This is a genomic window from Bradyrhizobium sp. SZCCT0231 (assembly GCF_018130245.1).
Lineage (GTDB): Bacteria > Pseudomonadota > Alphaproteobacteria > Rhizobiales > Xanthobacteraceae > Bradyrhizobium > Bradyrhizobium japonicum_F.
The window spans coordinates 1-55631 of record NZ_JAFCKP010000005.1 but is presented as its reverse complement, the minus strand read 5'-3'; the positions used below and the strand labels follow the sequence as shown (position 1 = coordinate 55631).

At 64.0% G+C, this 55631-nt stretch carries 54 protein-coding genes, 1 tRNA gene and 1 pseudogene (1 of these 56 running past the window's edge); 28 read left to right on the top strand and 28 right to left on the bottom strand.

The genetic code is table 11. The features are described from left to right. Window positions 1-785, bottom strand: the start of a protein-coding gene (glmS, locus tag JQ566_RS15315; RefSeq protein WP_212373183.1) for a glutamine--fructose-6-phosphate transaminase (isomerizing). It extends 1042 nt beyond the left edge of the window; the window shows 785 of its 1827 coding nt (coding positions 1-785); it begins with the start codon at window positions 783-785; the stop codon falls past the left edge of the window. Between the two features lie 222 nt (window positions 786-1007). On the opposite strand from glmS, the gene JQ566_RS15310 reads away from it, so the two are divergent. Continuing rightward, window positions 1008-1226, top strand: a complete 219-nt coding sequence (locus tag JQ566_RS15310) for a hypothetical protein (RefSeq protein ID WP_212373181.1) — start codon at window positions 1008-1010, stop codon at window positions 1224-1226. A 185-nt stretch (window positions 1227-1411) separates the two neighbouring features. Here the strand turns inward: JQ566_RS15310 and JQ566_RS15305 are convergent. Continuing rightward, window positions 1412-2347, bottom strand: a pseudogene (locus JQ566_RS15305) (NTP transferase domain-containing protein); the annotation flags it as partial. 173 nt (window positions 2348-2520) lie between these two features. Between JQ566_RS15305 and JQ566_RS15300 the strand changes: the two are divergent. Further along, window positions 2521-3906, top strand: a complete 1386-nt coding sequence (locus JQ566_RS15300; RefSeq protein WP_212373180.1) for a hypothetical protein — start codon at window positions 2521-2523, stop codon at window positions 3904-3906. Window positions 3907-3996: 90 nt separating this feature from the next. Further along, window positions 3997-4377, top strand: coding sequence for a hypothetical protein (locus tag JQ566_RS15295; RefSeq protein WP_027573458.1), 381 nt, complete (start codon window positions 3997-3999; stop codon window positions 4375-4377). Here JQ566_RS15295 and JQ566_RS15290 read toward each other — a convergent pair. Continuing rightward, the gene (locus JQ566_RS15290) at window positions 4337-5896 is read right to left on the bottom strand and encodes a glycoside hydrolase family 17 protein (RefSeq protein WP_212373179.1); all 1560 of its coding nucleotides are present in this window, start codon (window positions 5894-5896) and stop codon (window positions 4337-4339) included. The genes JQ566_RS15295 and JQ566_RS15290 overlap by 41 nt on opposite strands. A gap of 353 nt (window positions 5897-6249) precedes the next feature. On the opposite strand from JQ566_RS15290, the gene JQ566_RS15285 reads away from it, so the two are divergent. The 3 genes from JQ566_RS15285 to JQ566_RS15275 all read left to right on the top strand — a co-directional run bounded on the left by JQ566_RS15285 (window position 6250) and on the right by JQ566_RS15275 (window position 10200). After that, entirely contained in the window at window positions 6250-6840 is a 591-nt protein-coding gene (locus JQ566_RS15285) for a beta-1-3, beta-1-6-glucan biosynthesis protein (protein WP_212373178.1), read from the top strand. Between the two features lie 232 nt (window positions 6841-7072). Beyond that, window positions 7073-9736 (top strand): glycosyltransferase, encoded by a 2664-nt coding sequence (locus JQ566_RS15280; RefSeq protein ID WP_212373177.1) that lies wholly within the window; start codon window positions 7073-7075, stop codon window positions 9734-9736. A gap of 388 nt (window positions 9737-10124) precedes the next feature. Then, window positions 10125-10200 (top strand) — tRNA-Lys (locus tag JQ566_RS15275). A 111-nt stretch (window positions 10201-10311) separates the two neighbouring features. On the opposite strand, the gene JQ566_RS15270 is transcribed toward JQ566_RS15275, so the two are convergent. Further along, window positions 10312-11250, bottom strand: a complete 939-nt coding sequence (locus JQ566_RS15270) for a hypothetical protein (RefSeq protein WP_212373176.1) — start codon at window positions 11248-11250, stop codon at window positions 10312-10314. Window positions 11251-11435: 185 nt separating this feature from the next. Between JQ566_RS15270 and JQ566_RS15265 the strand changes: the two genes are divergently transcribed. Next, window positions 11436-12098 (top strand): class I SAM-dependent methyltransferase, encoded by a 663-nt coding sequence (locus tag JQ566_RS15265; RefSeq protein ID WP_212373175.1) that lies wholly within the window; start codon window positions 11436-11438, stop codon window positions 12096-12098. Between the two features lie 954 nt (window positions 12099-13052). On the opposite strand, the gene JQ566_RS15260 is transcribed toward JQ566_RS15265, so the two are convergent. From JQ566_RS15260 to JQ566_RS15250, 3 genes are all read right to left on the bottom strand, one after another. After that, window positions 13053-13214: a hypothetical protein gene (locus JQ566_RS15260; protein WP_212373173.1), complete on the bottom strand. Its 162-nt coding sequence runs from the start codon at window positions 13212-13214 to the stop codon at window positions 13053-13055. Between the two features lie 1105 nt (window positions 13215-14319). After that, a complete protein-coding gene (locus JQ566_RS15255) occupies window positions 14320-14982 on the bottom strand; it encodes a hypothetical protein (RefSeq protein ID WP_212373172.1) in 663 nt (220 codons plus the stop codon). Between the two features lie 1404 nt (window positions 14983-16386). Beyond that, a complete protein-coding gene (locus tag JQ566_RS15250; RefSeq protein WP_212373559.1) occupies window positions 16387-19494 on the bottom strand; it encodes a DEAD/DEAH box helicase in 3108 nt (1035 codons plus the stop codon). Window positions 19495-20235: 741 nt separating this feature from the next. On the opposite strand from JQ566_RS15250, the gene JQ566_RS15245 reads away from it, so the two are divergent. After that, window positions 20236-20475: a hypothetical protein gene (locus JQ566_RS15245; protein ID WP_212373171.1), complete on the top strand. Its 240-nt coding sequence runs from the start codon at window positions 20236-20238 to the stop codon at window positions 20473-20475. 187 nt (window positions 20476-20662) lie between these two features. Here the strand turns inward: JQ566_RS15245 and JQ566_RS15240 are convergent, their stop codons facing one another. Then, the gene (locus tag JQ566_RS15240) at window positions 20663-21055 is read right to left on the bottom strand and encodes an NUDIX hydrolase (RefSeq protein WP_208639162.1); all 393 of its coding nucleotides are present in this window, start codon (window positions 21053-21055) and stop codon (window positions 20663-20665) included. Between the two features lie 145 nt (window positions 21056-21200). After that, window positions 21201-22286, bottom strand: a complete 1086-nt coding sequence (locus tag JQ566_RS15235) for an AI-2E family transporter (protein WP_212373170.1) — start codon at window positions 22284-22286, stop codon at window positions 21201-21203. A 305-nt stretch (window positions 22287-22591) separates the two neighbouring features. Between JQ566_RS15235 and JQ566_RS15230 the strand changes: the two genes are divergently transcribed. After that, window positions 22592-22819, top strand: coding sequence for a hypothetical protein (locus tag JQ566_RS15230; protein WP_212373169.1), 228 nt, complete (start codon window positions 22592-22594; stop codon window positions 22817-22819). Between the two features lie 102 nt (window positions 22820-22921). Beyond that, on the top strand, window positions 22922-23224 hold the full coding sequence (locus tag JQ566_RS15225) for a hypothetical protein (protein WP_028136298.1): 303 nt from the start codon (window positions 22922-22924) through the stop codon (window positions 23222-23224). A gap of 26 nt (window positions 23225-23250) precedes the next feature. Here JQ566_RS15225 and JQ566_RS15220 read toward each other — a convergent pair whose 3' ends face one another. Then, window positions 23251-23667 (bottom strand): hypothetical protein, encoded by a 417-nt coding sequence (locus tag JQ566_RS15220; protein WP_212373168.1) that lies wholly within the window; start codon window positions 23665-23667, stop codon window positions 23251-23253. Between the two features lie 166 nt (window positions 23668-23833). Further along, window positions 23834-24052, bottom strand: a complete 219-nt coding sequence (locus tag JQ566_RS15215) for a hypothetical protein (RefSeq protein ID WP_212373166.1) — start codon at window positions 24050-24052, stop codon at window positions 23834-23836. A gap of 250 nt (window positions 24053-24302) precedes the next feature. Here JQ566_RS15215 and JQ566_RS15210 point away from each other — a divergent pair, with 250 nt between their 5' ends. The 3 genes from JQ566_RS15210 (at window position 24303) to JQ566_RS15200 (ending at window position 25922) form a co-directional block, all read left to right on the top strand. Beyond that, complete coding sequence (locus JQ566_RS15210; RefSeq protein WP_212373165.1) at window positions 24303-24890, top strand: formyltransferase family protein; 588 nt, start codon at window positions 24303-24305, stop codon at window positions 24888-24890. Between the two features lie 197 nt (window positions 24891-25087). Beyond that, window positions 25088-25432 carry a hypothetical protein gene (locus tag JQ566_RS15205; RefSeq protein WP_212373164.1) on the top strand — a complete coding sequence of 115 codons (345 nt, stop codon included), beginning with the start codon at window positions 25088-25090 and terminating at the stop codon, window positions 25430-25432. Continuing rightward, complete coding sequence (locus JQ566_RS15200) at window positions 25377-25922, top strand: hypothetical protein (protein ID WP_212373163.1); 546 nt, start codon at window positions 25377-25379, stop codon at window positions 25920-25922. The genes JQ566_RS15205 and JQ566_RS15200 overlap by 56 nt, the downstream gene beginning before the upstream one ends. 49 nt (window positions 25923-25971) lie before the next feature. Here the strand turns inward: JQ566_RS15200 and JQ566_RS15195 are convergent, their stop codons facing one another. Continuing rightward, entirely contained in the window at window positions 25972-26370 is a 399-nt protein-coding gene (locus JQ566_RS15195; protein ID WP_212373162.1) for a RidA family protein, read from the bottom strand. A gap of 149 nt (window positions 26371-26519) precedes the next feature. Here JQ566_RS15195 and JQ566_RS15190 point away from each other — a divergent pair, with 149 nt between their 5' ends. Continuing rightward, entirely contained in the window at window positions 26520-27395 is an 876-nt protein-coding gene (locus tag JQ566_RS15190; protein WP_212373555.1) for a DMT family transporter, read from the top strand. Window positions 27396-27595: 200 nt separating this feature from the next. After that, window positions 27596-29026, top strand: a complete 1431-nt coding sequence (locus tag JQ566_RS15185; RefSeq protein ID WP_212373158.1) for a caspase family protein — start codon at window positions 27596-27598, stop codon at window positions 29024-29026. Window positions 29027-29041: 15 nt separating this feature from the next. Here the strand turns inward: JQ566_RS15185 and JQ566_RS15180 are convergent, their stop codons facing one another. The 3 genes from JQ566_RS15180 to cysK are packed head-to-tail and all read right to left on the bottom strand — an operon-like array spanning window position 29042 to window position 30449. After that, on the bottom strand, window positions 29042-29200 hold the full coding sequence (locus JQ566_RS15180) for a hypothetical protein (RefSeq protein WP_212373156.1): 159 nt from the start codon (window positions 29198-29200) through the stop codon (window positions 29042-29044). A 28-nt stretch (window positions 29201-29228) separates the two neighbouring features. Further along, window positions 29229-29468, bottom strand: coding sequence for a BrnA antitoxin family protein (locus JQ566_RS15175; RefSeq protein WP_027575366.1), 240 nt, complete (start codon window positions 29466-29468; stop codon window positions 29229-29231). 3 nt (window positions 29469-29471) lie between these two features. Continuing rightward, window positions 29472-30449 (bottom strand): cysteine synthase A, encoded by a 978-nt coding sequence (gene cysK / locus JQ566_RS15170; protein ID WP_212373154.1) that lies wholly within the window; start codon window positions 30447-30449, stop codon window positions 29472-29474. 224 nt (window positions 30450-30673) lie between these two features. Between cysK and JQ566_RS15165 the strand changes: the two genes are divergently transcribed. Continuing rightward, the gene (locus tag JQ566_RS15165) at window positions 30674-30892 is read left to right on the top strand and encodes a hypothetical protein (RefSeq protein ID WP_212373152.1); all 219 of its coding nucleotides are present in this window, start codon (window positions 30674-30676) and stop codon (window positions 30890-30892) included. 1 nt (window position 30893) lies between these two features. Here the strand turns inward: JQ566_RS15165 and tgt are convergent, their stop codons facing one another. Further along, window positions 30894-32039: a tRNA guanosine(34) transglycosylase Tgt gene (tgt, locus tag JQ566_RS15160; protein ID WP_212373148.1), complete on the bottom strand. Its 1146-nt coding sequence runs from the start codon at window positions 32037-32039 to the stop codon at window positions 30894-30896. A 214-nt stretch (window positions 32040-32253) separates the two neighbouring features. Here tgt and JQ566_RS15155 point away from each other — a divergent pair, with 214 nt between their 5' ends. From JQ566_RS15155 to JQ566_RS15140, 4 genes are all read left to right on the top strand, one after another. Next, window positions 32254-33438, top strand: a complete 1185-nt coding sequence (locus JQ566_RS15155; RefSeq protein ID WP_434057820.1) for a patatin-like phospholipase family protein — start codon at window positions 32254-32256, stop codon at window positions 33436-33438. Window positions 33439-33572: 134 nt separating this feature from the next. After that, on the top strand, window positions 33573-34319 hold the full coding sequence (locus tag JQ566_RS15150) for a TetR/AcrR family transcriptional regulator (protein WP_212373145.1): 747 nt from the start codon (window positions 33573-33575) through the stop codon (window positions 34317-34319). Window positions 34320-34569: 250 nt separating this feature from the next. Then, window positions 34570-35172 carry a PepSY domain-containing protein gene (locus JQ566_RS15145; protein WP_212373143.1) on the top strand — a complete coding sequence of 201 codons (603 nt, stop codon included), beginning with the start codon at window positions 34570-34572 and terminating at the stop codon, window positions 35170-35172. Between the two features lie 305 nt (window positions 35173-35477). Further along, window positions 35478-36515: an aspartate-semialdehyde dehydrogenase gene (locus JQ566_RS15140; protein ID WP_212373142.1), complete on the top strand. Its 1038-nt coding sequence runs from the start codon at window positions 35478-35480 to the stop codon at window positions 36513-36515. Window positions 36516-36617: 102 nt separating this feature from the next. On the opposite strand, the gene queA is transcribed toward JQ566_RS15140, so the two are convergent. The 5 genes from queA to coaD all read right to left on the bottom strand — a co-directional run bounded on the left by queA (window position 36618) and on the right by coaD (window position 39825). Continuing rightward, window positions 36618-37691 carry a tRNA preQ1(34) S-adenosylmethionine ribosyltransferase-isomerase QueA gene (queA, locus tag JQ566_RS15135; protein ID WP_212373141.1) on the bottom strand — a complete coding sequence of 358 codons (1074 nt, stop codon included), beginning with the start codon at window positions 37689-37691 and terminating at the stop codon, window positions 36618-36620. Between the two features lie 139 nt (window positions 37692-37830). Continuing rightward, the gene (locus JQ566_RS15130) at window positions 37831-38295 is read right to left on the bottom strand and encodes a peptidylprolyl isomerase (protein WP_028180549.1); all 465 of its coding nucleotides are present in this window, start codon (window positions 38293-38295) and stop codon (window positions 37831-37833) included. Next, the gene (locus JQ566_RS15125; RefSeq protein WP_212373140.1) at window positions 38292-38717 is read right to left on the bottom strand and encodes a hypothetical protein; all 426 of its coding nucleotides are present in this window, start codon (window positions 38715-38717) and stop codon (window positions 38292-38294) included. The genes JQ566_RS15130 and JQ566_RS15125 overlap by 4 nt, the downstream gene beginning before the upstream one ends. Window positions 38718-38726: 9 nt before the next feature. Continuing rightward, a complete protein-coding gene (locus JQ566_RS15120; RefSeq protein WP_212373138.1) occupies window positions 38727-39290 on the bottom strand; it encodes a peptidylprolyl isomerase in 564 nt (187 codons plus the stop codon). A gap of 37 nt (window positions 39291-39327) precedes the next feature. Beyond that, window positions 39328-39825: a pantetheine-phosphate adenylyltransferase gene (coaD, locus tag JQ566_RS15115; protein WP_212373136.1), complete on the bottom strand. Its 498-nt coding sequence runs from the start codon at window positions 39823-39825 to the stop codon at window positions 39328-39330. A 270-nt stretch (window positions 39826-40095) separates the two neighbouring features. On the opposite strand from coaD, the gene JQ566_RS15110 reads away from it, so the two are divergent. Then, complete coding sequence (locus JQ566_RS15110; RefSeq protein ID WP_212373134.1) at window positions 40096-40353, top strand: hypothetical protein; 258 nt, start codon at window positions 40096-40098, stop codon at window positions 40351-40353. A 65-nt stretch (window positions 40354-40418) separates the two neighbouring features. Here JQ566_RS15110 and gyrA read toward each other — a convergent pair whose 3' ends face one another. Both gyrA and JQ566_RS15100 read right to left on the bottom strand, forming a co-directional pair. Next, entirely contained in the window at window positions 40419-43151 is a 2733-nt protein-coding gene (gyrA, locus tag JQ566_RS15105; RefSeq protein ID WP_212373131.1) for a DNA gyrase subunit A, read from the bottom strand. Window positions 43152-43512: 361 nt separating this feature from the next. Further along, entirely contained in the window at window positions 43513-44007 is a 495-nt protein-coding gene (locus JQ566_RS15100; protein WP_212373130.1) for a single-stranded DNA-binding protein, read from the bottom strand. A 438-nt stretch (window positions 44008-44445) separates the two neighbouring features. Between JQ566_RS15100 and JQ566_RS15095 the strand changes: the two genes are divergently transcribed. The 5 genes from JQ566_RS15095 to JQ566_RS15075 all read left to right on the top strand — a co-directional run bounded on the left by JQ566_RS15095 (window position 44446) and on the right by JQ566_RS15075 (window position 50988). Then, window positions 44446-45207: an outer membrane protein gene (locus JQ566_RS15095; RefSeq protein WP_212373129.1), complete on the top strand. Its 762-nt coding sequence runs from the start codon at window positions 44446-44448 to the stop codon at window positions 45205-45207. Between the two features lie 240 nt (window positions 45208-45447). Beyond that, on the top strand, window positions 45448-46116 hold the full coding sequence (locus tag JQ566_RS15090; protein ID WP_212373128.1) for an outer membrane protein: 669 nt from the start codon (window positions 45448-45450) through the stop codon (window positions 46114-46116). Between the two features lie 224 nt (window positions 46117-46340). Further along, the gene (locus tag JQ566_RS15085) at window positions 46341-47087 is read left to right on the top strand and encodes an outer membrane protein (RefSeq protein WP_212373552.1); all 747 of its coding nucleotides are present in this window, start codon (window positions 46341-46343) and stop codon (window positions 47085-47087) included. A 279-nt stretch (window positions 47088-47366) separates the two neighbouring features. Further along, on the top strand, window positions 47367-50342 hold the full coding sequence (uvrA, locus tag JQ566_RS15080) for an excinuclease ABC subunit UvrA (protein ID WP_212373125.1): 2976 nt from the start codon (window positions 47367-47369) through the stop codon (window positions 50340-50342). Between the two features lie 76 nt (window positions 50343-50418). Continuing rightward, window positions 50419-50988, top strand: a complete 570-nt coding sequence (locus tag JQ566_RS15075; protein ID WP_212373124.1) for a DinB family protein — start codon at window positions 50419-50421, stop codon at window positions 50986-50988. A 1-nt stretch (window position 50989) separates the two neighbouring features. On the opposite strand, the gene JQ566_RS15070 is transcribed toward JQ566_RS15075, so the two are convergent. Beyond that, window positions 50990-51526: an RNA 2'-phosphotransferase gene (locus JQ566_RS15070; protein ID WP_212373123.1), complete on the bottom strand. Its 537-nt coding sequence runs from the start codon at window positions 51524-51526 to the stop codon at window positions 50990-50992. 72 nt (window positions 51527-51598) lie between these two features. On the opposite strand from JQ566_RS15070, the gene JQ566_RS15065 reads away from it, so the two are divergent. Beyond that, window positions 51599-51922 carry a hypothetical protein gene (locus JQ566_RS15065; protein ID WP_249139482.1) on the top strand — a complete coding sequence of 108 codons (324 nt, stop codon included), beginning with the start codon at window positions 51599-51601 and terminating at the stop codon, window positions 51920-51922. 19 nt (window positions 51923-51941) lie between these two features. Here JQ566_RS15065 and JQ566_RS15060 read toward each other — a convergent pair whose 3' ends face one another. Both JQ566_RS15060 and JQ566_RS15055 read right to left on the bottom strand, forming a co-directional pair. Beyond that, on the bottom strand, window positions 51942-52292 hold the full coding sequence (locus tag JQ566_RS15060) for a DUF5615 family PIN-like protein (protein ID WP_212373122.1): 351 nt from the start codon (window positions 52290-52292) through the stop codon (window positions 51942-51944). A gap of 3 nt (window positions 52293-52295) precedes the next feature. Next, a complete protein-coding gene (locus JQ566_RS15055) occupies window positions 52296-52517 on the bottom strand; it encodes a DUF433 domain-containing protein (protein ID WP_212373121.1) in 222 nt (73 codons plus the stop codon). A 71-nt stretch (window positions 52518-52588) separates the two neighbouring features. Here JQ566_RS15055 and JQ566_RS15050 point away from each other — a divergent pair, with 71 nt between their 5' ends. Then, window positions 52589-53221: an HAD family hydrolase gene (locus JQ566_RS15050; protein ID WP_212373118.1), complete on the top strand. Its 633-nt coding sequence runs from the start codon at window positions 52589-52591 to the stop codon at window positions 53219-53221. Window positions 53222-53295: 74 nt separating this feature from the next. Here the strand turns inward: JQ566_RS15050 and JQ566_RS15045 are convergent, their stop codons facing one another. Both JQ566_RS15045 and JQ566_RS15040 read right to left on the bottom strand, forming a co-directional pair. Then, window positions 53296-54243 carry a YVTN family beta-propeller repeat protein gene (locus JQ566_RS15045; protein WP_212373117.1) on the bottom strand — a complete coding sequence of 316 codons (948 nt, stop codon included), beginning with the start codon at window positions 54241-54243 and terminating at the stop codon, window positions 53296-53298. Between the two features lie 2 nt (window positions 54244-54245). After that, a complete protein-coding gene (locus JQ566_RS15040) occupies window positions 54246-54809 on the bottom strand; it encodes an SRPBCC family protein (RefSeq protein WP_212373115.1) in 564 nt (187 codons plus the stop codon). Between the last annotated feature and the right edge of the window lie 822 nt (window positions 54810-55631).

The following is a 55631-nucleotide window of genomic DNA, read 5'->3' as shown; positions in this document are numbered from 1 at the left end:
ACCTCCGGCTGCTCGTGGATCTCCTTCGCCATGAAGTGGCGGTAATTGGCCTTGTCGACCAGTGAAGTCGAGGCGGCGTGCCTGATCTTGTCGCGCTGAACGGTGTAGCCATCCTTGTCGAAGATCGTTGCGCTCTTGCGGGTCAGCACGACCCAGTCGCCGTCCTCGAGATAGCTGATCGTATCGGTGAACGGGCCGAGCGCGATGGCATCGGAGCCGAGATACATCTCGCCGTCGCCGTAACCGATCGCCAGCGGCGGTCCGTTGCGGGCACCGATCATGAGGTCGTTGTCGCCGGCGAAGATGAAGCCGAGCGCGAAGGCGCCGCGTAGGCGCGCCAGCGCCAGCTTGACGGCTTCCACCGGCTTGTTGCCGCAGCTGAGCAGATCGTCGACGAGATGCAGCACGATCTCGGTGTCGGTCTCGGTGTGGAACACCGTGCCCTTCGCCTCGAGCTCCTCGCGCAGCTCGCGGAAATTCTCGATGATGCCGTTGTGGACGACGGCGACGCGTTCGGTCGCATGCGGATGGGCGTTGTTGACGGTCGGCTTGCCGTGGGTGGCCCAGCGGGTATGCCCGATGCCGGTCGTGCCCTTGAGCGGCTCGGCCTCGAGCCGCTTCGCCAGATTCTTCAGCTTGCCCTCGGCGCGGCGACGCTCCAGGTGCTTGCCTTCGAGCGTGGCGACGCCCGCGGAATCGTAACCGCGATATTCGAGACGTTTGAGCGAATCCACCAGTTGCTCTGCAACCGCTTCGCGCCCGAGAATGCCGACAATCCCGCACATGCGGATCACTATCCCCCAAATCGTCGAAAAATCACCTAAACGACGCGCTCGGTTTTTAGCGAAGTTCCCAAGGTACCAGAAACTCAATAATTATTGCTGATTGAGACAGCACGGGGCCCGCGCCCCCTGCTTCACCTGCGTCGAATTGGCCGGCCTTAAACCGCGCATATTAACTTGTTGTCAATATGTTTGACCAACGATTCCGGTCAGGAGAACAAGGCCATGAAAGGCTCATCCGACCGCAAGGGTCTGTCGTCGATGTATCTGCGCGCCAGCGAGACCTCGGGCACGCACCTCGCCCATTGGCCGCCGCCCCAGCGCGGCAAGGAAAGCAAGCCGGTCTTCGTCAAGCACGTGCAAGGCGAGCCGGCCAAGCGCGCCAAGCCGCGCGGCTGGCGCCTGACCCGCGCGATCTTCTCCGAATTCGCCGACGACGAATAGCGGCGCCGTGAGAAGACCCTCATGGTGAGGAGCGCGAAGCGCGTCGCGAACCATGAAGGCCAGTATCTCGCCCGCGGCCATCCTTCGAGACGCCCGCTTCCAGCGGGCCCTCAGAATGAGGACGGAGTGTGCTGGCGCGCGCCGTCGCTGAGCGAGGTGCCGGGACGCAGCCGGGCATAGGGTCAGATCGACACGTTCCTGCCGAGCGTGGTCTGCACGATGTGTGAAAAGGAATGGATCACGGTGCCGTCCGCGATCGACACGCCGGGGCCGATCACCACGAACGGCTCGATCGTCACGTCCTTGCCGAACACGGTATCGGCAGAGAGGTAAACGGTTTCCGGGGCGATCAGCGTGACGCCGGCCTCCATCGCCGCTTGGCGCAAGCGCGCCTGCATCGCGCCTTCTGCTTCCGCGAGCTGCGCCTTGGTGTTGATGCCGCGCACCTCGTCCTCGCTGGTCTCGATCACCACGGACTCCCATCCCTTTTCGCGAACGATTTCGACCGCATCCGTCAGATAATATTCGCCCTTGGAATTGGCGTTGCCGATTTGCCCGAGGATGTCGAGCGCGCGGCGGCCGTCGATCGCCATCACGCCGGCGTTGCACAGATCGATCTTGCGCTCTTCCGCACTGGCGTCGGCCTGCTCGCGGATCGCGACCAGGCGGTCGCCCTCGACGAGGAAGCGGCCATAGCCGGTGGGATCGGCGGCGCGAAAGCCGAGCGCAGCAATTGCGGCCCCCTTCGCGAGCGGCGCGCGCAGCCGCGCAAAGGTCCCGGCCGAGATCAGCGGCGTGTCGCCGAACGCGATCAGGAGATCGTCGGCGCCGCGCGCGATCGCCTCCCGCGCCGCCAGCACCGCATGCGCGGTGCCGAGCCGCTCGGCCTGCACGAAGGTGAGCGCGTCGGGGCGGATGCGCTTTGCCTCGTCCGCGACCGCCTGGTGATCGGGGCCGATCACGACGGCGAGCGAGGTGCCGGTTCCCTTGGGTGCGGCGGCGAGCACATGGGCGAGCATCGTCTGGGAAGCCACGGGATGCAGCACCTTCGGCAGGCTCGATCGCATGCGTGTGCCTTCGCCGGCGGCGAGCACGATCGTGAGGCTGGAACGGGCGGTCATCGAAATCCTGACAGATATAGCCGAATCAATTGGCACAACGGGCAGCGAGCCGCCTCAGAAGCTATCGCCTTGCTACCTCCGCAAACGCCCGGAATTCAAGTGCGGTGCGCTTTTCCTGTTAATGTTCCCTGATTGATTCGGGGAAGCCGGACAGGGCTGGGCGCTTAACGTACATGGCAAAGGATTCCGACCCACTGGCGGATGCCTTCGGCACCAAGGAGACCGGCGGGCTGTTCTCCGGACTTCTGGCCGAGGAAAACGCGTTCGACCGGCGCATGATGTGGCGGCTGGGCTCGTGGGGCGTGGCGGCGGTGGGCGCCGTCGTCATTGCCGTGATGGCCAACCAGGCCCAGCTCGGCTGGCGGCGCGACCAGGTCGCGTCCGCCGATCTCGCACGCCAGGCCGACCGGCTCCAGCTGCTGACCAAGGAGAGCCAGAACGAGGCGCGCCGACTCGCCGCTGCCGTCGAGACGCTGAACAGCGACCGCGACCGACTCTATTCGCGCGTCACCGTGCTGGAGCAAGGGCTCGATTCCGTCACCGGTGCCATTGCCAGGCAAACCGCAACGCCGCAGGGCGCGAAGCCGCAGGACGCAGCGCCGGCACCCGCAGCTCCCAGCGTCGCGCCGGTCGCCTCGACCCCGGCGAGCGAGAAGCCGCGCACCGAAGCCGCCAAGGATTCCCAGAAGGACACTGCGAAGGAAACGCAGAAGGAGCCGGCGAGCCCACCGCCGCAGACCGCGGCCGCCGCCTCGCTCATGCAACAGACGCCGGCAATGAACTCGGCGCTGCCGACCATTCCGCTGGTGCCGTCCAAGTCGCTCATGGCGCCGCCGGATCCGGCCGCATCGAAACTGATTCAACCCGAGGCAGCTGAGAAGGCTGCCGAGAAGAAGGCCGAGCCGGCGTCCGGCGCGGCCGAGGTCGTCGCGGCAGCAGCAAAGCCAGCGGAAGCAGCCGAGAGCGAATCCCCTGCGATCGCGGTTCAGCAAACGCGCTTCGCGATCGATCTCGGCGGCGCCAACTCGATCGACGGGCTGCGCGCGCTCTGGCGCGGCCTGACCAAGTCCAATCCGGAGATCGCGACGCTGCGGCCGATCATCATGATCAAGGAAGGCACCACCGGCCTCGGCATGCAGCTCCGCTTAGGGGCCGGCCCCCTGGTCAACGCTGCCGCCGCGGCAAAATTCTGCGCGGGGTTATCCGAGAGCAACCGCCACTGCGAGACCACCGTGTTCGACGGCCAGCGGCTGTCGATGCGTGGCGGTTCGGAGAAGGGGCAAGAGAAGGGGCAAGACAAGGGACAGGAGAAGTCCCAGGACCGGGTTCAGGAGAACAGCTCCGACAAGACCCAGGACGCGGCGCCGCAAGCCGAGACTGCGCCGGCGCCCGCACCAAATGCAAAACCGGACAAGCGCCGCCGCAGCTATTCCTCAAAGCGCTCGAAGCGCGAGGAGCCCGCGCCTGCTCCCGCGGCGCAGCCTGCGCCGGTGCCGGCGAAACCGGAGGCGGCGTCAGCGTCCGCGGGATCGACGCTGTCATCGTTTTTCCGACGCTAGGACGGACTCCGCTTCTACCTGCTCAGCCGAATCGACAGAAACATCGCCTCCCCTGTTGCCCCTTTCCCCCATCCCGACCATATTGCCGCCATGACAAAAAAGCCCTTCCGCCTCACGCCCTACCAGGTGCAGTTCCTGATCGTCGTCGGCTTCGCCTCCGTCGGCTATGCGCTTTATGTGCGCTATCTCGCGATTGAGCTGTCGCAGGTCGCCCTCGCCTGCGACGCCGGCCTTCAGACCGCGATCTGCAAGGCGCGTTCGGTTGCGACCGTCCTGTTCAAGAATTCGGTGTTCGGCATCGTCGCGCTGGTGGTGGCGACGCTGAACCTGATGCGGCCGTCGATCGTGCTGCTCACCGTCGGCATCGTCGCCGCCGGCCTCGGCATCGTGCTCTACAATGTCGTGCTGTCGGGCCTGGCGATCGGCCTGTTCATCCTTGGGTTTGCTCGGCCCGCGCCCGCCACAGCGTGAGCGCGAACAACAGATAGATCGCGCAGGTCCACAGCGACTGCCAATTGTCGCGGCCTTCGTTGAACAGCACAAAGACGGCCGAGAGCGCCAGCACACCCGCGAACACCGCTTCCGCGATCGGACGCTGGCCGATCTGCGGGCGGTTCAGCATCAACAGCGCGAACGGCACCACCGCCATCGTCAGCGAGGCGTAGGGAAAATCCTTGTAGCGCGGGTCGAACACGAAGCCGAGCGCGGTCGCGGCCGCGATCACCGCCGTCACCGCCAGCGTCAGGCCGAGCACCGCGGTCAGCTTCGACCATTTCCGGCCCTCGCGCGGGCCGAGCAGGTCGAGGAAGGTCGGAAGGCTGCGGCCGATCACCATCGCCTGCGCGCAGAAGATCGGCGACAGGATGCCGGCGAGCAGCAGCGCACCCCAGAGCAGCCAACCGCCGATCCCGTAGCTCTCGTAGTACATCTTGTCGGCGCCGATCCCGAGCAGGATGCCCGCAGTCGTTGCCGAGATGCCGACGCCGAGCCAGGCCGAGAAGCGCGGCGTCCACGGCCGCCGGCGCAGCGTGATCAGCGCGACGGCGAACACCAGCACGCTGAGGCCCATGCCGGCGCCCATGTACCATTTCCAGTACGGGAAATTGCTGATCGGCTCGCCCGGCGGATATTTCAGGCTCCGGCGCACCGAATCATACAGGCCCCAATAGCCGCCGACGGTGCCTTCCAACCTGCGCTTCCACGGCTGGTCGTAGGACTCGATCAGATTGACGCGGAACTTCTGCGCCTTCGCAAGGCCCAGGATTTCCGAGACGACACGCGCCTGGTTGGTGCGCGACGGCAGCGCGCCGTCGCGCATGCGGCCCTCGCTCGGCCAGCCGGTTTCGCCGATCAGGATCTCCTTGCCGGGGAACGCCACCGCCATGCGCTCGCGGATCGCCCCGACGTGGGCGGAGGCGAATTTCGCCTTGACGGGGAAATCCTCCCAATAGGGCAGGATGTGGATCGTGACGAAGTCGACCGCGTCATGGACCTCGCGGTTCTTCAGCCAGTATTCCCAGACGTCGGCATAGGTGACGGGCACGCTGACCTGCGCCTTCACCGAGCGGATGATCGAGACGAGGTCCGCCGTCGTCATCTCGCCGCGCAGCAGCACCTCGTTGCCGACGATGACGGCGGTGATGACATCGGGGAATTCCTTGGTGAGGCGAACCGCGAGCGCGGCCTGCTCGAAATTCTTGGTGCGGTTGCTGGAGAGCCAGATGCCCTGGAGCACTTTCAGCCCGCCGACCTTGGCGGCGATCGCCGGCACCTGGTCGAGCCCGTTCTCCATCGAATAGGTGCGGACGCAGTCGGTGATTTGCTTGAGCTGGCGCAGGTCCTGCTCGATCTGGTCGGCCTCGATATGGGTCCATGCGTCCAGCGGCGACTGCTCGCCGCGGAACGGCGCGTAGGAGACGCACTGGACCTTGTCGGCGGGGTCGATCGGGGCGCGCGCGAGCGTGATCGGCGTGGCAAGCCACCACCACACGGCAGCGATCGCACCCAATGAGACGAGCAGAAGCGCCAGTGGCGTACGAAGAGAAATCGGTTCCGTCCTCCGCGAAGGGTCCGTCGATTACCTGCTCGCACGCCATCTGCCAAGGGGGGTCCAAGCGGGTGTCCAAATGCCGATCCGCTCTGCGGATCCGCCCCTCCCCCAAAGGAATCTGGCTGCGGCCGTTCGATCGTGCTCTAGGATTGTGACTTTGCTGGACAAAATTCGAAATACAGGTCATGGACTCCGAAAGACTTTTCCGCCGCATTGGAGACCCATTTGGACGCCATCACCGACGCGTCCGCGGGATCCTGACGCGGACGGCCAGCGGATACATTGGGGAATTCATGCGGCAACGGGTGTTCGAGTCACGAAATGCGGTCCTGCGGCAGTTCGCCGCCACCTTGGCCGTCTCTTCCTTGCTCGTTCTGATGGGTGTTGGCGGTGCCTCCGCCCAGAGCGGCACACCGGCCCCTGACCAGGGCAAGGCGGCCGCCCAGCCCGCCGACGCTGCCAAGGATGCCGCCCAGAACCAACGCCGTACCGACGAATTCGCCGAAGCGGCCCAGGTCATCAACGGACCGGCCGGCAACCCCGAATGCGTCTGGCTCGGCCGCCGCGTGGTGCGGCTGATGTGGCGGGACGATCTCGATACCGCGTTCCGCCATCTCGACCTCTACGACCGTTTCGGCTGTCCCGGCGGCCACATCCAGGCCGCGTTCCGCTGCTTGACCCGCTTCGGCGGCCAGATCGACCCCAAGGTTGCCGAAACCCTGGACAGCCGTGTGCACGCGTGCTGGATCAACCCGGCCGCCCAGCCGCAGCAGGCGGCCGCGGCCCCTCAGCCGGCGGCACCGGCGGCAGCCAATTCGCCGGCACCGCAGCCGGCCGCGAGCCCCTCGCCTGCAGCAAGCCCGTCCCCGGCGCCGGCGAAATAGCCAAGGTCTTGAATAGTCACTGCTCGTTTCAGCTGTCGTTCAGGAACGATCGGCCATAGAGACGGTTGGCACTGCCGCGCGTCGTTCGAAAAGGCATGCCCTCATAAGGACATGAGGCCATGACAGTTGTGAAACCGCGCGGCAGAGGTATGCTCCCTTTGCCGCGGACTCGGTCGGATCTCGGGGTCAGATCCGCTTCCCTGCCACCTCAGCCCCTTTTGGTTTAGCCGCGATGCGCGTTGTCGCCGCCGTTCTGTTGCTCGTGTCTGCGCTTCATGCAGGGCTGTGGGGAGTCTTGCGCGACAAGGAACCCGCGCCTGATTTCAAGGGCCTGCTGCCGAGCCTGTCCTATACGCCGTTCGAACCGGGCCATGTCGTCGACCTCAATGTCGACCCCGACAAGATTCGCGCGGACATGAAGAAGCTCTCGACCCTCACGCGAGCGATCCGGTCCTACTCCGCGACGGAAGGCAACGAGCTGGTGCCGCCGATCGCGGCCGAGTTCGGCCTCAAGGTCACGGTCGGCGCGTGGATCGACAAGGACGAGGATCGCAACGAGCGGGAGATCAAGGCCGCCATCGAGCTTGCCCGCAAGAACAGCAACGTGATCGGCATCGTGGTCGGCAACGAGGTGATCTTCCGCGGCGAGCAGAAGGTCGAGGTCCTCATCGACAAGATCAAGAAGGTCAAGAGCGCGGTCCGCGTTCCCGTTACGACGGGCGAGATCTGGAACATCTGGCGCGATTTTCCGGACCTCGCCTCCAGCGTCGACTTCATCGCCGCGCACGTGCTGCCCTATTGGGAAAACTTCCGCTCGGACCAGGCGGTCGACCAGGCCGTCGACCGCTACAACCTCCTGCGCAATCAGTTCCCGGGCAAGCGCATCGTGATCGCCGAGTTCGGCTGGCCGAGCGCAGGCTATAATTTGCGCAACGCAGACCCAGGTCCGTTCCAGCAGGCGCTGACCTTGCGCAATTTCGTCACCCGCGCCGAAGCGCTCGGCATGGACTACAACATCGTCGAAGCCATCGATCAGCCCTGGAAATTCTTCGAAGGCGGCGTCGGTCCCTACTGGGGCATCCTCAACGCCAATCGCGAGCCGAAATTCGCCTGGACCGGCCCGGTCGAGAACCTCGACTACTGGAAGCTGATGGCCATCGCGCTGCTGGTCGGCATCCTGCTGTCGCTGCCGATCCTGCGGATCGAAAAGGCGACCGCCAGGCAGGCCTTCCTGCTGTCGGCGACCGCCAACGGTGTCGGCGCCTGGGCCGCGACCGTGTTCGCGTTCTGGAACAGCCACTATTTCGTCTTCGGCTCGGCCTTCGCGCTGACGCTCGGCATGATCCTCCTTGTTCCTCTCGTCCTCATTGCGATGGCGCGCATCGACGAGATCGCGGCAGTCGCCTTCGGCCGGCCGCCGCAGCGGCTGCTCAGCAAGGGCAAGCCGGTCGAGAACGTCCCGGAGACTTACTATCCGAAGGTCTCGATCCATATCCCGGCCTATTTCGAGCCGGTCGACATGCTCAAGCAGACGCTGGACGCGCTGTCGCGGCTGAACTATCCGAACTACGAATGCGTGGTCATCATCAACAACACGCCCGACCCCGCCTTCTGGCAGCCGATCCAGGACCATTGCCGCGCGCTCGGTGAACGCTTCAAGTTCATCAACGCCGAGAAGGTGCAAGGCTTCAAGGCCGGCGCGCTGCGCATCGCGATGGACCGCACCGCGGCCGATGCCGAGATCATCGGCATCCTCGATGCCGACTATGTCGTCGAGCCCGACTGGCTGAAGGACCTCGTGCCGGCCTTCGCCGATCCGCGCGTCGGCCTCGTGCAGGCGCCGCAGGAACACCGCGACGGCGATCTGTCGATCATGCACTACATCATGAACGGCGAATATGCCGGCTTCTTCGACATCGGCATGGTCCAGCGCAACGAGGCCAACGCCATCATCGTGCACGGCACGATGTGCCTGATCCGCCGCGCCGCGATGGACATGGCCGGCGGCTGGTCGTCAGATACGATCTGCGAGGATTCCGATCTCGGCCTTGCGATCCAGGAGCTCGGCTGGACCACCCACTACACCAACACCCGCTACGGCGCAGGCCTGCTGCCCGACACCTACGAGGCCTTCAAGAAGCAGCGGCACCGCTGGGCCTATGGCGGCCTCCAGATCGTCAAGAAGCACTGGCGCCGCTTCCTGCCGGGTGCAAGCCGGCTGACGCCCGACCAGAAGCGCGAATACGGCTTGGGCTGGCTGAACTGGCTCGGCGCCGAAAGCCTCGGCGTGGTCGTGGCGCTGCTCAACCTCGTCTGGGTGCCGATCGTCGCCTTCGCCGACATCGCCATTCCCGACAAGATCCTGACGCTGCCGATCATCGGCGCCTTCATCGTCTCGCTCGCCCACTTCCTGTCGATGTACCGCGCCCGCGTCGCGATCAAGCCCGGCCAGATGCTGGGCGCCATGATCGCCGCGATGAGCGTGCAGTGGACGGTGTCGCGCGCGGTGGCCCAGGGCCTGATCACCGAGCACATCGCCTTTGCCCGCACCTCCAAGGGCGGTCTCAGCAGGATGTCGATCGAGTTCCAGGCATTCTGGGAGGCCGTGATCGGCACCCTGCTCATCGTCGGCGCCGGCGTGCTGATCGCCTCCAACAGCTTCCGCCAGATCACCGAGATCTACATCTTCGCCGGCGTGCTGGTGCTGCAAAGCCTGCCGTTCCTCGCCGCGGTCGCCATCGCCATCCTCGAGCTCAGCCGCATCAACTCGTTCCAGTTCTGGCGCGACAGCGCCATCCGCACCGCCGAGCTGATCGGCCTGCGCCCGGTCGCGCTGCCCCACCCGGGCGGCACGCCGCAAGCCGTGCCGAGCGAGGTGCGGCGGGAGACGAACTGACGGGCGGGTGCCGGCGATGAGGGTCGGGCGGCTCGGCAAGGCCTTAGGCCCTCATGGTGAGGAGCCCGCCGGGCGGGCGTCTCGAACCATGCAGGCCCGACTTCTTCCGGCGCCAGCAGTTCGGCGTGGATGGGGAGCCGCCAATCCGGTTGAGATTCCTCGCCTAAACGGTGGATAGCACGAACGAATCCACGCTCCTGCCGTCAACTTCGGCAACCACCCGCACTATTGACCTGCGCAGCCACTCCCCCTACACAGCCCGGGCCGAAGGCATGATCCGGAAACAGCCGGTTTTCCCCGCGACGCGACTTCAGCGCAGCGGCAAGACATGCCACTCGAATGTCCGACCACGATGGCGATCTCTTTTCGAAGCCATCAGCGGCCATGGGAGCGCGTAGCTCAGCCGGTAGAGCACGTGACTTTTAATCACGGGGTCCTGGGTTCGAGCCCCAGCGCGCTCACCAAGCAAAATCAATAGCGGCGTGTAGCATGATCGCTGCGCCAGCAGCCCAAAGTCTATAATGGATTTGAAAATCCGAATTACACCGCTCTAGTGCAATCACGCAGGTCGTGGCCTAGAGAGGCAACACAATCCCAGCGCTGATGGCCATGATGCCTTGGCTGCTCGCCGTGCAAGGTGGTCGCGGGGGGAGCGGTTCGACCATTTCGCGGGGGTATTCGCTACTAGGATAACGAAACAATCGCGGTAGGAAATTCGGCGGAGGATTGTAGCTCTTGGCCTCTAAGCCTTTCGTAATCGCCAGGCTGGTATCCCCCCGACCAAGGAAAAGGATGCTGTTCTCGGCCCTGAAGAGACCATCGATACGAAGATGCGAATTGGACGAGCGCACGAGCTGAAGTATCGGAACGCCGTTCTCGTTCACCACCTCAATCGCTCGATTGCTTGCGTTGACATCCCAATTAGGCGCGATTTTTCGGAAGGACGTCCCACGGAGGGCGAATGCATTGTACTTCTGTTGCGGAGAGTACAGCGTGATGTCAGCCCAGATGGCCCCGTCCTTCACGTAAAGTGAAATCAGAGGCGTCGGTTCGGCCGCATCTGCTCGTTGAGCTGACAGAAACGGCGTGGGCTTTCCACTATTGATCGAGGTGAGAAGTTCTCCAATCGGCCGAAAAGTCATACAACCTATTGAGAAGGTGATGGGCGTCGCAGGATCTTCAGAAAACTCTCTGAGAGCAGTTGGAGCACTGCCGTAAAAGTTATTGATGATATTGTTCGCAACCTGCCCTCCAGAAACAGGGCCGGTGCTCAATGTGTTGGCCCCCAACTGGGTCACGAGAGCTTTGTCGGTACCGTTTTCGACCTCGCTAGGCCAAAAGTAGACGACGACACTCATTACCAATACGACAGCAAACCCAAAGAGGACCAATGGCTTCCTTGCGTGCTTCTTAAATTCAAATTGCCACTTCGCGAGCGTCGCATAAGCGTCTCCTGGAGCCGTCCGCGCGAACGCCATGATCAAGCCGCCAACGGCTATGATGAAGCTCACCACCGCGAAGATTCTGACCATACACCGAAGAGTTGCATATTTCTCAGGCGGCCAAAAGAAACTTTCGGTTTGCGGTCAGGTTCTCCACGTGGATTCTTGCAGTGGCCTCAGCCCGTAGCCCGTAGGATGGGTTGAGCTCTTGCGAAACCCATCAATCGTTGCGATCAACTGTAAAAGGAGCGTCTCCTATGAGCGCCGCGAGCGACGCACGTTTCTGGGACAGGTCGTCACGGAAATATGCCAAGAGTGCGGTTGCGGATCCGGTCGGATATGAGCGCACGCTCGACCGGACTCGTGCCTTGCTAAAGCCGGGCGACCGGGTGCTTGAGCTGGGCTGCGGAACCGGGACAACGGCGCTGAGGCTCGCAGGCGACGTGCAAAGCTATCTTGCGGCAGACTTTTCCGTCGAGATGATCGAGATCGCCAAGAAGAAGCATGGCGCCTCCTCTGTCCCAAGGCTCGCCTTCCAGACCGCGACGGCAGAGGGGCTCGCCCCTGAGGCCGGGACGTTCGACGCGGTCCTAGGATTCAACTATCTCCACTTGGTCCGCGACCTGCCCGGAACCTTGCGGTGTATCCACGCCTTGCTCGCTCCGGATGGCTTGTTCATTTCGAAGACGCCATGCCTCGGGGACATGACCCCGCTTATCCGGATGGCCCTGCTGCCCGCGATGCGCGCGATCGGCATGGCGCCTTATGCCGGTGCTTTCCGGGCAACGGAGCTAGCCGAACTGATAAAGGCTGCGGGCTTCGAGATTCTTGCCACCGAAAACCATGCAACGAGAGGCAATGAGGCCAGACCCTATATCGCAGCGCGCAAGCAACGAGATGAGAGCCCGTGGGATGGGTAGAGCCCCTTGCGAAACCCATCACTCGTTGCGATCAGCGCCGCTGCGATCCGCATCGATTATCGCAATTACGGTGAAAGTGCACTTAATGCAGAGCGATATCGACTTCAATTAAGTGCACTGTCACCGTTCGTAATGTCGTTGCCAGCGATGGGTACGCAAGAGTTCAACCAATCCTACGTGCTGATTGTAACTGCGAGGGTTATGGGCGACCCGGTGGCTGGTATTGGTGTGCGGCGTGTGCGCCACCGGGCCTTGCCGATCCCAAGCCTGGGCTGGGCCGGAGATCGACTACCAATAAGGTATGTGGCTTGTTCACCTGCGATTTGCGATCCGTCAAGTTCTATCAAGAGCGCGTAGGACGGGTCGAGCTCTGGCTATTACGGTGCCAGTGCTGGAATTTTGGACCGCAACGGCCACGACACGACAGATGCGCTGGCCATCCTGGAGACGATGCGGCACATACAGACCTTGCACGTGCAGGAGCGCGACCGGCTATCGGCGGAGTTGGCGCTAGCCGAGCACCTGATATCTCTTCGTCCGCTTGCGTCTGCGAGCACTGGATCGCGTCACCTTGGCCGCTTCAGCAGCCGTGACGCGCCGACGCAACTCTAACAGTTCACAATATGCGGCACGAAGCGGATCGTCGTAATCGAGCGTCGGCAGTCGCTTCGAAGAATTCGTCGTGCCGTAGGATGAGTATCTGATCATCTTGAACACGCTGCGTTTGATATGCGCAGAGCGTATCAAGCCATTCTTGCCACGCAACGAAAGTCGCTTGTTAATGCTGACGTCCCGGGAAAAAGTTAAATCGGGAACAGAGCGTTGCTCATCTCTGACTGATCGGCTCGCCCGCCTCGCTTCTTTCGAGATTTGAGGCGTGCAGTGATGGGACGTACAACGTTGGACGATATGGAGCGCAATCCGTCTGGATCGCGCTCCAGGATGTGGAGACCGCTATTCCATTTCGTCGCTCTGCGAATGCGCTGCCAGTGCTTTCCGCGCCTGCTGTTCGATGATCCTCACCGCCGCCTCGACGATCCGCTCGTGGCCCTCGTCCAGAGATTTGTCCTTCATCCAAACATACAGGTAGACCGCCAAAGCATCCTGCAGTGTCATGGCAGGCTCCTCTTTCGAACAGCGTCGTATAACCGTTCGGAATGATCCTGCTTTACGCACACCAACGCAATCAGATGGAGTCTTTAAGTCGAGGTTAAGCTTGATAGCAGCAATGCAATTCAAATTCTGCGGTGGCGCTGCAAAGCATGGCGCGGAGGCGCGGGCGATGTTTTCAGCCCGTAGGATGGGTTGAGCGCTTGCGAAACCCATCACTCGTTGCGATCAGCGCCGCTGCGATCGGCGATCGACTATCGGAGCAATCCTCAAAGGGCTGCGGAGTGACCGACTGAATTACCGGCGATGGGTTTCGCAAAGGGCTCAACCCATCCTACGCGCTATCCGCCTCGGCCGACGTTTGACGAGGCGTTGTTGAGCCAGCGTTGCGTTGCCTCGTCGCTCCAGCCCGGGACCGCGAAGCGCACCGGCGGACTGGTCGTGCGGGTCCGGTCCACCGCCGGATGGCGTGCGCGGGCGCGATGTACCGTTGCGGCATTTGCCGAGATGCAGAGGACGAGCAATAGACCCATGGCAAGAAGAGAACGCATCGCACCAGTTCCAATCGAGCAATCGCTCGCGCTTACTTGATGCACCGATCGGTTCGCCACAACGACAGCGACTTCACGAGCAGGAGAGAGAATCGCGAGCCGGGATTGCCTATCCGGCCGCGGTTACTGGCGTTCCTCGTACCTGTTGCATTGGCCATCGCCCATGCGCACCCGGTTGAGCTCCTGAAATGGGGGATCGCAACGCAGGAGCGTATACACCTTGTAAGAAGGCGGGGGGACGCGCCAGCAGAGATTCTGTCCCGCTGGTATCTTGTACGTTTCCCCGCTCGACAACGTATAGCTACACGAGGCATCCGGGACGTTCGTCTTCGCCTCTGCGTGGGCCTGGGCAATCGAAGCCACCATGAGGAACGTCGCCAACAATATACGCATTGTTCCTACTCCGCATATCTGATCGCACATTCTGGAATTGGGATGCGGACATCACCGCAACAAGTCACAAATTCCTGAAACGCACGACCGGACGGTCATGAAGGAAGGACGCGTAATCCCATTCGCTGATCGCGATCTCCAGGCCTCGGTATGAACGACCTTCTATCTCAGCTTTCCGGTGCCGCCGTCGCAGCCGGCACACTCAACGGAGCTCCTCCCACCGAAACCGGCCCAACCGGATTCGGCTGCCGAACCAGCCGTTTGCGCATCGCCGCGGACAGTCCGTAGCGGGCATTCGCTCGTCGGATGGAGGACGTGACGTCCGACATCATCACATTCTGCAGCGAGTCGACCTTCGCGATCAGCGTCGACAGCTGCGAGGAGATCTTCCTCACATCGACCCGCTCGTCCGTGATGCTCTGGCGCAGGGACAGCAGCACCATCGAATCCTGCTGCAACAGGGCTGCATTTTGCTGCAAGGCCTGATTGTTCTCCTGCAGCGAAGCCGTGTGTTGCTGCTGGGCCGACTGGATCTCCTTCAAGGCGGCGACAACCGGATCCGGCCTTGGCGCGGGCGCTTCCTGGCGCGGAAGCAGCCCAGCCAGGCTGGTGACATTCAGCGACGGCAAGCCGGACGGCGACGTATAGATGGCCGCCGCGCCGTTGATGGCCAGGGCACATACCGCCAGCAGCAGGACCGTTTTCCGGCGGGGCCTTATGAGTGGCGCTGGCGCTTCCGGGCCTGCGGGTTCGTGCGCCGCTGCGGCGGCAGCAAGGGCTACGGCGTCGAGTTCTTCGGCGAAGCTTGGCGTTTCGAAGGTCGTGGTCACGTTCTTGACCCCAATGAGCGAGCAACAGGAAGCCGTCGCCGGAACGTCCTCGCGACGCCTCCCTTACGCAGCACCCATCGACACAACTGCCTAAAATTGTGGGCTTTTCGGATTAATTCCACGTTAGCGGCTCGGCCGGTTGGCCGCCCCGGCGACCCCGGCCGATTACGGATATGCACGCACGTTGCACCACCGAGCACCCGGTCTCACGACGTCCCGTCACCGCCGAAGCACGATCAACGCGGCCGCCACATCACGTGACCAGCGCACGCTCTTTCGAAGGTGCAAGCCCCCTTACCCATTTGCGGCAGCAGCCTTCGCTCGACGGATTTTCCGAAGTTGGCATAATGCCACTGTTTTGCCCGACGGGTCAAACGGGCCAGTGTCGGAGGGCAGGTGTCGGAGGACCAAGCGTCGGAGGTCCGTCGTCCGGAGACGCGACACGACGTGAGCAGCTGGACCTGATCCGGATCGTAGGCAGCATTCGCTTCGGCGCGCGATTGGTCCCGGACGCCTTTCCCCGCACTGGAGAAGACATTATGGCAGAAGCACTTAGCTACTGTGCATGGGGTTGTTTTCGCATTCTTGATGCGCCCTGCCCCTCATCCAGCAGCTCGAACAACTCCTCCACGCTCGCATGGCGCATCCCGCTGTGAGAGCGCGATGATCCATTGCTCCGATCCTGTCTGTTCGCCCCTTCGCTCGCAGATTAAAAACCTGGCCCTATCGGGCTCGTAACGCCTCTGGGCGACACAGTCGTTCGTCGATCGACCTGCGCTTTGGCATCCAGCACCTTGTCTCCGGCTCGTGCGGCTCGCGGCTGACCGATCTGGTCCGAAACGCTCGTGCCCCTCCCTGTGCCCTGCGCCTGTGTTGCCGAGCCGAATCTGTTTCGGGAGGACGCGAGGCCAGCGGCCATTTGATCCTCATTGCTCGTGCCGCTCCCGATCGCGCCGATCGGCAGGCCGTTTCGAGCGCGACCAACCCCGGCGTTTCTCGCGGCCTGAGCTGCCGCCCGCGACCTCGCGGGCGTGGCCGGCTGAACGTTCGGATTGGTCGGCTCGGTGTTGGTGCCCAGATTCCCGCCGGTGGCGGTGTCTTTCGTCCCCATCCCTGAAGGCGCTGAGGGACCTGCATTGCCCGCACTCGTCCCCGTTCCAGAAGGTGCCGAGCCGCCGGCGCTACCCGGCCCCGTTCCCATGCCTGCTCCTGCGGGCCCGGCATTTGCGCCGCCTGCTTGCGCCAGAGCCAACAGACATGAGCTTGCGACAATCGCGACAATGACCGGAGGGATGGCATGGGGCATCGCACAATCTCCTTCGCCCACGCCAATTCACTATAATGGTGGAACAGGGTTCCCGCTACGAATTCGCAACTATCCGCGCTGACGAAGGCGCGAGCCCCTCACCCCTCATCCAGCAGCTCGAACAGCTCCTCCACCCGCTCGAACGGCGCGTCCTGCATCTTGGCGTGATAGACGACGCGGTCGCCGTCGCGCTGCAGCGACTTGCCCCGCGACTTCCGCAAGCGTCCGGGCAGGAACGTCGCGGCCGCAGCTCCAGGCCCGACGTCGAGCCGGACGACGCCTCTGCGCTTGCACTCGATCCTGAGCTTCACTGCGGCGAAGAAGTCGCGGGCGACCTTCGGCAAAGGTCCGAAGCGGCGGGAGGTTTCCTCCTCGAGGTCGTCGAGATCGTCCTCGCTGCTGCATCGTGCGGCGCGCGCATAGAGCTCGAGCCGCACCGGCTCGGACTGCACATAGCTCTCGGGCAGCATGTCCCCGACCGGCAGGTTCAGGTCGGGCACCCACACAGCGGCGCGCTCCTGGTCGGCCTTCTCCGAGGCCATTTTCAGGAGGTGGCTGTAGAGCACCGGCCCAAACACCTGGACGTGGCCGGATTGCTGCTCCGAGAACAGGTCACCCGCCCCCCTGAGATCGAGGTCGCGCTCGCTGATGGCAAAGCCGGCGCCCGGCCGGCTGAACTCCTCGAGCACGGCGAGCCGCTTCTCGGACTGTCCGGACGCCGTCTCGGTCAGCAGATGGGCGAAGGCGCGGATGCCGCCGCGGCCGACGCGTCCGCGCAGCTGATGCAGCTGGGCAAGGCCGAACTTTTCCGGCCAGCAGACCACGATGGTGTTGGCACGGGGAATGTCCAGGCCACTCTCCACGATGTTGGTCGCGAGCAGGACGTCGGCTCCGCCCTCGACGAAGCTCATCATGCGGTCGTCGATCTCGTCGGCAGGCAGCTTGCCATGCAGACAGACGATGCGCAGGTCCGGCGCCACCGCCTGCACCCGCGCCAGCATCGGATCGAGATCATGGATGCGCGGACAGATCAGAAAACTCTGCCCGTGGCGGCGCTGCTCGCGCAGCAGCGCGGAGGCAATGGCCGCATCCGACAGCGGCGCGATCCGGGTTGCGACCGGAAGCCGGTGCACCGGGGGCGAGGCGATCACGCTGAGGTCGCGGAAGCCGGCAAGGCCGGCGGCGAGCGTGCGCGGGATCGGCGTCGCGCTCATCATCAGCACATGGAGGTTCTTGGCGAGGCCGGCGAGCCTGGCCTTTTCGGCCGCGCCGAAATGCTGCTCCTCGTCGATGATGACGAGGCCGAGATCGTCGAACTTGACGTCCTTGCCCGTGAGCGCCTGCGTGCCGATCACGACCTTGATGCGGCCGCTGCGCAATCCCTCCTTGGTCTCCCGCAGCTCCACGCCCGAGGTCGCGCGCGACAGGTTGCCCACCTCGATGCCGAACGGCGCAAAGCGCTTCTGGAACGTCGCGACGTGCTGCCGTGCCAGCACCGTCGTCGGCACCGCGACCGCCACCTGCCTGCCCGACAGCACCACCGCAGCCGCGGCCCGCAGCGCCACCTCGGTCTTGCCAAAGCCGACGTCGCCGCAGATCACCCGGTCCATGGGATGACCGGATGCAAGATCGTCCAGCACGTCGCTGATCGCCTGGGCCTGGTCGCTCGTCGTGAAGTAAGGGAAACGCGCGACGAACTTCTCGTAGGCCGATCCCGGCGGCACCAGCTTTTCGCCGCGCCGCCGGCGGCGCTGGCTGATGTGCTTGGCGAGCACCTTGCCGGCGCTCTGGATCTCGCGCTCCGCCTCGCCGCGTCGCGCCCACCACGTGCTGCCGTCCGCCTTGTCGAGCGCGAGCTTGCCGAGCTCGGCTGCGTAAGGCCACATCAAGGCGAGATCGGGCGGCGGCACCAGAACCGCATTGTCGCCGGCGAACTTCAGGCGGATCATCTCGCGCATGGCGCCGCCGCCGGTGTTGACGGTCTGCAAGCCGTCGAGCACGGCAAGGCCGCGCTGGAGATGGACCACCACCGTGCCCTGCTCGGGCACATCGGCATGGTCGAAGGCCGCGCTCCAGGCGCGCGCCATCGGCTGCGGGTGATGCGCGCGGCTGCCGAGCACGTCGGAGGCCGTCACCACGACCGGAGGCTTCTTCCCTGGCAACACGAAGCCGGCATCGAGATCGGCCAGCAGCGCCGCCTCGCCGCCCCGCCTGCGCGTCGCCTCGTCCCAGTCTCCGCAACGCTCCGCCTTGACGCCGCTCATCCGCTCCATCACGCGCAGATCGTCCTCGTGCGCGGCGACGAGGATCAGCCGCGATCCGGTCCGGCGTGTCTCCTCGACAAAGGCACGCAGCGCCTTCCTGGAGGACGTCAGCTTCGAAAACTCCGGGATGGGCTGGAAGGGCGCCGTCCGCGGCAGCACCTTCATGCCCTTGGAGAGCTGCTTCCAGTCGCGCCGTCCCAGGTATGCGCGCTCCCGCTCCGCCCGGCCTGCGGCTTCCTCGATCGTATCAAGCCATCCGTCGGCGTGTAGCGGGACCCCGGCGTCGGCGATCCATTTCGCGCCCCCGCAATAGTCGAACAGGCTCGCGCGCTTGCCGCGTTTGCCGGCAAGGCCAAGCCGCTCCGACATGGGATCGACGAGCAGCTCCCTGGTCTCGAAGATGATCCTGTGCTCATGCGGGTCGAACGCCACGATCCGTTTGATCGCATGCTGCGAATGCTCGATCCGGAACGGCCCCAGCGCGCCCGCTGGAAATATCTCGAAGGTCTGCCCGTGGAACAGCGCCCCGCCTGGATAGTCCGGCTCATCGTCGAGATCGTATCCCAGGGCCTCGAGGCGGGTCTCGAGGTCCCGCTCGGAGAACGTGCCGCCCACCTTCAAGCTCAGGCTCAGGCGCGACAGGCTCGCCGGCGGCGGCAGGCGCTCCATCACGGCTTCCGCCGTCGACACCAGAAACAGGGGTTTCTTGGATTTTGCGAGGCGCCTCAGCACGGAGGCTCTGCGCCCCGCGAGCTCGTGCGACGGCTCCAGCTGATCGAACGGCAAAGTGTTCAATCGCGGAAACACCAGCACCTCGCAGGATGGGTCGAGCGCGTGAATGACGCTGCCCAGCCGCTCCGCCCTGCTCTCGTTCTCGGCGAGAAAGACGATGCCGCAGCGTCCGGACTGCTTCCATTGTGCAAGCAGATGGAGGGCCATCATGCCGAGGGGCGACGAAGACGAGATCGTGGCGCGCTGCGATCCTTTGCTCTTCTTCGGCGCCTTCTTGGCCACCCCTGCCTTTTTGGAAAGCCTCACTTGAACCCGTTTCTCTTGAACCGTCGCAAACTGAATCCGGGCCGCCTTCATCTCGAATCGGCAGCTCGCCGCCATGCATATGGGATTTGCCCCGCGAACGCACCCCTCGCGGGCAACGTCCGGGGACGCCATTGCGATCCCCGCAGTTTGGCCATTGATCGCCCAGCACATCGGAACTGGCTCCGTTCCGACGCGTGAAATGCGGCCCGTGCTCTCGATGCGAAGGTCAATACGATCGAGGCGCTCTACGCAGCAGCAGGCACGAAAAAGCCCCAGCGCTTGGAGCCACGCTGGGGCGTTCGTTCAAAATGAAGCGGTTAAGCAATGACGTCTTCATAGCAGCAGTTTCGCCGCGCGCTTGTGAACTGGTTCACACGCGCCAAACGACCTCAGTGCGAAGGCCCTGAGGTCGCCAACCTTTGTGGGGAAGGTTTTCTCGCGGCCCGGGGGCTTTTGGGGTTGGGGATGGGCCGGGAGCCAAGAATCTACGCGCGAGGCGCAGAGTCGTTCCAGGCAGGCGGACAGGAAGTCCGCCGGCGCAGTCGGCGCGATGTCGGTTCGATCTATCAGGAACGGGGTACCGCATCCTTCCGTTTGGGCTTGCGCGAGCAGCACGCTAGGATGCCTGCTTTGACGGAGGCTGATTTGAAACCATTCATTTTCATCGGCGCCATCGCGCTGCTTGCGACGGCCCCCGCCCACGCACAGACGCTGGTCGATCCCAACAAGGTTGCTCCCGAATATCGCGAGGCGGCCGAGAAGCGCCGGGCCGAGCAGTTGCGCCAGCGTGAATGCGCGCTGAAGGCGGATCTCGAGAAGGTGCTGCCCAGGGATCGCACCGCCTTTCTCAACCACTGCCTGGAGACGATGGCGGCCAGGCAATAGCTGCTGACTGTTCCAACCGGCGTCTTCCGCCGCCGGCCGCGACCCGGCCGGTGACGGTTGGCCGCGCGCGTTCTGCCAGCATCCAGCCACGAAGGCATTCAAGCTTTCTTCAGAGATTTGGGATCAGCTGACGATCCATTTTCAAAGCCATCGTTGCCCCGCGCATGAGTGGAGCGCGAGGACTAGCTCAGCTCCGCCGCCGCTTCCTCGGAAACAGGCGGTCGCGGATGTAGCGCGAGGTCGGCGTCAGGCGGATGCCGCGTGGCTTCTGCCAGGCGGCGCGGTCGATCTCCTTCTTGTCGCCGATCGCCAGCCTGCCCTTGGCGGATTTGGCGATGAAGATCGCGTCGCTCATCTTGCGGCCGGAGCGCTTGTTCCTCGCCTTCACTTCCTTCCAAAGGCTGATCCTGCCGAGCTTCAGCTTGGGCAGCTCCTCCTTGATCTCCCGCCGCAGGCAGTCCTTCTCCGACTCGCGCGCACGCTTGCGGCCGCCCGGGAACATCCACAGGCCATCCGACCGGCGTCTGACCAACAATACCTTGCCGCGCCTGGCGGCGACCAGCTTGGAAGACCTCGCCATTGCTGCCGTCATCGAGAACAGAATCGAGCCAATCGTAACTTGTCTAGTCGAACAGACAAGTTCGCGGCACGCCTTGATCACAGGACGCCAGCCGCCGGGGCCTGGCGTGGCACGGCCGGCAGACCGCGCCGTTCAGGGTGCGAGATCAGTCCTTCCCCGCCTCCGCCCGGTCCTCGGTCCTGATCCAGGCCATCATCATTTCCCAGGCCACCGACAGGATGATCGGTCCGATGAACAGTCCGACGATGCCGTGGGCCAGCGTGCCGCCGATCACGCCGACGAAGATCACGATGGTCGGGGTGGTCAGGCCGCGCCCCATGACGAGCGGCTTCAACATGGTGTCGATGAAACCGACGACGACCAGAAACACGGTGAGGAGCAGCGCCGTGGTGACGTCCTTGGCGGTCCAGATCCAGATGATCACCGGCAGCAGCACGAGGAAAGCACCGATCTGCACGATCGAGAGCAGCAGCACGATGAAGGCGAGAAGGCCCGCGCTCGGCACCGATGCGAGCTTGAAGCCGATGCCGGCGAGCAGCGCCTGCACGATCGCGACGCCGATCACGCCCTGCGCCACGGCGCGGATGGTCGCGCCCGCAAGCGATAGGAAATGCTCGCTCTGCTCCGGCACGATGCGAAACAGGAAGCTGCGCCCGGCCGCGACCAGCCGCGGCCCATGCGGAAACAGGAAGCCGGCGACGAACACGGAGACGAGAAACTGGAGCGTGCCGACGCCGGCGTCGCCCGCGAGCGAGAGCAGCGGACCTGCCAGCGGCTGGAGATACGGCGCCACCTCGCGTACCACCGCCCGAACGTTATTATAGGCCTGGTCCCAGAGCTCGTAGAGCCAGGGGCCGACGAGCGGCCACGATTTGAGCTGTTCCGGCGCCGACTGGAGCACCAGATCGCCGGTGCCGAGCTGGTGTGCCAGCTCGCGCACGCCGTCCACCGCGCTGATGCCGAGCCAGGTCGCCGGACCAATGACGACGCCCAGCGTGATCAGGGTCAGGATCGCTGCTGCGGTCTTGGGCCGGCCGCCGAGGATCTTGGCAACCCAGCTGAACGCCGGATAGAACGCGACCGCCAGCACGCCGCTCCAGGCCAGGATCGGCACGAACGGACGGATGATCAGGAAGGTCCAGATGATCAGCAAGGCGAGCAGGCCGAGCCGGATCACGAGCTGGATGACGTCCTCTCCCGTCAGGAGCTGACGGAGGCTTTTCACGGGCACAGCTTTCCTTGCGGCATGAACGCATCTTCCGGCGCTTGCGAGCCCAGCCGTTATTGCCAGCAACGCATCCTGCGTCAAGGCGACTGGAACTGGCCATGCTCCCGATTGTGAACAGATCGGGCCATTCCGCCTCCGGGACGATGACGCCCCTGCCCGAGAGTCCGGCGGGCCGGCGGATATCGCATCGCCTGCGCTCCGGCCCGGCTTGGCTAATGCCCGTTAACCGGATTTCCCCGCGCCAGTTTACCCCGCTGCAAACGCTGGTGCCTACTGTGGATCGATGTCACCGAAACACATTCTGGGCAATGGCCAACAGCATCTGGACGATCGAAGAATTCACCTGTGCGGGTTGCGGCATGAACTACACCGCGACCAGAGAGGAGCACAGCGAGACCCACACCGGCAGCTTCAAATGCGGCATCTGTAGCGGCGTCGTGCACGCCTGGTCCGGCAAGCATCATTTCTTCGGCTGGCAAGCCGTGAAGACGCGGCCGCCTGTGTTCGGGAGGCGCTGGGCCGGCGTCGAGTGGTAAGCTGTCCGCGGCCTCACAGGATCGGCCGAATTGCACCGGCGTCGTTTGGACTCCGTTCACCGATCGCCGCTAGATCAGGATGGATCCTCCGCGTCGAACCCCATGGCCGACCTCAACGCCGTCCTTACCAGGCTCAACGATCGCCTGCTCCGCCTCGAGGGCGAGCTGTTCGTGCTGCGCTCGCTGGCGCGAGCGACGCTGACCGCGGGCGACGACCATGCGGCACGCATGCGCAAGCTGGTCGAGGCCGCAAAGGTCGCGCTCGACGACGAGGCCAGGCGCCCTCTCGACAAGCCGACCCGCAAATATGTCGATGCGGCGACCGCACTGGTGGAGGAGCTGCTGGTCGAGCCGACGCCGGCGCGGCCGCTGTTCACGGTGATCGATGGTGGCCGACGCGACTAAGCTCGCCCCCTTACCAGGGCGATGGATTATCGTCCGTACAAGCCAGGCGCGTGGGCGTTGTTCGGATAGCACTGTCCGACCGAATAGTTGTAATCGTAGCCGACCGGGCAAAGCTCGCCGCGTCGTCCGTAGTATTCGGGACGCCCGTAAGCACCGGGCGCATGCGCCCGGTTCGGATAGCAACCGCCATTCGAGTAATTGTAGTCGTAACCGCGCGGACAGAGGCCACCGTCCCCGTAGCCTGGTCCGGGATCCCTAGTGTAGACACCCGGCGCGTGATAGTCATTGGGATAGCAGCGGCCGTTCGAGTGGTTGAAATCATAGCCGCGCGGACATTGTCCGCCCGGACCACCTCTGAACTGAACTTGCTCCACCATGGGCGCCGGCGTTGCCGCAGGCACGGTTGCGAACGCGATCAGGCCGGCCAGCGCAAGCTCGATCATGACGACTCCTCCAAACCACGGGACAGCCTCTCAGGATTCGTGTCCCACGAAATGACCTGACGATTGAGACACGGCCGGCCTGAACCGTGCATGAATCGGACTCGGACTACAACGATGCGTCGGCCCCAAGTCGCGCGCAAAAGTCCTGCGCAACGACGCAGGCAATCTAGATCGCCGTGGAATTCTGCGCCTTGAGCCGGCTGAGCCCCGCCTCGATGATCGCGATCTCCTCGTCGATCTGGCCGATCGGCAGGCTGAAATCATAGCCGGACCTGCTCTTCAGATCGACCGCGAGCCGCTGCCTGTGCATCATCAGCTCGTCGAGTCCACGGCGGTTCTTCAGACGCACATAGGCGTCGACAATCTGCTCGATTGCGCTCGGCATGAAATCTGTCCCGGCGAAAAGGCCCGGCGGCGCGCCCACGCCTGCGGACGTCTTCGTGTCGCGGTACGCAATACAAATCCGCGACGGATTCGTCGATACGCCAAGCTGGTTGAGATCGTGTTACCGTCCGATGATTTCGTGATGCGTGGCATGGATTGTTGATAACCCACGCAAACGCTGCGCGGGAGGTGACAGGGCATACGGACGTGTTATCGGGGGATGACGCAGTTGCGAGACGGATCGGACACCCATGCGCATTACCCTCGTCGGCTCCCGCCATTTCGGCGTGACCACCCTGAACATGCTGCGGGAGCACAGCGTCCCGGTCGTCCGGGTCGTGGTGGCCGATGCCGAGGATCGCCTCGCCGCGACCGCCAGGGCCGCCGGCATCGAGGTGGTGGTCCAGGCCAATCCGAAACTGGTGGTGGCGTCCGAGATTGGCCCCGATACCGATCTGATCATCACCGCGCACAGCCATGCCCGCATCGGCAAGGATGCGCTCGCCTCCGCCAAGTTCGGCGGGATCGGCTATCACCCCTCGCTGCTGCCGCGCCATCGCGGCAAGGCCGCGGTGGAATGGACCATCAAGGAAGGCGATCCGATCGCCGGCGGCACAATCTACCATCTCGCCGACCGCATGGACGCCGGCGCGATCGCCGCCCAGGACTGGTGCTTCGTCAAGAAGGGCGAGACCGCCCGCGAGCTCTGGGAGCGTGCGCTGGCGCCGCTCGGGCTCAAGCTGCTGGCCGACGTGATCGATTATATCAAGGTTCACAAAGCGCTGCCGTCCAAGGTCCAGGACGAGCAGTTCGCGACCTCCGCACCAAGCCTTTCCTGAGTCGAGCCTTTCCTGAGTCGCCCTGAGGTTTACCCTTAACGTGAAGGGGCCTTGATTCCACTTCGAAAATTGAGACCAAAAGTGCAAATAAACCATTGTTCCCACAGGAACAATTTTCGCTTTGGCATTGCAACAAATTTCCGTCACATTTCGCCCGAATAACCGTCAACATATCAGACACATTCGAGGACGAATTCATGCGTTTTGGTCGCATTGCGGTGTTTTGTGCCGCTTCAGTTTTCGCCGGCACCCTCGCCGCCTTTGCCCAGAGCCCCTATGACGGCAACTGGCACGTCACCATCGTGACCAAGAGCGGTTCGTGCGAACCGACCGCGAGCTCCATGCTGACGGTTGCCGATGGCAAGATCACTGCGCCCGGCGCTAACGTTTCCGGCACCATCGGTAGCGGGGGACTTGTGAAAGTTTCGATCAATGGTGCATATGCCAACGGTCAACTCAACGGCAACGCCGGATCGGGGAAGTGGAATGGAGCATCAGCAGGCATACCGTGCAGCGGGCGCTGGGAAGCATCGCGCCAATAAACCAACGCAGGTTCGTGCCCGGAACCGGCGGCTGCTGATCGCGGCCGCCGTTTTGTTTGCGGCCGCAGCGGCCAATTCCGAAAGCAAGGCGCAATCCGGTCCGTTCGCTCCGATGGCGGGAAGCTGGAGCGGCGGCGGCACCGTCAGCCTCGAGGACGGATCGACGGAACGCATTCGCTGCCGGGCCAAATATGCTCCCATCGGGCCCACGATGGAAATGTCGCTGACCTGTGCCAGCGACGCCTACAAGTTCATCCTCTCCGCCAACGTTCAATCGGCGGGCAATGCCATTTCGGGAAGCTGGTCCGAGGCCAGCCGTAACATCTCCGGCTCGCTCCAGGGCCGCGGCAGCGGTGGAAACTTCGAGGTGGTCGTCTCTGCTGCCGGCTTCAACGCCAACCTCGCGCTACGGACGAGTGGCAACAAGCAGACCGTCGCGATCCGCGCGGACAGCCAGTTCCGCGGCGCCAACATCGCGATGACGCGCTAAGTCGGACCGCAGTTACGACAGTCGACCCGGCGGCTTTGCCGGGTCTTTTTTATGCGTCCGGCACGAACGCCGTGACCTCGATCTCGACCTTGGCCCGGTCGTCGACGAGGCCACCGATATAGAGCAGCGTCGAGGGCGGGAAATTGCGTCCGAGCGTTTCCTTCCAGGCTGTACCAATCCCAGGACCGGCCGCTTCATATTCGCTGCGGCTGGTCAGGTACCAGGTCAGGCGGACGATGTGCTCGGGGCCGGCGCCGGCCTCGCCCAGGAGCTTGATGATCCGCTTCAGCGCGGTCGCGACCTGCACGGCCATGTCGGGCGCGTAATTGCCGGCCTCGTCGCCGCCGGTTTGGCCGGCCAGAACCACCCACCGGCCCGGCTCCTTGACCACGACGCCATGGGAAAAGCCGCGCGGTTTTTTCCACTCGGCCGGCTGCAGGATATGCATGAGCGAACCTCTCCCGATCTTCTCGTTGTTTGGAGATGCCTAGCACGACACCCTGCATCCCTGCATCCGCAGATTTGACCGTTGCAAACGGCAGCAATGTCGCCGATACCGACCGTCCCTTCGGATTTCACCCCTCCGCATCCGCCGCAATGAGCACGACACCGTCGAAAACGATGGCTGCACTGTGGATGGCCGGCTGGCTGTCGCTGATGCTGGTCATGGCGGTCGCCGGGCGCGAGACCACGCGCGAGCTGAATGTTTTTCAGATCATGGAAGTGAGGTCGCTGGTCGGCTTCGTGCTGCTCTCGCCGATCATCTATCGCGCCGGCGGCTTGAAGGTGCTCAAGACATCGCGCCTGCCGCAGCATGTCGGGCGCAACCTCGTGCACTATATTGCCCAGCTCGGCTGGTTCTTCGCGCTGACGCTAATCCCGATCGGCCAGGTCGTGGCGATCGAGTTCACCATGCCGATCTGGACGGCCATCCTCGCGGCAAGCTTCCTGTCCGAGCGAATGACACCTTGGAAGATCTCCGCCGTCGTGCTCGGACTCGTCGGGGTGATCGTCATCGTCCGACCCGCGACCGGGGAGATCAATCCGGGGCAGCTCATCGCGCTCGGGGCCGCCATGGGATTCGGCGTCTCGATGGCGCAGGTCAAATCGCTGACCCGCACCGAAAGCGCGCTCTCGATCCTGTTTTGGATGCTGGTGGTGCAATCGGTCGCAGGCTTCGTGCCGACGCTGTTCGTCTGGACCTGGCCATCACTCTATGTCTGGGCCTGGGTCGGCGTGATCGCCATCTGCGGCACGTTCTCACACTATTGCCTCGCCAGCGCGATGCGCTATGCCGATGCGACGATCGTGGTTCCCATGGACTTCCTCCGGGTTCCACTGACCGCAACCGCAGGTTGGCTGCTGTATTCGGAGCGGCTCGACGCCTGGACCGTGCTCGGCGCGGCGCTGATCCTTTTCGGCAATCTCCTCAATCTGAAGCCCGCTTCGCCGGTTCCCGCTCGCGCGCAGTGAACCTCTCGCCGCCTCGCGCGACAAAACGAAGTGGCCGTGTGATTTGGATCACGTTGGAGGGGCACTTCCTCGTGCACATTCGGCCACACAGCAGCGGGTTGGCGCAACGGACTGCCGTTTTGGTGGTGCGAAGTCGGGCACTTCGTGTAGGTTCGTTGCCAATTTGTTGCTGCCTGCAATTCGATTCTGGGGATTTCAGAATGCGCTATCTCACCCTCCTCGCTTCGCTGATGTGCATGGCGCTGTCGATCAGTGCCGCCAAGGCTGACCGCCGCGTCGCCTTCGTCGTCGGCAACGGCTCCTACAAGAACGTCGCGCAACTGCCGAACCCGCCGATTGACGCCAAGGCGATGGCGGCCACGCTGCGCAATGTCGGCTTCGAGGTGATCGAAGGCTCCAATCTCAGCCGCGACCAGATGACGGAGAAGCTGCTGGACTTCGGCCGCAAGGCGCAGGGCTCCGATATCGCGCTGTTCTATTATGCCGGCCACGGCATCGCCGTCAGCGGTACCAACTACCTCCTGCCCGTCGACGCCGACATCAAGTCGGAGATGGACGTCAAGCTCGGGGCCGCGATCAACATCGACCTGACGCTCGAGCAGACCATGGGCGATGCCAAGGTCAAGCTGGTCTTCCTCGATGCCTGCCGTGACAATCCGTTCGCCGCCAAGATCAAGTCGAATTCGGCGACCCGCAGTGTCAACGTCCAGAGCGGTCTCGCCGAGATGAAATCCGGCGAAGGCACGCTGATCGCGTTCGCCACCGGTCCCGGCCAGACCGCGCTCGACGGCCAGGAGGGCAACAACAGCCCGTTCACCCGCGCACTGATCGACAACATCACCAAGCCCGGCGTCGAGATTCAGCAGGCGATGACGTCGGTGCGCGCCCAGGTCAATGAAGAGACGCGCAAAGGCCAGCTGCCCTGGGGCCACACCAACCTGACGGGCTCCGTCTATCTCAATCAGGCCCCGACCACCCAGGTCGCCAACGCGGCCCCGACCGCTTCCGGCATCGTGCCGCCTGCGACCGGGAGCTCGGACGGTGTCGAGCTCGAATACTGGCGCTCGGTGAAGGAGTCCAACAAGCCGGAGGAGCTCAACGCCTATCTCTCCGCTTATCCGAACGGTCAGTTCAAGGCGCTGGCGCTGGCACGCCTCGCGGCAATCAAGAGCGGCCCCTCGACTGCGACCCGCACGCTCAACGCTGGCGTCGATCCCGCAACCTTCACCGACGAGGCCACCCAGCTCACCGAGGACCAGATCGGCCTCGACAAGACCCAGCGCCGCGACGTGCAGCGCCGCCTCACCGGCCTCGGCTTCGACACCAAGCAGACCGGCGTTTTCAGCGAGGAGACCCGCGTGGTGATCAAGCGCTGGCAGGCCGCGCGCGGCTATCCCTCGTCAGGCTACCTCAACAAGCACCAGCACAAGGCCCTGCTCTCGGAGGTCGTGGCTGCTCCGGCGACTGCCAGCGACGGCAGCCAGAAGGCTCCCCGCCGCGCCGCCAGCGCCCCCGCACCCAGCAGTGCGCCGGCTCCGGCTCCCCAGCGCAGCAACCCCGGCGATGCTGCCGGTGCGGCCTTCGTCGGCGGTGTCGTCGGCGGCATGATGGGCGGCATGTTCCGCCGCTGAGGCAGGACGGCAGCTTCAAAAACAAAAGCCCGGCTCGCGCCGGGCTTTTTTCTTTTGCGACGGTGCCGCCACATACTCCGTCATCGCGAGGAGCCCTTGCGACGAAGCAATCCAGGCTGTCACCGCGGAAAGATTCTGGATTGCTTCCGCCTTCGCCAAGGCTTCGGCGGACAAGTCGCTGCGCTCGCAATGACGAGGTTGGCTACTTTCCCGCCGCCTTTCGCAGCGCCTCGTTGATGCGGTCCTGCCAGCCGGGACCGCCCTCCTGGAAGAACTCCAGCACGTCCTGGTCGATGCGCAGCGTGACCTGCTCCTTGATGCCGGGAACGGCGTTTTGTTTGGGTGGCGCCGCGGCGACCTTCGCCGTCACCTTCTTGAACGCCGCCTCGGCTTCCGTTCTGGCATCGCCCAGCGTGCGCGGCCGCCTCGGTTGATCCGCCATGTCCTAGATTCCCTCGAATAGAGCCGTTGAAAGATACCGCTCGGAGAAGGACGGCACGATCGCCAGGATGGTCTTTCCCGCAGCTTCGGGGCGCTTGCCGATTTGCAGCGCGGCCGCGATCGCCGCGCCCGAGGAGATGCCGCCCGGAATGCCCTCATGCCGCGCCAGCGCGCGCGAGGTCTCGATCGCCGTCGTCGAGTTGATCTTCACGATCTCGTCGATCACGGAGCGGTCGAGGATGTCAGGGACGAAGCCGGCGCCGATGCCCTGGATCTTGTGCGGGGTATGCTGTCCCCCCGACAGCACCGGGCTCTCCTCCGGCTCGACCGCCACCACGCGCAGCGAGGCCTTGCGCGGCTTCAGCACCTGGCCGACGCCGGTGATCGTGCCGCCGGTGCCGACGCCGGCGACGAAGAAGTCGATGTTGCCGCCGGTGTCGTTCCAGATCTCCTCCGCGGTGGTGCGGCGGTGCACTTCGGGATTAGCGAGGTTCTTGAACTGCTGCGGCATCACCGAGTTCGGCGTCGTCTTCAACAGCTCCTCGGCGGCCGCTATCGCGCCCTTCATGCCCTGGGCTGCCGGCGTCAGCACCAGCTCGGCGCCGAGAAAGGCCAACATCTTGCGCCGCTCGATCGACATCGACTCCGGCATCACCAGCTTCAGCCGGTAGCCGCGCGAAGCCGCCACGAAGGCGAGCGCAATGCCGGTATTGCCGGAGGTCGGCTCGATCAGCACGGTGTCGGGCTTGACGATGCCCGCCTTCTCCATGGCGATGATCATGGCCGCTCCGATGCGGTCCTTCACACTTGCAGCAGGATTGAAATATTCAAGTTTTGCCAAAATGGTCGCGTTCACGCCGTGCATGCCGGGCAGCCGGCGCAAGCGCACGATGGGCGTGTTGCCGAAGGCATCGACGATCGAGTCATAGATCCGACCGCGGCCGGCTTGGTGCGCTGCACCAGTGGTGGACGATGCGTCCATGATGAACTCCCTGTGGCGACGATCTGCACTTCTGTCGCGACCATTCCCGCAGTTACAGACAGCTTGCGGCGACACGCAAGCGACAATGCGGCACATGTTAAATACGCTGCATCGCAAAATCACGTGAGCGGCAAAGATAAGAAAACCAACGCATTTGTGTTGCGACCTCGTCAACTGATTCTGCTTATGTTAGACTTACGTCTCAAAGCAGGGAGGTCACCACGATGTCAGCAGTTGCTGAAGTGTTGTCGACCGTCGCGACCAACCGCGATCCGCGTTGCAGCGAATTGCCCACCTGCCCCGTCTGCGCCGACTCCATGGTCGCCGCCGAAGCATCCGCCTACGTCTCGGACCACATGATCAGCTATCTCTGGACCTGCGACAATTGCGGCTACGGCTTCGTGACCAAGCACGCCGTCAAGCATCGCTTCACTTGCAACTGATCTAGCGTGGGGCGATGTCGCCCCTCGCCCAGTCCTCGCGCGTGCGCTGATAGAACTCGTCGAACTTTCCGTGTACGATCGCGTCCCTGATGCCCTGCATCAGGGACTGGTAGTAAGCGACATTGATCTCGGACAGCAGCATCGCCCCCAGCGTCTCGCCCGCCTTGACGAGATGATGCAGATAGGCGCGCGCGTAGTTGCGTGCCGAGGGCCATGAGCTCTCTTCATCGAGCGGGCGCGGGTCGTCGGCGTGGCGCGCGTTGCGCAAATTCACCTGGCCGAAGCGCGTGAAGGCGACGCCGTGACGGCCGTTGCGCGTCGGCATCACGCAATCGAACATGTCGATGCCGCGCTTCACCGCTTCGAGGATGTCGTCGGGCGTGCCGACGCCCATCAGATAGCGCGGGCGCTCTCTCGGCAGCAATGGCGCGGTCTCGTCGATCATCGCCAGCATCACCGCCTGCGGCTCGCCGACGGCAAGGCCGCCGATCGCATAGCCGTGGAAGCCGATCGCGACGAGACCTTGCGCGCTCTCATGGCGAAGCTGCGGGATGTCGCCGCCCTGCACGATGCCGAACAGCATGTAGCCGTCCGGGGCACTCGCGAAGGCGCGCTTTGAGCGCTCGGCCCAGCGCAGCGACAATTGCATCGCGCGCTCGATGTCGGCGCGCTCGGCCGGCAGCCGCACGCATTCGTCCATCTGCATGGCGATATCGGAGCCGAGCAAACGCTGCACCTCGATCGAGCGCTCCGGCGACAGCTCGACCTTGGCACCGTCAATATGCGAGCGGAACGTGACGGCGTTCTCGCTGACCTTGCGCAGATCCGACAGCGACATCACCTGGAAGCCGCCGGAATCCGTCAGCATCGGTCCGTTCCAGCCGGTGAACCGCTGCAGGCCGCCGAGGGCCGCGATCCGCTCGGCGCTCGGACGCAGCATCAGGTGGTAGGTGTTGCCGAGCACGATGTCAGCGCCGGCATCGCGCACCTCGCGCCAGTGCATTCCCTTCATGGCACCGGCGGTGCCGACCGGCATGAAGGCCGGCGTCCGCACCACGCCGTGCGGCGTGGTCAGCCGCCCGGTGCGCGCGGCTCCATCGGTGGCGAGCAACTCAAAGTGATTGGGAAGGTCATTGTCGGAATTCATGGCGGTGCTTATTGCGTGTCGGAGCAGGCCGATCAACCCGCCAGGCCGCGCTCCGGCCGGTTTGTGCTTCAGACTGGGACACCAACCAGCGCGAGGATGGTGACCGTCCCTCTTGCCAAACAAAACGATACAGTGTAGTTTTGTCCTGGGGCTGGACGAGATGCCGCGGCGAATTTGCCGGCGGCGGTAGATGCGTGATCGCCAGCCACCGACAATGCCGTATCCTTCGTGTTCGACCGACGCATCCGTCTCCTCGCGTGGCCGGATCAGGCAGACAGGCGTCGGCCTGATCGAATTGCTGGTCCTGATGTGCAGCCTGGCGCTCGGAGCCTGCACCTCCCTGCCTCGCACGCCCTACACGGCCGCTGAAGCCGGCGTCTCGCGCGTGCTGGATATCGACGGCCTCCGGCGCTACGCCGACGAACCCGTCACGAAATTCAGCTTCGAGAAGGACACCAGCACCGCGACGAAAACCTATCTGGCGCTCTCCGGCGGCGGCGCCGATGGCGCCTATGGCGTCGGCGTGCTCAACGGCTGGACCGCGGCCAGAACCCGTCCGACCTTCTCGGTCGTCTCGGGCGTCAGCACCGGCGGCCTGATCGCGCCCTTTGCGTTTCTCGGCTCGCAATATGACGACACGCTGAAGGAGGTCTATACCAGCGGCATCGCGGAGAGCCTCCTGAACGATCCCAGCATCATGCGTGTGCTGTTCGGATCCGGCCTGTTCGGCAACACGCGGCTGCGCGAGCTCGTCGCACGCTATGTCGGTCCGGAGATCATGGCGCAGGTCGCGCGCGAGCACGCGAAAGGCCGGAAGCTATTGGTGGTGACGACCGATCTCGACACCCAGCGCACCGCGATCTGGGACATGGGCAAGATCGCCGCAGTCGGAACGCCCGAGGCCCTGAAGCTGTTTCGCGACGTGATGGCGGCCTCCGCCAGCATTCCGCTGGTGTTTCCGCCCATCATGATCGACGCCGAAGGCCAGGGCCGCAAGTTTCAGGAGATGCATGTCGACGGCGGCGTGACGGCCCCGGTGCTGACCTTGCCGGAAGCCCTGTTATTCCAGAGCGGCCGCCTGCCAGGCAGTGCGAAGATGGACATCTACATCCTCGTCAACAAGAAGATCGAACGCAACTTCGAGCTCGTCTCCAACGGCACCATCGACGTCGCCTCGCGCAGCCTGTCGGCGATCACCCAATCGCAGACGCGCTCGATCATCTTCTCGACTTACGATTTCGCCAAGCGCAACCGGCTGGGCTTCCATCTCTCCTACATCGCGCGCGATTACCCTGCCCCGCCCTCGGAAGGGTTCGATACCACCTATATGCGGGCGCTGTATCAGTACGGATACGAGAAAGCCGCATCCGGGCAGGCCTGGACCTCGACGCTTCCGTAAGCCGGCACGAAGGAACGAGGCCGTATCGAGACCGTTGACGATACGGCCAATTCGGCCAGATTCGCGATGACGCCCCGGCTGCTGCGCGTTATAGAGCAAAGACGACCGTCAGAAACGCGCAGGAATCATTGGGCATGGGATTGACTGCGACCAGGACCAGACCGGCAGCGCCACGGCGCGAGGTGCCGAAATCGCGCGGCGGCCGGCCGACGAAGTCAGCCGCGATCGAGCGCGACCAGCGGCTGATCGAGGTCGCCACCCGCCTGTTCCTGGATCGCGGCTTCGAGGCGACCTCGCTCGACGCGGTCGCGGAAGCGGCGCGGGTGAGCAAGCCCACGGTCTATTCCCGCTATGGCGACAAGCGCGGCCTGTTTGCGGCCGTGCTGAGGCGCGAGATCGCGCGCTGGCTTGCGCCGCTCTCCGCGGCGGCGGAGACGCAGCTCTCCAGCGCCTCGAACATCTCGGTCGAGCAGCGGCTGGTCGAGATCGGACGCGAGATGCTGACCTTCACCTGCGGGCCCGATGCCGTCGCCTTCAGCCGCATGATGACGGCACAGGCCATCAACTTCCCCGACGTCGCCAAGCTCGGCAAGGAGGAAGGCTGGCTGAAGGCCGTCGCCACCACGGCGCGCTTCTTCGACCATCTGGTGGCGCAAGGTGCGCTCGATGTCGAAGACACCACCATTGCAGCCGAGGTGTTCCTCGACGTCGTCGTCGGTCACACCCACCGCATGGCGACGTTCGGAACGGCGCTGGAGCTCAAGGCCGCCGAAAAGCGCATGCGCGCGGCGATCAAGCTGTTCCTGGCCGGCGCGCTGGGGCCTGCCGACCGCGTCCAGGACGCCCCCAAAGTCACGCCGCGCCGCCGCTCCTCCCGCTGACAATTCCGTGAGCTAGCGTACTTTCCCCAGGGTGGACGGCGCGGCCCGATTGACCGAAATAAAACGATACGGTATGGTTTCATTATAAGTCGGTACGGGTCGCTTTTCACCAGCCCCAAAGAGGTCCGGACCGCTTCGATCGTCACGGCGGGAACAGCCCGCCGCGGCGCTCCGCGGCCGGCCTTTGCCCAAGGTCGGCCGCGAATTCTTTACGATCATCCGGCACACTCGCTGGCCGAGGGTTTCGAGCATGACGACAGCCAAACGATGGACCTCGCAACTGCTTGCGTTCGCCTTGCCCGCGCTGCTCATCGCCGCGCCGGCACAGGCAATCGTGACCGCGGGCACGCCGACCGCGCTTCACAGCGACACAGATGGTGATGCCGAAGCGGACCGCCAGGCGGTCAGCCGCGAGATCGAAAGATTCCGCAGCTCGTCGATCACGATCAGCCAGGCCATGGCGATCGCGGAAGCCCGCCATGCCGGCGCCACGACGGCGGATGTAAGCTTCGACGGCGGCTCGGGCGTTCCGGTCTACCGGGTCAAGACCCTGCACAACGACCGCATCTGGCGCCACACCATCAATGCCGCGACGGGCGAGCTGGTCGGCGGCGAAGCCGCCCTCCCCCTCACCGAGCTCGACCACGAGGACCGCAGCAACCTCGCTGCGTTAGGTGCGATCAGGCACCGCCTCGCCGATGCCGTACGCGTCGCCGAGCGCGCAGCCTCGGGCAAGGCCATCAGCGGCGGGCTGGTCCGCGAACGCGGCCGGCTTAATTTTGCGATCGTCGTGATCAGCGGCGACGACCTCAAGGAGGTCATTCTGGAGCCGCCGGGCGCCAAGACGAAATAGCGACTGCCAAATAGCGGCGGGCCCGCTGCCCGGCACCAACCGGGGCGAAAAGCCATTGACGGCCGCAAGACTCTCCCGCATAAGTCGCCGCCATGTTCACGACCACCAAACGCACGACCAAAACCACCACGGCCTCAGGGGCCCGGGGAGGCGTGCGCACGTAGGTCGTCGACTTAAACGCATCAGCTCTACGGCAAGCCCCGCCCTCGATGGTCCGGGGCTTTTTTGTTGTCTGCAACCCAACAGCATGATCCGGAAAAGTGGAATCCGGTTTTTCCGACAAGATCATGCTCAACTGAAACGGAATGGAGGACAAAGTGAGTAACGATCCCGTCGTCGCGATTGTCGGCGTCACCGGTGCGGTGGGCGCCGAATTCATCGCCACCATGGACAAGCGTGGTTTCCGCATCAGTAAGCTCAAGGCGCTGGCGAGCGCCCGCTCGGCCGGCAAGACGGTGTCGTTCCGCGGCAAGGACGTCGTCATCGAGGAGTTGACCGAGCAGTCCTTCGAGGGCGTCGACATCGCCCTGTTCTCCGCCGGCGGCAGCATCTCCAAGAAGTATGCGCCGATCGCGGTCAAGGCCGGTGCCGTCGTGGTCGACAACTCCTCCGCCTTCCGCATGGATCCGACCGTGCCGCTGGTGATCCCCGAGATCAACGCGAACCGCATTCGCGACCACAAGGGCATCATTGCGAACCCGAACTGCGCCGCGATCACCGCGCTGGTGCCGCTCTGGCCGATCCACCGGAAGAACCGGATCAAGCGCGTGATCATCTCGACCTATCAGGCGGCCTCCGGCGCCGGCGCCGCCGCGATGGAGGAGCTCGTCGAATCCACCCGCGCCAGCCTCAACGGGCAGGTCTATACGCCCAAGGTGATGCCGCACCCCTACGCCTTCAACCTCTTCAACCACAACACCGCGGTCGATCCCGAGACCGGCTACAACGACGAAGAGACCAAGGTCATCAAGGAAACCCGCAAGATCTTCGAGGACGAGAGCATCGCAATCGGCGTCACCTGCGTGCGCGTGCCGGTGCTGCGCGCCCATTGCGAGGCCATCACCTTCGAATGCGAGAAGCCGATCACCGAGGACCAGGTCCGTGCCATCATGGCCCAGGCGCCCGGCGTGAAGGTGATCGACGACCGCGCCAAGAATTACTTCCCGATGCCGATCGACGCCTCGGGCCAGGACGACGTGCTGGTCGGCCGCATCCGCAAGGATCTCAGCGACGCTAGCGGCCATTCGATCTCGATGTTCGTGGCGGCGGACCAGCTGCTCAAGGGCGCGGCGCTGAATGCGGTGCAGATCGCGGAGCTGTTGCCGCAGCGGGTGATGGCGTAACATCGCAGCAACCGGTATCGTAGGGTGGGCAAAGCGAAGCGTGCCCACCATTACATCCCCTGCACTTGATGGTGGGCACGGCGCTATGCGCCTTTGCCCACCCTACGGCACCGCCCGAAACAGCAAGCACGCATCCCCATACGAATAGAACCGGTACCCGCTCGCGATCGCATGCGCATAGGCCTGCTTCATCGTCTCCAGCCCGGAAAATGCCGACACCAGCATGAACAGCGTCGACCTCGGCAAATGGAAATTCGTCATCAGGACATCGACGGCGCGAAAGCGATAGCCGGGAGTGATGAAGATCGAAGTCTCGGCAGCGAACGGCTTGATCATGCCATCCTCGCTCGCCGCGCTTTCGAGCAGACGCAATGACGTGGTGCCGACCGCGACGATCCGCCCGCCATTTTTCCGCGCGGTGTTGAGCCGCTCCGCGACCTCGGCCGAGATGGTGCCCCACTCGGCATGCATCTTGTGGCCCTCGGTGTCGTCGACCTTGACCGGCAGGAAGGTCCCTGCCCCGACATGCAGCGTCACCCTGACGATGCCGACACCGCGCGCGTGCAGCGCCTGCTCCAGCGCGGGCGTGAAATGCAGGCCTGCGGTGGGAGCCGCGACCGCACCTTCCCTCGCCGCGAACATGGTCTGGTAATCCGCAAAATCCTGATCGTCGGGCGTGCGCTTGGAGGCGATGTAGGGTGGCAGCGGCGGGCTGCCGAGATCGGCGATGGCCTGGTCGAGCGCCGGGCCGTGGAACGAGAACGAGAGCGTCACCTCACCTTCCGTCCCCTTGGCCTCGACCTCGGCGTCGAGGTGGCCGAGCAGGCAGACCTTGCCCTCATTGCCGAAGCGGATGCGGTCGCCGGCAACGAGCTTCTTCGCCGGCTTCACCAGCGCCTGCCAACGCGAGCCGTCGAGACGCTTGATCAGCGTCGCCTCGATCTTCGGCTCGGTCTCGCGGCCGATGCGGCGACCCTTGAGCTGCGCCGCGATCACCTTGGTGTCATTGACGACGAGCTGGTCGCCGGGCTTCAGCCAATGCGGCAGGTCGGAAACGACCTGGTCGCGCAGCACGCCGTTCTCGATGACAAGCATCTTCGCGGAGTCGCGCGGGCTCGCCGGGCGCAGTGCGATGCGCTCGGCGGGCAGGTCGAAATCGAAGAAATCGGTGCGCATGATAGGTGCTTGTCATCGCCCGCCTTGTGCGCACTTGCGCACTGGGGCGGGCGATCCAGTACTCACGATCTTTGTCGTAACCACCCCTGGTGATTACTGGATGCCCCGCCTGCGCGGGGCATGACAGCGGCAATACCGCCTACTCCTTGTCCGCGGCCATCCGCGCCTTGACGATCTTGTCCGGATTCATCACGGGCTCGCCGCGCTTGATCTTGTCGACGTTCTCCATGCCCTCGGTGACCTTGCCCCAGACCGTGTACTGGTTGTCGAGGAAGCGGGCGTCGTCGAAGCAGATGAAGAACTGGCTGTCGCCGGAATCGGGATTGGCGGCGCGCGCCATCGAGGCGGTGCCGCGCACATGCGGCTCCTTGTTGAACTCGGCCTTCAGCTTCTTGCCGGAGCCGCCGGTGCCGGTGCCGTGCGGGCACCCGGTCTGCGCCATGAAGCCCTCGATCACGCGGTGGAACACGATGCCGTCATAGAAGCCCTCGCGGACCAATTCCTTGATGCGCGCGACATGGCCGGGCGCGAGGTCGGGGCGCATCTCGATGGTGACGGGGCCCTGCGTGGTTTCGAGGATCAAGGTGTTTTCGGTGACGCTCATGCTCGTCTCTCTTGCGTTGGGGGTGAAGTCTTGTCAGGTGACGTTTTGCGGCTGCGGAACTGGATCGCGAATGGACGCCCCGCGGCGGCGCCGGCCATTGCATCGGTAAATGGCACCGGCGTGCAGCGTTGCAACGCCTCCATCACCGCGATCCGGTATTGCAGCCGGTCATTGTCGGAGGCCTCCGCGGATTCATAGGTAATCCTTGGATGGCCCAGAATGTTTCCGGCCCGGTTAAAGCTCACGACGACGGTGATGTCGAGGGGGCGGGCCTTGGCGGGCGGCGGCGGTCTCCAGCAGGTACGCAAGTGCCGGAAGATGTCCTGGATGGTGTTGACCTGTGCGTCCTCGGCCTTCGCGCAGGAGACACCGAGCAGCAGCACCGCGGCAGCGAGCAGAATCCTGTTGCCGCAGCGCGCCATCGCGTTGTCCTACTTGATGTCGGATGCGACCTGCACCTTCACCATCTTGTCGGGATCGGTGACGGACCCGCCGGGCGAGCCGGGAGGCGCCTTCTTCAGCTTGTCGACGACGTCCATGCCCTGCACGACCTCGCCGATCACGGTGTACTGGCCATCGAGGCTGCCGCCGTCGGCGAACATGATGAAGAACTGCGAGTTGGCGCTGTCGACGCTGTCGCCGCGCCGGGCCATGCCGACGATGCCGCGGGCAAAATGCACCTTGGAGAATTCCTGCTTCAGGTTCGGATATTTCGAGCCGCCGGTGCCGTTGAATTTCTCGCCGTCACCCGTCTGCGCCATGAAGCCGTCCATCACGCGGTGGAACGGCACGTTGTTGTAGAAGCCCTCACGTGCGAGCTGCTTGATGCGCTCGGCATGCTGCGGCGCGATGTCGGTCCTGAGCTTGATGACGATGCGGCCCTTGGTGCTGTCGATGACGATGGCGTTGGCCTTGTCGAGGTTTGCAGGCAATTGCTGCGCCACCGCCGGCACCGCGAACAGAAGCGCGGCAAGAACTGCGAGAATTCGGATCATGACAACTCCGGTCGTGATTAAGAGAGGAAGCGGGCCGCTATCCGGGGAATTTGGCCTTGAGCTGTGCCGCGACCTGCGGCGGGACAAAGGCCGAGACATCCCCGCCCATGCCGGCGATCTGGCGCACCAAAGTGGCGGTGATCGGGCGGACCATGGGAGAGGCCGGCAGGAAGACCGTATGCACCTCGGGCGCCATGGCCTCGTTCATGCCGGCGAGCTGCATCTCGTAATCGAGATCGGTGCCGTCGCGCAGGCCCCGGATCATGATGGTCGCGCCGTGCTTGCGCGCCGCGGTCACCGACAGATCGTCAAACGTCGTCGCCTCGAGCACGCAGCCGGCCTGGGCCGCGATCGGACCGCAGACGTCATGGAGCATCTTCAGCCGCTCCTCGGTGGAGAACAGCGGCTTCTTGCCGGGGTGCACGCCGATCGCGACCACCAGCCTGTCGCACAGCGAGACGCTGTGCCGGACCACGTCCAGATGGCCGTTGGTGATGGGGTCGAAGGAACCTGGGTAGAAGGCAATGCGCGACATGGCTCCGTCCTACCCCGCCCGGCCCGGCCCGGCAAGCCGGGCAGGTTCCTTGTCCGTTTTCCTGTCCAGGACCCGGAAATGTCTCGCCGGACCGGTCGGCAACGGCCGCTTTGTTTCGTCCTCGGGACAGCCACGAAACAAAACGGAGCGCGAACGAAACCATTTCCAGCGTCCGCGAAGACGTCCGGAAACTGGCCATGGTTACCAATCCAGCCAACGAATGACGGGCCGCACACTGGGCGTAGCCGGCCGCATCACAGGGGACAGTCAATGATCAAGACGATTTCAGCGATCGCGGTCTCTGCGTGTGTCGCCGCAGCCCTCACCCTCCTGCCCGGCTTTGCCCCGACCGTCGAAGCCAGCGTGCCGCAGCCGCTGGCCAAGGGCGACCGGCTCGATATCCGCACCACCGGAAAGGACTGCTCGCAGCAGGCCTGGCCGAACTTCGAGGCATCCTGCCTGCGCCGCGCCGGCAGCAAGGCCGATGTCCGCGAGGCCCGCCTGGTGACCGCCGACCGCACCCCGTAGTCGGGGCCTGACGATTTCGCGTCAGCTAGGCGGTTCGTAGATCGAGCGGGCTACCTGGCTGAACGTTACTCGCCGTTCGCCCCGTTCCCGTTCTCGGCCTCTTCCGTGATGTGCTCCACCGACACCACGTGCTCGTCCTCGGCGGTGTCGAACACGATCACGCCTTGCGTCGAGCGGCCGGCGATGCGGATGCCTTCGACCGGGCAGCGGATCAGCTGGCCCTTGTCGGTAACCAGCATGATCTGGTCGGCCTCTTCCACGGGGAAGGACGCCACGAGGTTGCCGTTGCGGTTGTTGACGCTCATGGCGACGATGCCTTTGCCGCCGCGGCCGGTGGTGCGGTACTCGTAGGACGAGGTCCGCTTGCCGTAGCCGTTGACGGAGACGGTCAGCACGACCTGCTCGGCCGCCGACATCTCGACATAGCGCTCCTGCGGGAGCTGGAAGCTGCCTGAGCTCTCCTCGGCCTCGGCATCCGCCGGCGCCTCTTCCGTGGCGGCCTCGCCCGCAACCGCGCGGCGCATCTTCAAATAGGCCGAACGCTCGTCCGAGGTGGTCTCGACGTGGCGCAGGATCGCCAGCGAAATCACCTTGTCGCCTTCACCGAGCGCGATGCCGCGCACGCCCATCGAGGTGCGCCCGGTGAACACGCGCACGTCGGTGACGGGGAAGCGGATGCACTGGCCGCCGGCAGCAGTCAGCAGCACGTCGTCGCGCTCGGTGCAGATCTGCACGTCGACGATCGCCTCGTTGTCATCGAGCTTCATCGCGATGATGCCGGAGCGGCGGACGTCGACGAAGTCGGACAGCTTGTTGCGGCGGACGTTGCCGCCTGTGGTGGCGAACATCACGTCGAGCTGGGCCCAGGTCGATTCATCCTCCGGCAGCGGCATGATGGTGGTGATGCGCTCGCCCTGCTCCAGCGGCAGGATGTTGATCATGGCCTTGCCGCGCGCGTTCGGCGCGGCCATCGGCAGCCGCCAGACCTTTTCCTTGTAGACCTGGCCGCGCGAGGAGAAGAACAGCACCGGGGTGTGCGTGGAGGCCACGAACAGGCGGCTGACGAAATCCTCGTCGCGGGTCTGCATACCGGAGCGGCCCTTGCCGCCGCGGCGCTGCGCCCGGTAGGCCGACAGCGGCACGCGCTTGACGTAGCCGGCGTGCGAGACGGTGACGACCATGTCCTCGCGTTGGATCAGGTCCTCGTCCTCGACCTCGCCCTCCTGCTCCATGATCACGGTGCGGCGGGGCGTAGCGAACTCCGCCTTCACCTCGGCAAGCTCGGTCTTGATGATGTCGAGGATACGCGCACGCGAGTGCAGGATCTCGAGATACTCGCCGATTTCGCCGGCGAGCTTTGCGAGCTCGTCGCCGATCTCGTCGCGGCCAAGCGCAGTGAGCCGCGCCAGGCGCAGTTCCAGGATGGCCTTCGCCTGATCCAGCGACAGGCGGATGGTGCCGTCCTCGTTGATACGATGGCGGGGATCGTCGATCAGCGTGATGATGTCCTCGACATCACGGGCCGGCCAGTCGCGCGTCATCAGGGTGTCGCGCGCGGCGGCGGGTGTCGGCGAGGTCCGGATCACCTTGATGATCTCGTCGATATTGGCGACCGCGATAGCGAGGCCGACCTGCTCATGCGCGCGCTCGCGCGCCTTGCGCAACTTGTACTTGGTGCGGCGGGTGACGACCTGCTCGCGGAAGCCGACGAAGATCGTCAGCATGTCCTTCAGGTTCATCGTCTGCGGACGGCCGCTATCGAGCGCGACGGCATTGACGCCGAAGCTGGTCTGGAGCGGGGTAAACTTGTAGAGCTGGTTCAGCACCACGTCGGGCACGGCATCGCGCTTGAGCTCGACGACGACGCGGTAGCCGTCGCGGTCGGATTCGTCGCGCAGATCGGAGATGCCCTCGATCTTCTTCTCCTTGTAGAGCTCGGCGATGCGCTCGACCATCGTCGCCTTGTTCACCTGATACGGGATCTCGGTGATGACGATCGCCTCGCGCTCTTTCCGGATCGTCTCGAAGGTGACCTTGCCGCGCATCACGATGGAGCCGCGGCCAAGATGGTAGGCGCTGCGGATGCCCTGGCGTCCGAGAATGATGCCGCCGGTCGGGAAATCCGGGCCGGGGATGATGTTGTTGAGCTCGTCGATGGTCAGCGACGGGTTGTCGACCAGCGCCAGGCAGGCGTCGATGACTTCGCCGAGATTGTGCGGTGGAATGTTGGTGGCCATGCCGACCGCGATGCCGCCGGCGCCATTGACCAGCAGGTTGGGGAACCGCGCCGGCAGAACCACCGGCTCCTTGGTCGAGCCGTCATAGTTGTCCTGGAAGTCGACCGTCTCATTGTCGATGTCGTCGAGCAATTTGAGCGCGATCTTGGTCAGGCGCGACTCGGTGTAGCGCATCGCCGCCGGCGGATCGCCGTCGACCGAGCCGAAATTGCCCTGCCCGTCCACCAGCAATTCGCGCATCGAGAAAGGCTGCGCCATGCGCACCAGCGCGTCGTAGATCGCCTGGTCGCCATGGGGATGGTATTGGCCCATGACGTCGCCGACGATACCGGCCGACTTCTTGTGCTTCTTGTCCGGCGTGTAGCCTTCCTCGTTCATCGAGAACAGGATGCGGCGATGCACCGGCTTCAACCCGTCGCGCGCATCGGGCAGCGCGCGCGACACGATCACGCTCATGGCGTAATCGAGATAGGACTTCTTCATCTCCTCGTAGATCGAAACGGGGCGAATGTCCGAGGGTTGCGCCGGCTGGTCGCCGGGCTTGTTGTCGTCGTCAGCCAAAGGGAAATCCGGTGAGGTTTTATCTGGGAATCATATAGCGCATCCGGGGTCGGATAACCACCCTTGCAGCGCCCTCGGAAAGCGCTTTTTCTGCTTATTTTTCCAATAACTTAAGGCTCTGGAGCAGCGCCCTGGACGGCCCCGGAATCGGCCCTTCCAGAATAGCCCGCAACGACGGCCGGATCACGCGGGAAGCGGCCCCGTCAGCCGACTTCGCGTGGCGCAACACGGACCTCACCCCAAACGTGAAGCGGGCCCGGAAAATCCGAGCCCGCCTCGCCAATTAGTAAGATTTGCTGACCCAACGCGGAAGCGCCACCGAAGCCTTTGCCGGCGCGCTCTCGTCAAGCTGTCCGCCCGCTCAGAACGGGATATCGTCGTCCATGTCGTTGTTGCGGCCACCGCCTGCGGCGACTGGACGGCGCGGCGCGCTGCTGGCCGGACCGGACGAGCCGAAATCGCCGCCCGGCTCGTCGCCGAAGCTGCCGCCTCCGCCGCCGCCACCGCGGCCGTCGAGCATGGTCAGCGTCGAGTTGAAGCCCTGGAGCACGACCTCGGTCGAATACTTCTCGACGCCGCTCTGGTCGGTGTACTTGCGGGTCTGGAGCGCGCCTTCGATGTAAACCTTTGCGCCCTTCTTCAGATACTGTTCGACGATCTTGCAAAGCGGCTCAGAGAAGATCACGACGCGGTGCCACTCGGTCTTCTCCTTGCGTTCGCCAGTGTTCTTGTCGCGCCAGGTCTCCGAGGTCGCGATGCTCAAATTCGCGATCGGCCGCCCGTCCTGGGTGCGGCGGATTTCAGGATCCTTGCCGAGATTTCCAACCAGAATGACCTTGTTGACGCTTCCCGCCATCGCCGCTCTCCACTCCGAATGCCACTGAATTTCAAAAGGGCGAACCGCTGCCCGCGTTCCTCTGCGCCCTGTCGAGGCGACCCTATACGCTTGCGGGCACCGATCAGCCCGCCACCCCCAAGGTTATCCCCACATATAGCATCGCCCTCGGCTCTGTTCCAGATTTGTTCTTCGCGGCGACGCGCCAAGACCTTCGCCCGCACGCCCGTGGAAAAGGCAGCCCTCGGATGGAACCTTTTCGGGTTCCCGCGAACGACGAAAATCGCTTAACATTCATCAAGTTGTGGGCACTTCTATCGGTCGCCGAGTGTGGCATTTCGGAGACGGACTCTGCCCTTTCCTTAGGCTACGGTTGCCTCGGAATTAGTTCATATGGGCGTCACGCCTGATCAGCCGCTTCGGGGACTTCGAGAAGCGGACGAAACTGGGGAGACTGCAATGAATAAGATTCTGTTTAGTGCAATCGGTGCAATTGCGTTGGGCCTGTCGGCTCCTGCAAGCGCGGCGGATCTCGCTGCGCGTCCTTACACCAAGGCTCCGGCGCCGGCGGTCGCTGCCATCTACGACTGGAGCGGCTTCTACATCGGCATCAACGGCGGCTGGGGCTCAAGCCGCAATTGCTGGGACTTCGTGACGCCAGTCACCGGCACCCTGATCGACGACGGCTGCCATGATGCATCGGGAGGCACGGTCGGTGGTCAGATCGGCTATCGCTGGCAGTCGGCCAATTGGGTGTTCGGCGTGGAAGGCCAAGGCAACTGGGCTGATTTCAGCGGAAGCAACATCAGCCCGACCGCTCCAGGTCAGCAGAACCGTACGCGGATCGATGCTTTCGGCTTGATTACCGGTCAGATTGGCTATGCTTGGAATAACGTCTTGTTCTACGTAAAGGGCGGCGCCGCCGTAGTGGACGACAAACACGACCTCCTGGTTGCGCCAGGTTTTGTGGGTGCGGGGACCATCTTCGGTTCGGCCAACGAAACACGCTGGGGCGGAACGGTCGGCGCTGGTCTTGAGTTTGGCTTCGCCCCGAATTGGTCGGTGGGATTGGAATATAATCACATCTTCCTGGGTGATCGTAACGTCGATTTCAGCTTGGGCGGCGCCTTCGTCCAGACCGAGCGCATCAGCCAGGACGTCGATATCGGTCTCATCCGCGTGAACTATCGCTGGGGTGGCCCCACGATCGCGAGATACTGATATCCCACTGATATTATTTGGAAATCAAAGGCCGGCTTCACGCCGGCCTTTCTTGTTCGGGCGCAAATTCGCCTGGGAATAATAAGTCAGCAACCATCACCTTTTGCGGTGTTGTGGCTTTTCGGTGACACAACTTGCGGCTTTGGTGGTGTAAATGCAGCGTCAGTTGGGCCGTTTGAGTCCGCTGCCCTTCCGTCACGGAAGGCAACAACAGAAACTGGGACTGGGATTAAGTTGAAGATGAAGAAGATTTTGTTGGCTTCGGCCTGTTTGTTCGCTCTTGCGGCCCCCGCGTCGGCGGCTGATCTGGCGGCCCGCCCCTACACCAAGGCTCCTGTGGCCGTTGCCTCGGTCTACAATTGGACCGGCTTCTACCTCGGTATCGTCGGCGGCGGCGCCTGGCAGAACGCCTCCGACGTCCAGATGAAGGGTGGCTTCGTCGGCGGCACCGCCGGCTACAACTGGCAGACCGGCAACGTCGTGTTCGGCATCGAGGCCGACGGCGCCTGGGCTGACGCCAGCGACTCGGTCACCATTCTTGGCGTCGACTTCAAGTCGAAGACCGAAGCGATGGGTACCGTGCGCGGCCGCATCGGCTACGCCGTCAACAACGTGCTGTTCTACGGCACTGGTGGTTACGCCTGGGTCGACAACAAGATCACCGCCAGCGCGCTCGGTGTGAGCATCTCCGACAGCAAGTGGCACTCGGGTTGGACCGTTGGCGCCGGTGTCGAGGCGTTCTTCGCTCCGCAGTGGTCGGTCAAGGGCGAGTACCTCTTCCGCAGCCTCGGCGGCGAGACCTACTTCTCGGGTATCGGCGCGCCTTTCCCGACCGGCACGCTCGAGTACCACACCGTGCAGGTCGGCGTGAACTATCACTTCGGCGCCCCGGTCGTCGCGAAGTACTGATAGCGACCGACGTCACATCGTCACGAAAGGCCGGCCTCGCGCCGGCCTTTTTGTTTTGGCGGGTCGCCCCGCCCGCCAGTCAGCAATTTCGCAGAGATGTGGCGCGCGGGTGACACAACCTTTGGCTTCAATGGTGTAATGTAATGACATTACTTGGGTCATAACGTCCGCTGCTCTTCCGCTCTCCGGAAGGCCGGAATGAGAAACGGAACTGGGGAATGGATATGAAGAAGCTCTTGCTGGCTTCGGCCAGCTTGTTCGCACTCAGCGCGTTGGCACCGGCCTCGGCGGCCGATTTGGCGGCCCGCCCCTACACCAAGGCTCCGGTGGCGCCGATCGCGGTGTACAACTGGAGCGGTTTCTACCTCGGCATCAACGGCGGCGGCGCCTCGAGCCGCAACTGCTGGGATGTCAACAATATCTTCGGCATTCCGGGTCCTGATACGGCTGAAGGCTGTCACAATGCGACCGGCGGCGTCGTTGGTGGCCAGATCGGTTATCGCTGGCAGTCGGCGAACTGGGTGTTCGGTCTCGAAGCCCAGGGCGACTGGGCCGATCTGAAGGGCTCGAATACGAGTTTGTTTCTTGCGCCGCTGGTCAACCAGACCAGGATCGATGCGCTGGGCCTGTTCACCGGCCAGGTCGGCTATGCCTGGAACAACGTGCTCTGGTACGTGAAGGGTGGCGCGGCCGTGACGCACGCCAAATATGACGGTCTGTTGGGGGGCGTCGTCTTCGATAGCGCAACTGAGACGCGCTGGGGTGGTGCGGTCGGCACCGGCATCGAATTCGGTTTCGCGCCGAACTGGTCCGTTGCGATCGAATACGATCATCTGTTCATGGGCAAGCGCAACAACTCCTTCACGTTTCTCGGCGTCAACGACCGCATCGACCGCATCAAGCAGGATGTCGACATGGGCACCGTTCGCCTCAACTACACCTTCGGCGGCCCGGTGGTGGCGAAGTACTGATCTTCGCCTCCAGCGCCATCGCGTTACGAAAGGCCGGCCTCGTGCCGGCCTTTTTTGTTCTGGCAGCACGTTCGAGAGCAGTTCCGCCACCGCTCCTGCTGCCAGATGCCGCCAGCGCGCCAACAATCCGTTGACGATTCGCAAGTCCCACTGGAAATCCTCCGCCGTTCTTCCTACGTTCGCTGCCACACCCATCGGCGCCGATCCCGGTTCCGGGCGCAGCGCGCCTTTTTTGTTGGCGCGATCGCGCACCTTTGGGCTTCCTTGAGGGCAACTCGGATGGATGAAGTGATCAGGGCGAAGCGCCAACAACAGAACGCGGGCTCGAGCCTGCGCGCAATTACGATCCGCGGCGCGCGCGAGCACAACCTCAAGAACATCGACGTCGAGATTCCCCGCGACAAGCTGGTGGTGTTCACCGGCCTCTCCGGCTCCGGCAAATCCTCGCTCGCCTTCGACACCATCTATGCCGAGGGCCAGCGCCGCTACGTCGAATCGCTGTCGGCCTATGCGCGCCAGTTCCTGGAGATGATGCAGAAGCCCGACGTCGACCAGATCGACGGCCTATCGCCGGCGATCTCGATCGAGCAGAAGACGACGTCGAAGAACCCGCGTTCCACCGTCGGCACCGTCACCGAGATCTACGACTACATGCGCCTCTTGTGGGCCCGCGTCGGCGTGCCCTATTCGCCGGCCACGGGCCTGCCGATCGAGAGCCAGACCGTCTCGCAGATGGTCGACCGCGTGCTGGCGCTGCCCGAAGGCACCCGCCTCTATCTGCTGGCGCCGGTCGTGCGCGGCCGCAAGGGCGAGTACAAGAAGGAGCTCGCCGAGTGGCTCAAGAAGGGCTTTCAACGCGTCAAGATCGACGGCACCTTCTATGAGCTGGCGGAAGCCCCGAGCCTCGACAAGAAATTCCCGCACGATATCGACGTCGTGGTCGACCGCATCGTGGTGCGCTCCGACATCGGCCAGCGCCTCGCCGAGAGCTTTGAGACCGCGCTGAAGCTCGCCGAAGGCCTTGCCGTCGTCGAGTTCGCCGACGCGCCGGCGGCCGCGCCCGTCGAGGAAAAGAAGAAGACCGCCAAGATCCACGACAAGAGCGGGCCCGAGCGCATCCTGTTCTCGGAAAAGTTCGCCTGCCCGGTGTCCGGCTTCACCATCCCCGAGATCGAGCCGCGCCTGTTCTCCTTCAACAATCCCTATGGCGCCTGCCCGGCCTGCGGCGGCCTCGGCGTCGAGCAGCATGTCGACGAGGATCTCGTCATCCCCGAGAAGGATCTGACGCTGCGCAAGGGCGCGATCGCGCCCTGGGCCAAATCGTCGTCGCCCTATTACGTGCAGACGCTGACCGCGCTCGGCAAGCACTACAAGTTCACGCTAGACACCAAATGGAAGGATCTGCCGAAAAAGACGAGAGACGCGATCCTCTACGGCTCCGGCGACGACGAAATCAAGTTCTCCTACGAGGACGGGGTGCGCTCCTACGACACCAGGAAGCCGTTCGAGGGCGTCATCACCAACATCAACCGCCGCTACCGCGAGACGGAAAGCGAGTGGGCCCGCGAAGAGCTGGCGAAATATTTCCACGACGTGCCCTGCGAGGGCTGCAAAGGCTTTCGGCTCAAGCCCGAGGCGCTCTGCGTCAAGGTCGGCGACAAGCATATCGGCGAGATCTCGGAGCTCTCGGTCAGGAAGGCCGGCGAATGGTTCAAGACCGTGCCGGACGCACTGAACAAGCAGCAGAACGAGATCGCCGGCCGCATCCTGAAAGAAATCCGCGAGCGCCTCACCTTCCTGCTCGACGTCGGCCTCAACTACCTCACCCTCTCCCGCTCCTCCGGCACGCTGTCCGGCGGCGAGAGCCAGCGCATCCGCCTGGCCTCGCAGATCGGCTCGGGGCTCACAGGCGTGCTCTACGTGCTGGACGAGCCCTCGATCGGCCTGCACCAGCGCGACAATGCCCGCCTGCTCGATACGCTGAAGCGGCTGCGCGACCTCGGCAACACCGTGGTCGTGGTCGAGCATGACGAGGACGCCATCCGCCTTGCCGACTACGTGCTCGACATCGGCCCCGGCGCCGGCATGCATGGCGGCCACATCGTCGCCGAAGGCACGCCTGCCGAGATCATGCGCAACCCGAAATCGCTCACTGGCAAGTACCTGACCGGCGAGCTCGAGGTCGAGGTGCCGGAGCGGCGTCCGCCCAACCATCGCCGCACCATCAAGGTGGTGAACGCGCGCGGCAATAACCTCAAGAACGTCACGGCGGAGATTCCGCTCGGCCTGTTCACCTGCGTCACCGGCGTCTCCGGCGGCGGCAAGTCGACGCTTCTGATCGACACGCTGTACCGCGCCATCGCCCGCAAGCTCAACAACGCCAGCGAGGGCGCCGCGCCGCACGACCGCATCGAGGGCCTCGAGCACATCGACAAGATCATCGACATCGACCAGTCGCCGATCGGCCGCACCCCGCGCTCGAATCCCGCGACCTATACCGGCGCCTTCACGCCGATCCGCGAATGGTTCGCCGGCCTGCCCGAAGCGAAAGCGCGCGGCTACGAGCCCGGCCGCTTCTCCTTCAACGTCAAGGGCGGCCGCTGCGAGGCCTGCCAGGGCGACGGCGTCATCAAGATCGAGATGCACTTTTTGCCCGACGTCTACGTCACCTGCGACGTCTGCAAGGGCAAGCGCTACAACCGCGAGACGCTCGAGGTGCTGTTCAAGGGCAAAAGCATCGCCGACGTGCTCGACATGACCGTCGAGGAAGCCGCCGAGTTCTTCAAGGCGGTCCCGCGCGTGCGCGAGACTTTTCAGACATTGCACCGCGTCGGGCTCGATTACATCCACGTAGGCCAGCAAGCGACCACCCTATCGGGCGGAGAAGCACAACGCGTCAAACTAGCAAAAGAGCTGTCCAAGCGCGCCACCGGCCGCACGCTCTACATCCTGGACGAGCCGACCACCGGCCTGCACTTCCACGACGTCAAGAAGCTGCTTGAGGTGCTGCACGAGCTGGTCGCGCAAGGCAACACGGTCGTCGTCATCGAGCACAATCTCGAAGTCATCAAGACCGCCGACTGGGTCATCGACCTCGGCCCCGAAGGCGGCGACGGCGGCGGCGAGATCGTCGCCTGGGGCCCGCCGGAAGACATCGCGAAGGCGCCGCGGAGCTATACGGGCAAATTCCTTGAGCCGGTGCTGAAGAAGGCAAGGAAGCCGAAGCGAAGGAGCACGAGCGAGGCGGCGGAGTAGAAGCTTTGAATCGAAGCCGCGTAGGGCCGGATTAGCGAAGCATAATCCGCCGCTGCACGATCGAGGAAGAACCGACATGTCCGCAGGACTTGTGCAAACGTATCGCGCCTTCGCCCACAACAATGCCTGGTCGAACCATCGCCTGCTCACGGCCTGCGCCGCGCTACCTCAGTCGGAATTCGAAGCCCATCGCACCGGCTTCTTTCCAAGCCTGCAGCGTACACTAAACCACATCTACGTCATCGACCTCTTCTACATCGATGCGCTTGAGGGCGGTTGGCTCGGACCCACGGCCTGGAAGAACGAAGTGCCCCTTCCTGCCCTTGCTGCGCTGAAGCCTGCGCAAGCCACGATGGACAAGCGCCTGATTGCCATCTGCGATGCACTGACGCCCGCGCGGCTCGATGACGTCGTGAAGATCAACCGCGATACGCGCGTGCAGACCGAGCGGTGCGACCGACTGCTCATGCATCTGTTCCAGCACCAGATCCATCATCGTGGACAGGCGCATGCCATGCTGTCCGAGACGGCCGTTGCGCCGCCGCAGCTCGACGAGTTCTTTGCGGAAGGCGAAGCGCCGCTCCGGGCTGCCGAATTCGCCGAGCTCGGCTGGACCGAGGCGACCGTCTGGAAATCCCGGATGTAGGCTACGCCAGGAACTCCGGCGGAACTTGGTCGGTCAGCCACACGCCATTGTCTGCGCGAAAAAACTTGTATCCCTTGGCATGCATGCCGCCGGCATCGACCTTGAAGATGTGCGGCTTGCCGTGGCGCTGACCGACGCGCTGCGCCGTCGCCTCGTCGAAAGACAAGTGCACCTGCTGGCGCGCTTGCGGCTTCAGGCCCTCGGACAGGATCGCCTCGACGAACCGTGTCGCCGTGCCATGATACAGGATTGACGGCGGCTCCTGCGCGGCCAAGCCAAGTTCAACCGAGACGGAATGTCCTTGCGCGGCGCGAATGCGATCAGCTTGGGGAGACAGTGAGAAACGCTTCTTGTCACTCTCTGCGACAACACGCAGAAGATCGTCGCGGCCAAACTTTGTGCCGGCGGCACTTGCCTTGACGATCAGTTCGCTGATGCCAACCCATCCTTGCGGGTCCAGCACAAGCCCGATTGCATCAGGCTTGTGGCGCAAGACGAGGCTCAGAAATTTGCTGAGCTGGATGTCATCTATCGGCATGGCGTCCCTTCCAGTCCCGCACCTCTACACTTAAGTGGTTGACAAGGCCAGACGATCGATCTGGAGGGAGCGATGCCCAGTCGAGCCTATACTCTCTTTCGGAAAGCCATCCTCGCCGAGCAGCAAGTGACCTGCACCTATGAGGGCCGCTACCGCGAGCTCTGCCCGCATATCATCGGCACCAGCAAGAGCGGCGAGGAAGCCGTGCTGGCCTGGCAATTTGCCGGGGAGAGCAGCGGTCCGCTGCCGCAATGGCGGTGCCTGAAACTGGCCAATGTCAGCGGCGCCCGCGCGCGCGATGGCCACTGGCATGAGGGCCGCTCGCATCGGACCACTCAGACTTGCGTCAGCGACATCGATCTCGACATCAACGTTCATGTGCGCAAGTTGCGGTAAGCAACGGTTCTTCGCAGCGCTACAAGGGACGGGATCGAAAACGAACCTCGTCAATTACGACATAGCGGCCGAATAGTTCCTCCCCGAACTGGTCCACAGCCTCCAGCAAACGCGTCCTCGCGAGTTGTCGAGTTTCCGGATCGATGCGCAGCAAGATCAGGCCTGGAACGGCTTGGCCGCGGCGAAACACCAGTTCGCCAAAATCCTTGTCAGCCGTAAGGAGAATACGTCCCTCCCGGGACGCCAGCGCGATGACCTCCAAATCGCTGATGCTGGCAGCAAATTCGGCAATGTAGAGCACGTCGTGATTGGCGCCGCGTAGCTCTCGCACCAGAGAGACTGTGATGCACTCGTCCGCGAGCCAGCGCACGATTCAGCGATAGATGATGTCTCCGTCGGCCAGATAATCGGCCGCAAAGGCTTGGGCTGCCCGGATATCATCGAGCGTCAGCCGCGGGTGCTCCGCGATGATGGCCTCGGAGGTCATACCCGCGCCAAGCTCCCGCAGCACCAATTCGACTGGCACACGCGTCCCGCGTATCACGGGCTTGCCGTCCATGATCGCCGGGTTGATTTCGATCCGCTCGTGCCGCATGGCTGTCCTCTAAGTCCAGCGAACAATAGCACGCCCTATCCCGATTGTCAGCGAACTCCAAGCCGTCCGCCATGCCCTACTCCCTCGCCATCTTCGACCTCGACGGCACCCTCGCCGACAGCTTCCCGTGGTTCCTGCGCACCATCAACGACGTCGCCGACCGCTTCGGCTTTCGCCGCGTCGCGGATGAGGAGATCGAAGAGCTGCGGCATGCGTCCAGCCGCGAGATCCTCAGCCACCTCGAGGTGCCCTTGTGGAAGCTGCCGGCGATCGCGCGGCATGCGCGGCGGTTGAAGGCGGAGGCGGCAGCCGAGATTTCGCTGTTTGCGGGCGTCGAGACGATGCTGCGGACGCTGGCCGAGAACGGCGTGCAGCTGGCGCTGGTGACCTCCGACAGCGAAGCCAATGCGCGCGAGAAGCTCGGCGAGTCCGCCGCACTGTTTTCGTATTTCGACTGCGCGGCATCGCTGTTCGGCAAGCCCGCGAAATTTCGTCGCGTCACCCGGCGCGCGGGCGTGGAGCCGGACAAAGTCATCTCGATCGGCGACGAGGTCCGCGACATCGAGGCAGCGCGGGCTGTCGGGATTGCCTGCGGCGCCGTGTGCTGGGGCTACGCGGCGCCGGCGGCGCTGCGGGCGCTGGGGCCGGATCATGTGTTCGAGCGGATGGACGAGATTGCGTCGATGTTTTCTCCGGTGCCGTAGCCCGGATGGAGCGCCAGCGTAATCCGGGAACGCGTCCCCGCATTCCGCTTCGCTCCATGCGGGCTACGACCGCCCTACTCCGTCCTGCGCAAGAACGCCCCGAACGCGCGCGGACCGTCGCCGGTCTTGATCTCGCCGATCACCTTCAGCTCGGCCGCATCGATGATGTCGAGCGTGTTGCTCTCCCAGCAGGCGACGATGACGCGCTTGCCGTCGGCGGTTGCCGCAATGCCTTCGGGATAGTCGCCGACATTGATGCGCTTGATCGGCTTCAGGCTCGCCAGATCGAACACGCTGACGGTGCCGCCATACTGGTCGGTGACGAAGCCGCGCCCTTGCGTCAGCGCCACCGCATAGGGGCGCATCCCGACCGGCACGCGGCCAATCTCGCGGGCCTCCACGATATCGATCACCGAGACGTCGTCGGAGCCGACATTGGCGGTGTACGCACGCCTGCCATCGGCGTCGATGGTGACGCCGAACGGACGCGTGCCGACCTTGATCATTGTCTTGCGCTGGCGCGTCGCGGTGTCCACCACCGAGATGCTGTCGTCGTCGCGGTCCGCTGACAGCAGCAGTTTGCCATCAGGCGTCACCGCCAGCCCCGATGGCGAGGCGCCGACCGCAATGCTGGCCGTGACGCTGCGGCTCGCAGCATCGATCACCCGCACCGCCGCCGCATACCAGTCCGCGACATAGACGGTGCGGCCGTCAGGCGCCACGGCAATGCCGAGCGGCCCGCCGCCGACCTCGACGCGGCCGGCGACCTGCCGCGTGGCTGCGTCCACCACCGTCACGGCCTTGGCGTCGGGGCTCGTCACATAGGCAAAGCGCCCGTCGGCGCTGACGGCGACTCCCGCCGGCTTGCCGCCGATGGGAATGGTCGCGACGCCACGCGCGGTCGCGAGGTCCACGACCATCAGGTCGTCGCTGAGCTGGTTGGTGACGAACGCCTCCTCGGCGGAGGCGCAGCCTGGGCAAGCAAGGCTGGCGGCGAGCGCCGCCAGGGCGAGCATCCGCACGGTCAGCTTCCGCTCTCGATCTTCTTCTTGAGCGCCTCGAGCCCGGCCTTGTACAGCCCGCTCACCGCAGTCTTGGCGGCTTCGTCGCTCAGCTCCGGCGGCGGATCGTTGTTGGGATAGCCACGATAGAATGCGCCAGCCCATTCCAGCTTGGATTTGCCATCGGGAGCCGGCGACACGCTGAGGGTCGAAGAATAATTGGTCACCGGCAGCACCTTCACGTCGACCTTCGTGATCCGGTACGAATAGCTCATCATGTCGGGTTCGTACTTGTAGAGCTCCTCATCGACGGTCGCCCCACCGGTCAGCGTCAGCTGGCGCGTCGCGCCGATCTCGTTGCCCTTCTCGCCCGTGGTCTTGGTCACAGGCGGCAGCCAGCTCATGTCCTGGAAGTTGCGGATCACGGCCCAGACCTTGTCCTGCGGCGCGTTGATCTCGATGGATTCCCGCACCTTCTGCCGCGTCGGCCCGTGGGCCCAGACCGGCTCAAAAACGGCCGTCAGAGCCATCCCCACCACCGCCAGCGCCGCCACCCCGGCGATCGCCGTTCCGCTTCTCATCCACATGTCGTTTCCTCACTCGTGATCCTGCGCGACTTGGAACGCGCGCTGGGATCATCGTAGCGCATTTTTGGACGGTGGGGAGACCGGTTCATGGCGCGGCTGTGGCGGGGCTTCCCCCTGCTCACACCACCGATTGCGGTGCCCGACGGGCAAAACACGCCAGACCGGGGTCAACTCCCTCCGACGAAAACAATTCGCTTTACTCGAATTCGGAATTGTCGCATGTTTCGACCACCCCAACCCGGGCCGAGGGGCGCATCGCGATCGTCACGAACGCGGGATGGGCGGCGGTGGACGCAGGTGACATCGGCGCGAAGGGCTTTGCAGGGCGGGCAACTGTGAGCGAAGACCTCGCGCCAACGACAGGTGTGATCGGCGTACGGCGAAATCGTGTGGTCCTGGCGCCCGGGGTCTGTGCGCCAAGTCTTGTGGTGATGTGTGCTGTCCAACCGGGCACGCGCATCAGCCATCCGCAAGGCGACGGGGGCAATAGTGCATCGCTCCCCGGGGAGAGCACGACATAAGTCGTAAAACCACTGCGCAGGGAAGGCCGGATGTTTGGCTTCACCTGTATGCCGCTGTGCAGCCTCTCGTAGCGCAATTTTCGCACAGTGGACCGCGGGTGCCAGCCGGCACCCGGCCTTCCCCATAGGCGTTAAGTTTATTCTTGAGTGTTGGAATCACACGTGATTCCAAGGGGCATGGCAGACGAATCGCTTCTGAACGAGGACTGGACGAGAGTGGTTGCGCAGCTGGGTGGAGCTGAGCAGCTTGAGACGAGTGCGCGCCAGACGAAGGCTTTCGTGCGGCGGCGCCAAATTCCAG

Excerpts from the sequence above, each read along its gene's own strand:
- JQ566_RS15185 (WP_212373158.1), top strand. The coding sequence starts at position 27,596 with ATGCGCTATCTCACCCTCCTCGCTTCGCTGATGTGCATGGCGCTGTCG.
- JQ566_RS15300 (WP_212373180.1), top strand. The coding sequence starts at position 2,521 with ATGGCAAAGGATTCCGACCCACTGGCGGATGCCTTCGGCACCAAGGAG.
- JQ566_RS15040 (WP_212373115.1), bottom strand. The coding sequence starts at position 54,809 with ATGTGGATGAGAAGCGGAACGGCGATCGCCGGGGTGGCGGCGCTGGCG.
- JQ566_RS15265 (WP_212373175.1), top strand. The coding sequence starts at position 11,436 with ATGAGCGCCGCGAGCGACGCACGTTTCTGGGACAGGTCGTCACGGAAA.
- JQ566_RS15190 (WP_212373555.1), top strand. The coding sequence starts at position 26,520 with ATGAGCACGACACCGTCGAAAACGATGGCTGCACTGTGGATGGCCGGC.
- queA (WP_212373141.1), bottom strand. The coding sequence starts at position 37,691 with ATGCGCACCGATTTCTTCGATTTCGACCTGCCCGCCGAGCGCATCGCA.
- JQ566_RS15065 (WP_249139482.1), top strand. The coding sequence starts at position 51,599 with ATGCCCAGTCGAGCCTATACTCTCTTTCGGAAAGCCATCCTCGCCGAG.
- JQ566_RS15225 (WP_028136298.1), top strand. The coding sequence starts at position 22,922 with ATGGCCGACCTCAACGCCGTCCTTACCAGGCTCAACGATCGCCTGCTC.
- JQ566_RS15200 (WP_212373163.1), top strand. The coding sequence starts at position 25,377 with ATGGAGCATCAGCAGGCATACCGTGCAGCGGGCGCTGGGAAGCATCGC.
- JQ566_RS15310 (WP_212373181.1), top strand. The coding sequence starts at position 1,008 with ATGAAAGGCTCATCCGACCGCAAGGGTCTGTCGTCGATGTATCTGCGC.
- JQ566_RS15195 (WP_212373162.1), bottom strand. The coding sequence starts at position 26,370 with ATGCATATCCTGCAGCCGGCCGAGTGGAAAAAACCGCGCGGCTTTTCC.
- JQ566_RS15100 (WP_212373130.1), bottom strand. The coding sequence starts at position 44,007 with ATGGCGGGAAGCGTCAACAAGGTCATTCTGGTTGGAAATCTCGGCAAG.
- JQ566_RS15215 (WP_212373166.1), bottom strand. The coding sequence starts at position 24,052 with ATGCCGAGCGCAATCGAGCAGATTGTCGACGCCTATGTGCGTCTGAAG.
- uvrA (WP_212373125.1), top strand. The coding sequence starts at position 47,367 with ATGGATGAAGTGATCAGGGCGAAGCGCCAACAACAGAACGCGGGCTCG.
- JQ566_RS15285 (WP_212373178.1), top strand. The coding sequence starts at position 6,250 with ATGCGGCAACGGGTGTTCGAGTCACGAAATGCGGTCCTGCGGCAGTTC.
- JQ566_RS15295 (WP_027573458.1), top strand. The coding sequence starts at position 3,997 with ATGACAAAAAAGCCCTTCCGCCTCACGCCCTACCAGGTGCAGTTCCTG.
- JQ566_RS15260 (WP_212373173.1), bottom strand. The coding sequence starts at position 13,214 with ATGACACTGCAGGATGCTTTGGCGGTCTACCTGTATGTTTGGATGAAG.
- JQ566_RS15125 (WP_212373140.1), bottom strand. The coding sequence starts at position 38,717 with ATGGCGCGCTGCGGCAACAGGATTCTGCTCGCTGCCGCGGTGCTGCTG.
- JQ566_RS15140 (WP_212373142.1), top strand. The coding sequence starts at position 35,478 with ATGGAGGACAAAGTGAGTAACGATCCCGTCGTCGCGATTGTCGGCGTC.
- JQ566_RS15075 (WP_212373124.1), top strand. The coding sequence starts at position 50,419 with ATGTCCGCAGGACTTGTGCAAACGTATCGCGCCTTCGCCCACAACAAT.
- JQ566_RS15220 (WP_212373168.1), bottom strand. The coding sequence starts at position 23,667 with ATGATCGAGCTTGCGCTGGCCGGCCTGATCGCGTTCGCAACCGTGCCT.
- JQ566_RS15130 (WP_028180549.1), bottom strand. The coding sequence starts at position 38,295 with ATGAGCGTCACCGAAAACACCTTGATCCTCGAAACCACGCAGGGCCCC.
- JQ566_RS15175 (WP_027575366.1), bottom strand. The coding sequence starts at position 29,468 with ATGGCGGATCAACCGAGGCGGCCGCGCACGCTGGGCGATGCCAGAACG.
- JQ566_RS15150 (WP_212373145.1), top strand. The coding sequence starts at position 33,573 with ATGGGATTGACTGCGACCAGGACCAGACCGGCAGCGCCACGGCGCGAG.
- JQ566_RS15210 (WP_212373165.1), top strand. The coding sequence starts at position 24,303 with ATGCGCATTACCCTCGTCGGCTCCCGCCATTTCGGCGTGACCACCCTG.
- JQ566_RS15090 (WP_212373128.1), top strand. The coding sequence starts at position 45,448 with ATGAAGAAGATTTTGTTGGCTTCGGCCTGTTTGTTCGCTCTTGCGGCC.
- JQ566_RS15050 (WP_212373118.1), top strand. The coding sequence starts at position 52,589 with ATGCCCTACTCCCTCGCCATCTTCGACCTCGACGGCACCCTCGCCGAC.
- JQ566_RS15205 (WP_212373164.1), top strand. The coding sequence starts at position 25,088 with ATGCGTTTTGGTCGCATTGCGGTGTTTTGTGCCGCTTCAGTTTTCGCC.
- JQ566_RS15230 (WP_212373169.1), top strand. The coding sequence starts at position 22,592 with ATGGCCAACAGCATCTGGACGATCGAAGAATTCACCTGTGCGGGTTGC.
- JQ566_RS15110 (WP_212373134.1), top strand. The coding sequence starts at position 40,096 with ATGATCAAGACGATTTCAGCGATCGCGGTCTCTGCGTGTGTCGCCGCA.
- JQ566_RS15120 (WP_212373138.1), bottom strand. The coding sequence starts at position 39,290 with ATGATCCGAATTCTCGCAGTTCTTGCCGCGCTTCTGTTCGCGGTGCCG.
- JQ566_RS15250 (WP_212373559.1), bottom strand. The coding sequence starts at position 19,494 with ATGATGGCCCTCCATCTGCTTGCACAATGGAAGCAGTCCGGACGCTGC.
- JQ566_RS15155 (WP_434057820.1), top strand. The coding sequence starts at position 32,254 with ATGCCGTATCCTTCGTGTTCGACCGACGCATCCGTCTCCTCGCGTGGC.
- tgt (WP_212373148.1), bottom strand. The coding sequence starts at position 32,039 with ATGAATTCCGACAATGACCTTCCCAATCACTTTGAGTTGCTCGCCACC.
- JQ566_RS15280 (WP_212373177.1), top strand. The coding sequence starts at position 7,073 with ATGCGCGTTGTCGCCGCCGTTCTGTTGCTCGTGTCTGCGCTTCATGCA.
- JQ566_RS15145 (WP_212373143.1), top strand. The coding sequence starts at position 34,570 with ATGACGACAGCCAAACGATGGACCTCGCAACTGCTTGCGTTCGCCTTG.
- JQ566_RS15095 (WP_212373129.1), top strand. The coding sequence starts at position 44,446 with ATGAATAAGATTCTGTTTAGTGCAATCGGTGCAATTGCGTTGGGCCTG.
- JQ566_RS15240 (WP_208639162.1), bottom strand. The coding sequence starts at position 21,055 with ATGGCGAGGTCTTCCAAGCTGGTCGCCGCCAGGCGCGGCAAGGTATTG.
- JQ566_RS15070 (WP_212373123.1), bottom strand. The coding sequence starts at position 51,526 with ATGCCGATAGATGACATCCAGCTCAGCAAATTTCTGAGCCTCGTCTTG.
- JQ566_RS15055 (WP_212373121.1), bottom strand. The coding sequence starts at position 52,517 with ATGCGGCACGAGCGGATCGAAATCAACCCGGCGATCATGGACGGCAAG.
- cysK (WP_212373154.1), bottom strand. The coding sequence starts at position 30,449 with ATGGACGCATCGTCCACCACTGGTGCAGCGCACCAAGCCGGCCGCGGT.
- JQ566_RS15165 (WP_212373152.1), top strand. The coding sequence starts at position 30,674 with ATGTCAGCAGTTGCTGAAGTGTTGTCGACCGTCGCGACCAACCGCGAT.
- JQ566_RS15085 (WP_212373552.1), top strand. The coding sequence starts at position 46,341 with ATGAAGAAGCTCTTGCTGGCTTCGGCCAGCTTGTTCGCACTCAGCGCG.
- coaD (WP_212373136.1), bottom strand. The coding sequence starts at position 39,825 with ATGTCGCGCATTGCCTTCTACCCAGGTTCCTTCGACCCCATCACCAAC.